The following is a 57267-nucleotide window of genomic DNA, read 5'->3' as shown; positions in this document are numbered from 1 at the left end:
GACCGCGGCCCGCGGCGCCGCGTCACGGTGTTGCTTGGTCAGGTGGTTGGTGTACTCGATCAGCTTGGCCACCGCCGTGTTGTTACGCAGTGCCGCATAGTCTTCCGAGACGCCGGCGATGGTTCGATGCAGCAGGCGCAGTGTGTCGGTGTCGAGCGCGTCATCGGCGGGCCGGGCCTCGCCGGTGTTCTCGTCGACCACCAGCCGCCACACGCGCTGCAGGAACCGCTGTGCGCCGACGACATCCTTGGTGGCCCAGGGACGTGACGCCTCGATCGGGCCCATCGACATCTCGTACACCCGCAAGGTGTCGGCGCCGTAGTCGTCACACATCTCGTCGGGTGAGATCGAGTTTTTCAGGCTCTTGCCGATCTTGCCGAATTCCTGGAAGACCTCGATCTCGCCGTCGGGCCCCGGGTAGAAGAATTTCCCACCGCGCTCGACGACATCCGCGGCCGGCACGTACGCACCGCGCGAGTCGGTGTAGGCGAAAGCCTGGATGTAGCCCTGGTTGACCAGTCGCCGGTAGGGCTCGCGGGAGCTGACATGGCCGAGGTCGTAGAGCACCTTGTGCCAGAACCGCGAATACAGGAGATGCAGCACCGCGTGCTCCGCGCCGCCGACGTAGAGGTCGACGCCGCCAGGATCGTCCGGGCCGTGCTCGGCAGGCCGCGGCCCCATCCAGTAGGCCTCGTTTGCCCTGTCGCAGAACCGATCCGGGTTGTGCGGATCGGTGTAGCGCAGCTCGTACCAGGAGCTACCGGCCCACTGCGGCATCACGTTGGTATCGCGGGCGTAGGGCTTGAGCCCGTCACCGAGATCAAGCTCGACGTGGACCCAGTCCGTGGCCTTGCCCAACGGCGGCGAGGGCTCGCTGTCAGCGTCGTCAGGATCGAACAGCACCGGCGAATAATCCGGGACGTCCGGCAGTTCGACCGGGAGGTCGGCGTCGTCGAGTGCGTGCGCGCGTCCGTCGCTGTCGTAGACAATCGGGAAGGGCTCTCCCCAATAGCGCTGGCGCGCGAAAAGCCAGTCCCGCAGCTTGTATTCGACGCGGCCGCGGCCATGGCCCTCTGATTCCAGCCGGGCGATGATCGCTTCCTTGGCCGCCGTGACGTCGAACCCGTTGAGGTAGTCCGAGTTCACCAGCACACCGTCCCCAGTGTACGCGGCCTCGGAAACGTCGCCGCCCGCAATCACTTCGACGATCGGCAGGCCGAATTCGCCGGCGAATTCCCAGTCGCGCTGGTCGTGTCCGGGGACCGCCATGATCGCTCCGGTGCCGTACCCGGCCAGCACGTAGTCCGCGATGAAAATCGGAACCTGCTTGCCATTCGCCGGGTTGGTGGCGTACGCGCCCAGGAAGACGCCGGTCTTGGTCTTGTTCTCCTGCCGCTCGAGATCGGACTTCGCGGCGATCGCCTTCCGATAAGCGGCGACGGCCTGCACGGGGGTGTCCGCGCCGTAGGTCCAGTGCGGCTCGACGCCGTCGGGCCACTGCGCCACGACCAGTTTGTCGACCAATTCGTGTTCGGGCGCTAGCACGAGATACGTTGCGCCGAAGAGGGTATCCGGCCGGGTGGTGAAAACCTCGATATCCCCGGCCCGCGACGAGAACAACACGGCGGCTCCCGTGGAGCGGCCGATCCAGTTGCGCTGCATCGTCTTGACCTTCTCCGGCCAGTCCAGCACGTCGAGGTCGTCGAGCAAGCGATCAGAGTAGGCGGTGATTCGCATCATCCACTGCCGCAACCGCTTTCGGAAGACTGGGAAGTTGCCGCGCTCACTGCGGCCGTCGGCGGTGACCTCTTCGTTGGCCAGCACGGTGCCCAGGCCCGGGCACCAGTTGACCATCGAGTCGGACTGGTAGACCAGCCGGTGTCCGTCGATCACGTCGGCGCGCTCACCCGTCGACAGTTCCGCCCAGGACCGACCGTCATCCAATTGGCGCGCGCCCGAGTCGAACTCGGCGATCAGCTCTGCGATCGGTCGGGCCTTGCCCGCCGAGGTGTCGAACCAGGCGTTGTAGATCTGCAGGAAAATCCACTGGGTCCACTTGTAGAAGTCGACGTCGGTAGTGGAGAAGCTGCGACGGTTGTCGTGACCGAAGCCCAGCCGCCCCAACTGACGCCGGAAGTTGACGATGTTGGCTTCGGTGCGAGTGCGGGGGTGGGTACCGGTCTGCACCGCGTACTGCTCGGCGGGCAGACCGAAGGCATCGAACCCCAACGCGTGCAGCACGTTACGGCCCAGCATCCGGAAGTAGCGCGCGTAGACGTCGGTGGCGATGTAGCCGAGCGGATGGCCGACGTGCAGTCCCTCCCCCGAAGGGTAGGGAAACATGTCCTGGACGAACATCTTGTCGTCGGGAACAGGTGAGCCGTCCGTCGGCGCCAGCGAACCGACCGGGTTGGGCACGTTGAAGGTCCCCAGCCGGGTCCAGGTGTCCTGCCAGTTCTGTTCGATGCGGCCGGCCAGGTCCGCGGTGTAGCGGTACCGCGGCGCGTCGGGGTCGGAGTCGGTCACGCTCAACAGGTTATAAGGGCGTCGTCGCGCGACCCGCCGACCACCGACGGTCTCGGTTGGATTGCAGACCGATCAGGGCTTCATTCCAGGTGTGTCAAAGGTCGGTTGCGGTGCTAGGGCCCGCCGCTTACCCCTGGTTACAGTCGCTTTCTGCGACGAACGACCCGGGCATTCTCGGAAGGACCACCCATGACGCACATGTCCCGTAGCTGGCGAGCGACGGTCGCAGGCCTGGCCGTCGGCGCCGCCGGCGTGCTGGGAATCGCCAGCCCCACCGCCTCGGCCGACCCGGTGTTCCCTCCGCGCCCCGTTCCGGCGCCGGCGCCGGCGCCGCAAGCCGTCCCCGGTGCCCTGGGCAATCCTGGAGCGCTGGGCAACCCGATGCCGGGCCTGGCGCCGCAGGCCGTTCCTCCCGCCGCGCAGCTGCCCGCGCCCCAAGGCGTGCCGCCCGTTGCCGCACCGGCTGCGGCCGCGCAGCCGCCCGCGCCACAAGCCGTGCCGCCGGGGCTGACACCAGCCACGTCGGGAACGCTGCGCGACTTCTTCAACGGCAAGGGCGTCAAGATGGAGCCCCAGAAAGCGCCCGGCTTCAACGCGCTCGACATCGTCCTGCCGGTGCCGCAGGGATGGACGCAAGTGCCCGACCCCAACGTGCCCGACGCGTTCGTCGTGATCGCCAACCGCCGGAGCCCCAGCCTCTACACCCCGAACGCCCAACTGGTGGTGTACCGACTGGTCGGTGATTTCGATCCGCATGAGGCCATCACCCACGGCTTCATCGACAGCCAGCAGCTGCCGGCCTGGCGCAACACCGATGCCTCGCTGGCCGACTACAACGGCTCCCCGTCGTCGCTGATCGAGGGCACCTACCGGCAGAACGAGATGACGCTGAACACCTCCCGGCGCCACGTGATCGTCACGTCGGGCCCGGACAAGTACCTGGTCTCGCTGGCCGTGACGACCGAAGCCGGTGGCGGAGTCGGCGAGGCACAGGCCACCGACGGCATCGTCAACGGCTTCCGGGCCGGCGCACCCGGCTCCAATCAACCCGCGCCACCGGCTCCGGCGGCCGCTCCGGCACCGGCGCCCGCCGCGCCTCCCGCCGCAAGCGCACCCCCGCAGGCGCTGGCTCACTAACAACCGGACGCTGCGCCAGACCCGGACGCCTCGTATGGTGTCCCCATGCTCATCGCGGGAGTGCTGTGCGTCTGCACGGCGGTGGTGTTGGCCGTACTCGGCATGCGGTCGCTGACCCGTCCCGCCGTCACCGGCACCGCCGCAGCGGTGATGAAGTCCGTCGCGCCGCCGCAACTCGCCGCCGCGACCATGCTTGCCGTCGCCGGAGCGGTGGCCCTGGCCGCACCGCCCGCCAGCGCGCTGACCGTGGTCTGCGTCTGCGTCGTCGGTGCGATCGGAACCGTCGCTGCCGGGTCGTACCAGACCGCCCGCTTCGCGCTGCGCCAGGAGGAAGCCTCCGCGGCCAGTTGTGGTGGGGCGTGCGCCGCCTGCACGTTGGCCTGCCACTGAGCGATGCTCAAGAAGCTTTCGGCGCTGCCGATTGACACTTTTCTGCTGGCCATGGCCGCCACCGTCGCGCTGGCGGCGCTCTTCCCGGCCCGCGGAGCCTTCGCCGACTTCATGTCGGTGGCCGCCAAAGTTGTTATCGCGCTGCTGTTTTGGCTTTACGGCACCCGGCTGTCGCCCCAGCAGGCCTGGCAAGGTGTCAAGCGCTGGCAGCTGCACCTGCTGGTGCTCGCCACCACCTTCGTGCTCTTCCCCTTGCTCGGACTCGCCTGCCGGGCCCTGGTGCCCTGGCTGCTGAACACCGACCTGTACAACGGGCTGCTGTTTTTGTGCCTGGTCCCGTCGACCGTGCAGTCGTCGATCGCGTTCACCTCGATCGCCCGCGGCAATGTTTCGGGAGCGCTGGTCAGCGCGTCGCTGTCGAACATCGTCGGGATCGCGCTGACCCCGCTGTTGGTGGTGCTGCTGATGAACACCCGCGGCGGGGCCCACATGGACGCCAGCGCCGTCCGAGACGTCTTTGTGCAATTGCTGCTGCCGTTCGTGGTGGGACAGCTGATGCGGCCCTGGATCGCCGACTGGGTGCTCGGGCACGCGGCGCTGACCAAGATCGTCGACCGCGGTTCGATCCTGCTGGTCGTCTACATCGCGTTCTCGATGGGCATCGTCGAGCACATCTGGGCCAGCGTCGACCCGTGGAAGCTGGTGGCCGTCGCGGTGGTGAATACCGTGCTGTTGGCACTGGTACTGAGCTTCACCGGCATGCTCGGGCGGCTGGTGGGCCTGGACCGCGGCGACCGGATCGTGTTGCTGTTCTGCGGGTCGAAGAAAAGTCTGGCTTCGGGTCTGCCGATGGCGCTGGTGTTCTTTCCCGCCGCGACGGTCGGCGTGATCATGCTGCCGCTGATGATCTTTCACCAGATCCAGCTGATCGTGTGCTCGGTGATCGCGAGCAGGCTCTCCCGCGGCGAAGAACCCGCCGCGGTGGCAGCCGCCTAGTAAACCCTAGTTACGGCTGACGTCGATCGGGTGAGTGGCCAGCATCGACAGCGGCTGGGGTTGACGGCGCAACACCCGACCCCACAGGTCCACCCGCGGTTCGACCAGCACGTCAGATGGCAACGCCGACAGGACAATCCAGTCGTCGCGTTCGATCTCGCCCTCGAGTTGGCCGATCGTCCAGCCGGAGTAACCGGCAAAGATACGGACGCCTTCGACGGCCGGTGCGATCTCCTCGGGGTCGGCATCGAGGTCGACCATCGCCATTCGGCCGGCCACATGGCGCAGGCCGGGCACGTCGTCGGCCACCGAGCCGACCCGCAGCACCGCCAGGCACAGCGCCGCGTCGCGCTTGACAGGGCCGCCGATGAACATCGTCTTGGGCTTAGACGCGAGTCCGGCCCACTGCGGCAGAACGTTGTAGACGGCGGTCTCGCTCGGCCGGTTCAGCACGACGCCCAGCGTTCCGCCGTCGTTGTGCTCGACGATGTAGATCACACTGCGACGAAACGTCGGCTCGAGCAGGTCCGTATTAGCCAGAAGCAAAGTGCCCGCTCGCACACGTTGTGCGGCAGGGGCAATGAAATCCTCTGGGTCTTCGGACTGCGCCACCCATCCATCATGGCATCCGGGCCCGACCGCTGTGGTCAACAAGTGGGGCGGTGGGGCAGATATTTGTAGTGTTGTAACAGGCGCCGTCAATGCCAGGCCAATGGAAGCAGGATCAGTGACTCATCCGCGTGCGCCGTTGGCCGTCTGGCGTTCGGTGCGGGCACTGCCCGACTTCTGGCGACTGCTCGAACTGCGACTCGCGAGCCAATTCGGCGACGGCCTCTTTCAAGCCGGCCTGGCCGGCGCGCTGCTGTTCAATCCCGAGCGGGCGTCCAGCCCGCTGGCCATCGCGGGCGCGTTCGCGGTGCTGTTCCTGCCCTATTCTCTGCTCGGCCCGTTCGCCGGGGCGCTGATGGACCGCTGGGATCGTCGGCTGGTGCTGGTGTCGGCCAACGTCGGCAGGGTGGTGTCGGTGGCGCTGGTGGGACTGTGTCTTGCAGTGGGCGCTCGCGACTCGCTGGTGCTGTGCGGCGCCCTGGTGGTCAACGGGCTGTCCCGGTTCGTCTCGTCCGGCATGTCGGCGGCGCTGCCGGACGTGGTACCGCGCGAGCAGGTTGTGACGATGAACTCGATCGCCACGGCGGTGGGCGCCGTCGCGGCGTTTCTCGGCGCCAACTTCATGCTGGTGCCACGCCAGCTGCTCGGCACGGGCGACAGCGGGGCCGCGTCGACCATCTTCCTGGTCGTCGTCCCGCTGATGATTGCGCTGCGCCTCTCGCTGCGGTTCGCGGACCGCGTGCTGGGGCCCGACGACACCCAACGAGCGATCCACGGGTCGGTCCCATACGCCGTCGTCACCGGGTGGGTGCACGGGGTGCGGACCGTGCTGGACCGGCCGACCGTCGCGGCGACGCTGTCGGGTCTGGCCGCGCACCGGATGGTGTTCGGAATCAACTCGCTGCTGGTACTGCTACTGGTGCGCGGCAGCGACCCCGCCGCGGCCGCCGCGCTTGGCAGTGCGCTGCTGTTCGTCGCCGCAGCCGGCGCCGGATCGTTTCTGGCCAACCTGGTGACGCCGGTGGCGGTGCGCCGTTGGGGCCGCTACGCGACGGCGAACGGAGCGTTGGCAATTGCCGCTGCGCTCGAGCTCGCCGGGATCGGGCTACAGCTGTGGGTGCTGGTGACGTGCGGGTTCCTGCTCGGCGGGTTCGGCCAGGTCGTCAAGTTATGCGCCGATACCGCGATACAGATCGACGTGGACGACGCGCTGCGCGGACACGTGTTCGCCGTGCAGGATTCGTTGTTCTGGGTGTCGTTTATAGCGGCGATCACGCTGGCGGCCTGCGTGATTCCCGCCAACGGGCACTCCCCGGCGCTGGTCGCGGCCGGCAGCGTCGTCTACCTCGGCGGCCTGGCGGCACACTCCCTCATCGGCCGCACGGCGAATCGTTAAAGTACGCCAATGGCCGACCTTTCCCAGATCGTCGACGACCTGCGCGCCGAAAGCGACGAACTCGACGCGCTGGTCACCTCGCTGGCCGAGGACCGCTGGAGTACGCCCACGCCGGCCGAAGGCTGGACCATCGCCCATCAGATTGGGCATCTGCTGTGGACCGATCGCGGGGCGTTGGTGTCGGTCACCGACGCCGACGCCTTCGCCGACATCGTCAAGACGGCGCTCGACGACCCGATTGGCTTCGTCGACGCCGCGGCCGAGGAGTTGGCGGCCGTCCCGCCGGCGGAGCTGCTGGCCGAGTGGCGGGTCACCCGCTCCGAATTGCACGACGCGCTACTCACCGTCGAGGACGGGCGCAAGCTGCCGTGGTTCGGCCCGCCGATGAGCGGATCGTCGATGGCCACCGCGCGGCTGATGGAGACCTGGGCGCACGGCCTCGACGTCGCCGACGCGTTAGGCGTGACGCGAACCCCGACGGCGCGACTGCGATCCATCGCCCACATCGGTGTGCGGACCCGCGACTTCGCGTTCGTCATCAACGAGCTGACACCACCGGGTGAGCCGTTCCGGGTGGAGTTGCGTGCACCCGACGGCGACGTGTGGACGTGGGGACCGGCCGACGCCGCGCAACGGGTGACCGGGTCGGCCGAGGATTTCTGCTTCCTGGTCACGCAGCGACGGCCGCTCGGTGAGCTTGACCTACACGCGTTCGGGGACGACGCCGCTCGGTGGCTGCCGATCGCGCAGGCCTTCGCCGGGCCGCCCGGCGGGGGTCGATGAGCGCGTAGCGCGAAGAGAGGCCCCGCCGCGTCAACCTGAGCGGGGGTCGATGAGCGCGTAGCGCGAAGAGAGGCCCCGCCGCGTCAACCTGAGCGGGGGTCGATGAGCGCGTAGCGCGAAGAGAGGCCCCGCCGCATCAACCTGAGCGGGGGTCGATGAGCGCGTAGCGCGAAGAGAGGCCCCGCCGCCGCGGCGCTACTTCAGCCGCACCAGGCGAGCCCGTCCGGGCGCCGGCGGCGCGCCGTCGGCTACCAACGCGCTTTCCACCGCCTCCTTGTACGGGGTCAGGCCGCCTGCGGGTTTAGCGATGACGTCGTCGATGTCGTGTTCGAGGGCGACGTTGTTGCTGTGCAACGACTCCACCAGCGGGCGTGCCAACCCGGACCGGATCGGTGTCACGAGCCCGACCCACCAGCTGGCGATCGAAGGGGTCAACAACGGCAGCGGGATGATCACGCGGGGCCGCAGACCGGCGGCCTGCGCGTAGATCTGCATCGCTTCGCCGTACTCCAGGACATCGGGCCCTCCGATGTCCCACGTCCGCGATTCGGGCAAGTCTGCCTCCGCCGCCTCGGCCAGGTAATGCAGAACATCGTCGATGGAGATCGGCTGGATGGTGTTGCGGACCCATTTCGGCGTCGTCATGACCGGAAGCCGATTGGTGAGGTAACGAATCATCTCGAACGACGCCGATCCCGCGCCGATGACGATCCCGGCCTGAAGCACCATCGTCTCGACTCCGGACTTGATCAACGTCTCCCCGACCGCCACCCGGGACCGCAGGTGTGTCGAAAGTCCATCGCTGGGGTGCAGCCCGGACAGATAGACGATCCGCCGTACGCCGCTGGCTTTCGCCGCGGACGCCACGTTGTGCGCGGATCGCTGCTCCTCGGACTCGAAATCCTTCGCCGAGCCCATCGAGTGCACCAGGTAATAGACGACGTCGACCCCGCTGAACGCGGCTTCGAGTGAACCCGCGTCGGCAAGGTCGCCGCGCACCACCTCGACGCGCTCGCGCCATGCGGCGTGCTTCAGCTTGTCAGGTTTGCGAGCCAATGCGCGGACTTGATGTCCGCGGTCGAGAAGCACGGGCACGAGGTGCCCTCCGACGTATCCCGTGGCACCGGTTACGAGCACTCGGCCGCCGCCCTGTGATCCCACCATTGCCTGCCTTTCGCGCGGACCTGGTCCTTGAAGTTGCATCGTCACACGGGGCGAAACGTCACATGGGGCAATCCCCAGGACGGCTGTGCCGGAAGTCCCCGAGGTCGTGGTGCCTGGCCGAGTGCCGCAACCCGAGACATGAATAATGTGTTTACTACTGAACTCGCGGTTCATTTACCCGCCGGGCGACGGGACTAAACCGGCGGCGCTTCGTGCGAGACTGCGCTGACCTCGGCTCCGGTAGGCTCACCGCTCGTTATGGGTGACGCGTTGGTGGTCTTGCCGCGGGAGCTGACCGAGATCGGCGACGAGGTGCGCGCAGCTCCTCCGCCGCCCACGCCGGTGCTGACCGAGCCCTATGCGCTGCGGCCCGTCGACCCGGACGCCGACGCCGCGATGATCTCGCGATGGATGAACATGCCGCACCTAGTGGAGGCGTGGGAGTCGGACTGGTCTCCGGCGCGGTGGCGCGACTATCTGCGCGCGCAGTGCGCCGGCACTTACTCACGTCCGTTCGTCGGCAGCATGAACGGCGAAGACAGCGGCTACGTCGAGGTGTATCGCGCCGCGAAGGATTCGATCGCGACCCGCTACGACGCCGACCCCTACGACGTCGGTCTGCACGCCGCGATCGCCGAACTGTCGATCGTCAACAAGGGGCTCGGGCCGTTTCTGCTGCCGCGCATCGTCGCGAGCGTGTTCGAGGTCGAATCACGTTGCCGCCGAATCATGTTCGACCCCGATCACCGCAACACCGCGGCGCGCCGACTGTGTGAATACGCCGGCTGCACGTTCCTCGGCGAGCACGACATGAGCAACAGGCGCATGGCGCTTTACGCGTTGCCGCGCACCCCGGAAGACGTGCCTGCAGCCCGCTAGCCGCCGGTCAGCTCGTGGTAGCCGTCGTAGTCGGGTTTCATTGCGGCGGCTACCAATTCCCACAGCACCTCGTCGGTCCCGCCGCCGACGCGGGCCAGCTTCATGTCCCGCCACCATCGGCCCAGCGGTGTCTCGTCGACCAGGTATCCCGATCCACCGAAGATGTGCATGCATTCCGACAGCACCTCTTCACCGAGGCGCGCGGCGGTGACCTTCACGGCGGCCGCGGCCCGCAGGTCAAGGCGGCCCTGCGCCGCAATACCGTTGAGGCCGTGGCGAAGTAGATCCACTCGCGACTGCAGGTCGGCCATCCGCAACCGCAGCGCCTGGTGCTCGAACAGCGTCGCGCCGAACTGGCGGCGCTCGACCATCCTGGCGTGGGTGATACCCAGCACCCGCTGGCATCCGCCGGCGACCTGGCCCGCGATCGACATCCGTTCGTGCGCGAGACCCCACGAGATCGCGGCCAAACCCGTTCCGGCGCGGGCGATCAGCGCATCGGCCGGCACCCAGGTGTCGATGTGCACCGCAGCGGTGTCCAGCGGACCGGCACCGACCTTGCGGTAGGGCGCCTGGACCTCGGTCTGCGCCAGCGGGACGGCGATCAGCAACACATTGCCGTGCCGGCTGGCGGAGTCGTCGTCGACGCCCCGTCCGACCACCATCACGTAGTCGGCCACCGGCGATAGCGAAACAAACTTCTTGATGCCCTTGACCTCGAAACCGCCTCGGGCAGAACGTACTTCGGTCTCACAGATCTGCAGGTCCGAACCGCCCGATTCCTCCGAGGCACCGATGCACAACACCGCCTCGCCGCGGATGGCTCGTTCGGCAATGTCCCTGAGGTAGTCCGAGCGGGCGAACCGGCGCAAGATGGCGATCGCGGAATCGTGCAAGCTGATGCCGACGCCGATGCCGGCCGAACCCAGCTTGCCCAATTCGAGCGCAAGTGCGACGAGCTTGGCCACGTCCGGGTGCTGGCCGTTCAGCCACTTCTGCGCGAAAACGCCCCGCTGGCCCAGATGCTCGATCAGGTGGCGCGGAAACCGTTCGCTCTCTTCGGCTTCCGCGGTCCACTTGGCGACGTCCTCGTCGAAGACGTTGGCGAGCAGCCCCCGGTAGTCCTCGATGCTCAGCTCGTCGGTCATACGGTGGCCGCCGACAGGTTACGTTTCACTTCGAGCCGTCGGAGCTTCCCCGAAGAAGTGCGCGGCAACGTGCCGGGTCGGACGAAGACCACGCTGGCGGGCACGATGCCGCACTCCGAGGCCACCTTCGCCACGAGTTCGCTTCGGGCGCCTGCCTCGTCGGGACCACGGAACTCAGCGGTGATGACGAGGCCGGGACGGGTCGCGTCGGCGTCGTTGCCGACCGCGACCACGGCACCTTCACGCACGCCGCGAATCTCGGCGGCGACCCGTTCGATCTCGGCGGGAAACACGTTGCGGCCGGCGACAGTGATGAGCTCCTTGACCCGCCCGCAGACCACCAGGCCGTCATCGGTGAGGTAGCCCAGGTCGCCGGTCGGGAACCACGCCCCCGGCTCGAGCGGGGTGTCGCCGAGGTAACCGGACATCATTGAGGTGCCACGGATCTCGATCTCGCCGACGTCGCGCCCGGGCACGTCGACGCTGCGGTCGGGCGCCTCGCTGATCCGGACTTCCATACCGGTGATCGGCTCACCCAGGCAGGCATGGCGCCGCGGTTCTGTGCCGCCTGAGGCGACATCGTCGTACCGTAGGCCGCGACCCGGAGCCGGAACGGTCACCGCACACGTGGATTCGGCCAGCCCGTACGAGGGCGCCAGCGCACCGGCGTCGAACCCGAACGGGCGCAACGCATTCGCGAATCGCTCCATGCCGGCGCAGTCGACCGGCTCACCGCCGTTGATGGTGAACCGGACGCGGCCGAGGTCCACGTCGGACACCAGTCGGGCGTATTTGCCGATCATGCTGTAGGCCATGTTAGGCGCGGCGGTCAGCGACATTCCGCTTTCACTGAGCCAGCGCAGCCAGCGGAACGGTGACGCGGTGAAGGCCGACGTGGGTGCCAGCCAGACCGGTGTCATCCCGAGTGCGCCGCTCAGCAGGAACGTCAGCCCCATGTCGTGGTAGAGCGGCAGCCAGGTACACCCGCCGTCGACCGCCGGGTCGACGCCGATGCGGGCGAGAAGCCCATTGACGTTGGCCAGCACCGCTTCTGGGGACAGCTGGGCGGTGCGCGGTGTTCCGGTGGAGCCGGCAGTTCCCTGCAGGATCGCCGGTGTCCCGGCGGCGGCTTCGACTGGGCTGAACGCGGTGGACGGTTCGTGCGCGACGGTCGTCAGGTCGAGAACGGTGGGTCCGTGACCCTCGGGGAGCCCGCTCAACAACGTGAACTCGTCGCCGTGGCTGAACACCGTGCGCACGCCGATCCCGGTGAAGCGGGCTAGCGTCGCCTGGGCCCACTGTCGCGGGTCGGCGCCGCGAACCGGCCCCGGCAGAATCGAGACACTCTGACCGGCCAGCCAGGCGGCCTGGATCGCGGCGACGAAGTCGGCGGTCGGCTCGCCGACCAGCCCGACCGCGCCGAGCCTGGGTTGGTCCAGGATGCGGGTGGCGATGCCCTCCGCGCGGGCGTGCACCTGCGACCAAGGCCGCCGCGTCCAAGCATCGGCGTCTTTGTCGAAGACGACCAGGTCGTGAGCTGAGGTGCGCATCGCCCGGGACAAGGCGGTGGCCAGCACGCTCACCGGCCGACCGGGACCTTTGCCCGGATGACGTTCTCCAGGTCGCCGACGGTGTCGCAGCCCAGTAGCTCTTGCTCGTTGACCACGACGCCGAGCTTGTCCTCGATGGCGACCATGCCCACCGCGAACGCAACCGAGTCCAGGCCCACGTCGTCGACCAACCGGGACTCCGGGGTCACGCGGCTGACGTCGATGTTGAGGTCGTCGCGCAGGATCTCGATCAGGGCGGCGCCCACCGAGTCCGGGCCCGACACGTCGGAAGTCATGGGCCGTCACAGTACCGGGCAGCCGGCCCGGACAGGGGCCTACGTCGTTGGCGCTACGGCGCTGGCCGCGTCGGCGGCGCCATCCCCGTCGGTGTCGGTGAGTTTGACGTCCCATCGGCCGTCGCCGTCGGTGTCCACATAACCGGTCACGCCGTCGGCGCTGGGAAGCAGCGCGCGGTCGGCCAGGCCGTTGCCGTCGCTGTCCAGCAGCCGCACCTGGTGGCCGGCGTCGAAGTCGGTCAGCGGTCGGCCGGTGTGCTCGACGCCGTCGAGCCCGAACCAGCGCAGACCGGTCGTGGTTCGCGCCGGCCGGTCGGCGGCGACGGCCCACGTCCCGGTGCCGTCGTCGGTGAAATAGCGTTCGGTGGGACCGTTGACGTCGAGAACGGCGTGATCGGCGACGCCGTCACCGTCGAGGTCGGCCAGCGCATCGTCGGCCAGTCCGTCGTGGTCGAAGTCCAGCCCGACCGCATCGAGCCGGCCGTCGCCGTCGAGGTCGAGATCAGGCCCGCGGTCCCACATGGTCGCTGCGCCGTCACCGGCGCTCAGGCAATACTCCATACCCGATCTGACGGCGTCCGCGCGCTACTGGTTCCCGCGCGCTGCCCACCAGGACTTCAGCTCGGCGATCGCCTCATCGCGGCTCAGCGGCCCGCGGTCCAGCCGCAGCTCCTTGAGATAACGCCACGCCTCCCCCACCTGCGGGCCGGCCGGGATTCCGAGCAGCTCCATGATCTCGTTGCCGTCCAGGTCGGGGCGCACCCGTTGCAGGTCTTCCTTGGCGGCCAGCTCGGCAATCCGCGTCTCGAGGTCGTCGTAGTTCGCCTGGAGACGGGCGGCCCGTCGCTTGTTGCGGGTCGTGCAATCGGCTCGGACCAGCTTGTGCAGGCGCGGCAGCAATGGGCCGGCGTCGGTGACGTACCGCCGCACCGCAGAGTCGGTCCACTTCCCGCCGCCGTAGCCGTGAAACCGGAGGTGCAGATACACCAGCTGAGATACGTCGTCGACGAGCTGCTTCGAATACTTCAACGCGCGCAGCCTTTTTCGGGCCATCTTGGCGCCGACCACCTCGTGGTGATGGAAGCTGACGCCGCCATCGGCCTCATGCCGGCGGGTGGCAGGTTTGCCGATGTCGTGCAGCAGCGCCGCCCAGCGCAACACTAGATCCGGCCCGTCATCTTCCAACTCGATCGCCTGCCGCAAGACCGTCAGCGAATGCTCGTAGACGTCCTTGTGCTGGTGATGCTCGTCGATCGCCATCCGCATGCCACCGACGTCGGGCAACACCACGTCGCCCATCCCGGTCTGCACCATCAGGTCGATGCCGGCGACCGGATCGGCGCCCAGCAGCAGCTTGTCCAGTTCGGCGGCCACCCGCTCGGCGGTGATCCGCTCGAGTTGCGGGGCCATGTCGATGATCGCCTCCAGCACCCTGGGCGCAACGGCGAAGCCGAGTTGCGAGACGAACCGCGCGGCCCGCAGCATCCGCAACGGGTCGTCGCCGAACGACACCGACGGCGGCGCCGGAGTGTCGAGCACCCGATCGCGCAGGGCCGCCAACCCGTTCAGCGGATCGACGAATTCAGCGGCGCCCGAAGCGGTTACACGTACAGCCATCGCGTTGACGGTGAAGTCGCGGCGGACGAGGTCGTCTTCGAGCGAGTCACCGAAGCGGACCTGCGGGTTGCGAGACACCCCGTCGTAGCGGTCGGCGCGAAAGGTGGTGAACTCCAGTCGCTGGCCGTTTTTCTCGGCACCGATGGTGCCGAACTCGATGCCGGTGTCCCACAGCGCGTCGGCCCACGACCGCAGGAGCTTCTGCATCTGCTCGGGGCGCGCATCGGTGGCGAAGTCGAGGTCGGTGCTCAGCCGCTGCAGTACCGCGTCGCGCACGGAACCACCCACCAGGTAGAGCTCGTGACCGGCCTCAGCGAACAACCCGCCGAGCTCGCGCAGGATGTCGGCGTGGCCGTTCAGCGCGACCGCGGCCGCGGCCAGCAGCTCGGCATCCTGAGGGTGTTCGGGCACGGACGAAGGATAGTCCGGCTTCTACTCAGCCTTTCTGCGGCGATCCCGCAGCTCACTACCGGCGAGTGTGCCCAGAGCCTCTGACCACGCCAGCTACCATCGCTTAGGTGTCCGACGGCGAAGATCCGCAACCGCGTCGGCGCCGGGGGAGGCGCCGCGGTCGGCGCTCGGCAACTTCAGGTGAGGCCAAAACCGGCAACGAGACGACGGCCGCCGGGACTCCGACCAAGTCGGCGAAGTCGAAGTCGGCGAAGGCGGGCCAGCGCCGTCCGTCCCGTCGAGGTGCCGAGCGGCTGCGGACCGTGCACGAAACCTCGGCCGGCGGCTTGGTCATCGACAACATCGACGGGCCGCGAGAAGAGCAGGTCGCCGCGTTGATCGGTCGCGTGGATCGGCGCGGCCGCATGCTGTGGTCGCTGCCCAAGGGGCACATCGAGCTCGGCGAGACGGCCGAACAGACCGCGATTCGTGAGGTCGCCGAGGAGACCGGGATCCAAGGCGACGTGCTGGCGGCGTTGGGCCGCATCGACTATTGGTTCGTTACCGAAGGCCGGCGGGTGCACAAGACCGTCCATCACTACCTGATGCGTTTCTCCGGCGGCGAGCTGTGCGACGACGACGTCGAGGTGGCCGAGGTCGCGTGGGTGCCGCTGCCCGAGCTACCGTCCCGGTTGGCCTATGCCGACGAACGCAAGCTGGCCGAAGTGGCCGACGAGCTGATCGACAAACTGCAGAGCGACGGCGAGGCCGCGCTGCCACCGCTGCCGGTCAGCACGCCGCGCCGGCGCGCACAAACCCATTCCAGCACCCGCATCCGGCGGGCCGACGAGCCCGTTCGGGGGCGAAAGAACGGTCGCGGTCCCGGGCCGTAGCCGCGATAACGATGCAGAGCAACTCGAGGTGGAGGCACCACCCGCATGCCTGGATGACCAGCAGTGCGGCGGCGGCGCGGCTGCTGGCGGTCATCGCGCTCCTGGCCGGCGTCAGCGTCGGCGTGATCCCGACCGCCGCCGCCGGCGAGCCGGGCGCGACGCCGTTCGTTCAGGTCCGCATCGACCAGGTGACCCCGCAGGTGGTGACCACGACCAGCGACTCGGTGGTGACCGTGGCGGGCACCGTCACCAACATCGGCGACCGGCCCGTGCACGACGTGATGCTGCGACTCGAGCACGCACCGGCGGTCTCGTCGTCGATGGGGCTGCGCACCAACCTCGACGGCGACACCGATCAGTACGAGGCGGCCGTCGACTTCACCACGGTCTCCCCCGAGCTCCAGCGCGGCCAGAAGGTGAAGTTCTCGCTGTCGGCGCCGATGCGGTCGACGACCAAGCACTCGTTGGGATTCGATGCGCCCGGGGTCTACCCGCTGCTGGTCAACGTCAACGGCACACCCGATTACGGTGCGCCGGCGCGGCTGGACAACGCCCGCTTCCTGCTGCCCGTGCTGGGCGTGCCGGCGGACCCGCTGAACGCTCCCGGCGACGCCCTGACCGCCGTGGTCGCCCCCGATACCTCCAAACCAGTCCCAGTCACCATGATCTGGCCGCTGGCGGATCGGCCCCGGCTGGCACCCGGCGTGCCCGGTGGCACGATTCCGGTGCGTTTGATGGACGACGATCTGGCCGCGTCGCTGGCCACCGGCGGCCGGCTCGACGTTCTGTTGTCCGCTGCGGAATTCGCCACCAGCCACGACGTCGATCCCGACGGCGCGGTAGGCCGCTCGATGTGCCTGGCCGTCGACCCCGACCTGCTGGTGACCGTCAACGCCATGACCGCCGGCTACGTGGTGTCCGACTCGACCGCTGGCCCCGCCCAGGAGCCAGGCACGCCGACCCACCCGGGCGACGGGCAGGCCGCGGCGGCCGCCTGGCTGAATCGCGTTCGGGCCCTGGCGCACCGGATGTGCGTCGCACCGCTGCCCTACGCCCAAGCCGACCTGGACGCCGTCCAGCGCATCGGCGATCCCGGCCTGAGCACGACCGCAACCAGCGCGGCCGGCGATATCGTCGACCAGATCCTCGGCGTCGTCGCGGTCCGCGGGACGACGCTGATCCCGGACGGCTCGTTGTCCCGCCGGGCCGTCGACCTGCTCTCGGCCAACGGCAACACCGTCGTCGTCGCCCCCGCAGACTCCTCCGTCGGTGACTCCAACTCGCCGCTGCCGCCCACCCCGGACACCGCGCCGCGCCGGCTGTCGCCGCAGGTGGTGCTCGCGCCGTTCGACCCCGCCATCGGCGCCGCGTTCGCCGCCGCCGGCACCGACCCGGTAGCGCCCGCCTATTTGAACTCCGCGCTGTCGATCCGGCTGCGACACGACTCCGACGTCGCCCGCCGGCAGGATGCGCTGAGCTCGATGCTGTGGCGAGCGCTCCAGCCGAAGATCAGCCCGCGCCCGCAGGTCTTTTTGCCGCCGACCAATTGGAACCTGCGGCCCGACGACGCCGGCGCCGTGATGACCACGCTGGCGACGGCGATCCGATCCGGACTGGCCGTGCCGCGGCCGCTTCCGATGCTGATCGGCGAGGCGTCGACCGTCCCGGCCGACCACGGGACCGAGCAGCCCCCCGACGCCGACGTCCGCGGCCGCTTCACCGACACGGTGATCACCAAGATCACCGGTGAAATGACCCGGCTGGCGGGTCTGACCGCCGCGTTGACCACCGACGCCCGCACCGGGCTGACCGGTGTCAGCTACACCGCACCCCTGCGGGAAGACATGTTGCGTGCGGTCAGCCAGGCCGACCGCCCCGACACCCGCAACGGCCTCGCGCAGCAGCGGCTCGACGTCGTCGCGCACGCTCTCGACGACTTGTTCGGGGCCGTCACCATCGTCTCGCCGACGGGCTCGTACACCCTGGCCACCGAGCACAGCCCGCTGCCATTGGCCCTGCACAATGGCCTGGCCGTGCCGATTCGGGTGCGGCTGCACCTCGACGTGCCGCCGGGGATGACCGTGACCGACCCCGGCGAAATCGAACTGCCACCGGGCTATCTGCCGATGCGGGTGCCCATCGAGGTCAACTTCACCCAGCGCGTCGCGATCGACGCGACGTTGCACACACCTGGCGGTGTGCCGCTCGGCGAGTTGGTGCGGCTGTCAGTGCACTCCAATGCCTACGGAAAAGTGCTGTTCGCGATCACGATGAGCGCGGCCGCGGTGCTGGTGGCACTGGCGGGACGGCGGCTGTGGCACCGCTTCCGCGGCCAACCTGACCCCGCCGACCTGGATCGGCCCGACCCGGCCGACGCGGAGCAGTACATGCATGAAGACGAGCGCCCGTGAACCGCCCCCTGCCACCGCCGCCGCACGCGCAGCGGCCGAGCCGACGCAACTCCGGCCCGCCGACCGGGCCGCTGCCGCCGACCGGCCTGGCGTCGTCCCAGGGTTCCCAACCACCCCCGCGCCCGGAGCTCTCCGACGCCGCCCTTGTCTCGCGGTCGTGGGGCATGGCGCTGGCGACCCTCGTCAGCCGAGTCACCGGCTTCGCCCGCATCGTGCTGTTGGCCGCGATCCTGGGAGCCGCGCTGTCCAGCGCATTCACCGTGGCCAACCAGCTACCGAACCTGGTCGCCGCACTGGTGTTGGAGGCGACGTTCACCGCGATTTTCGTACCGGTGCTGGCCCGCGCCGAGAAGGACGACCCGGACCGCGGTGCGGCCTTCGTGCGGCGGCTGGTGACGCTGGCGACCACCGTGCTGCTCGGTACGACGCTGCTGGCGGTGGCGGCCGCGCCGCTGCTGGTGCGATTGATGCTGGGCCGTGATCCTCAGGTCAACGAGCCGCTGACGATCGCTTTCGCCTACCTGCTGCTCCCCCAGGTGATCTTCTACGGCCTGTCCTCGGTGTTCATGGCGATCCTCAACACGCGCAACGTGTTCGGGCCTCCGGCATGGGCGCCGGTGCTGAACAACGTCGTCGCGATCGCCACCCTCGGCGCATACCTGGCGGCGCCCGGGCAGCTATCCATCGACCCCGTCGAAATGGGCAACACCAAATTGCTGATCCTGGGCGTCGGCACCACATTGGGCGTCGTCGCTCAGACCGCGGTGCTGCTGGCGTCGATCGGACGGCACCGGATCAGCCTCCGCCCGCTGTGGGGAATCGACGACCGGCTCAAACGCTTCGGCACGATGGCCGCCGCGATGGTGCTCTATGTGTTGATCAGCCAGGTCGGCTTGATCGTCACCAACCAGATCGCCAGCACGGCAGCCGCTTCCGGCCCGGCCATCTATAACTACACCTGGCTGGTGCTGATGCTGCCTTACGGGATGATCGGCGTGACCGTGCTGACGGTGGTGATGCCCCGGCTGAGCCGCAACGCCGCCGCCGACGACACCGCCGCGGTACTTGCCGACCTGTCGCTGGCCACCCGGCTGACGATGATCACGCTCATTCCGACGGTGGCGTTCATGACCGTGGGCGGCTCGGCGATGGGCAGCGCGTTGTTCGCGTACGGCCGTTTCGGCGACGTCGACGCCGGCCACCTGGGCGCGGCGATCGCGATGTCGGCGTTCACCCTGCTCCCTTACGCCGTGGTGCTGTTGCAACTGCGGGTGTTCTACGCCCGCGAGCAACCGTGGCTGCCGATCGCGATCATCGTCGTCATCACGATCGTGAAGATCGCGGCGTCGCTGGTCGCGCCGCACCTGACCGACAATGCCGACCTGGTCGCGGCGTATCTCGGGTTGGCCAACGGCCTGGGCTTCCTGGCCGGCGCCGTCGCCGGCTACGTCCTGCTGCGAAACGCACTGCGGCCCGCTGGCGGCCATCTACTCGGCGTCGCGGAGGTGCGGACGATTCTGGTCACGGCCACCGCGTCGCTGCTCGCCGGCCTGATCGCGTACCTGGTCGACGTGCTGCTGGGCCTGCAGCGGCTCACCGCCTACGGCGGCGGGGCCGGTTCGTTGCTACGGCTGTTCGTGCTCGGTGTCATCATGGCGCCGATCGTGGCGACCGTCATGGTCCGCGCGCAGGTGCCCGAGGCGCTGGCGGCCCTGGCCAAGCTTCGCGGCTGGGCCGGCGCCAAGCCGGCCGGAACCGCGGCTCCCACACCGTCGTCTTCGGGCAGGTCAGCCGACGTCGCCGCAGCTAAAATCCGTGGTGGAAACGAACTGTTGCGCCCCGGCATCGTCACGTACCCTGAGCGCAGGTTTCCGGCTGCGCAGGCGGGGCACTCCGCAGCAGGACCCATCCGGGCCGGGTACCCGGAGCACTCAACCGGGGAGGGGCTGGGGAGAGGAGCGGAGATGATCGACGGTTCATCGGACAGCGCCTCGACAAAGGCTGTCACCGACCCGCCCCCCTCGCACATCGGGCCTCGGCCGGCGGGACCTGACTTTCCAGCTCCTCAACGGCCGGCTACGCCGTCCGCATCGTCGCCGGGGGGATCTGACTTTCCAGCTCCTCAACGGCCGGCTACGCCGTCCGCATCGTCGCCGGGGGTGGCGGACGACTTCCATCCCGACGTACCTGCCGATGCGCAACTCGAAACCGTCGCCATGCACGCCGCCAATGGCATCCAGTCCGACTCCGAGCTGGAGACCAGCGCGTTCGACGCCGGCCAGGCCTCGCCCGTGGGCGGGGCGGCACCCTCCCCTACCGACGAACCGCAGCTGGTGCCGGGCGCCAGCATCGCGCGGGGCCGCTACCGTTTGCTGGTCTTCCACGGCGGGGCGCCGCATCTGAAGTTCTGGCAAGCGCTGGACACCGCGCTGAACCGGCAGGTGGCTCTGACCTTCGTTGACCCGGACGGCGAGCTGCCCGACAGCCAGATCCGCGAAATCCTCGCGCGCACGATGAAGCTGAGCCGCATCGACAAGATGGGAATTGCCCGCATCCTCGACGTGGTGCACACCGGCACTGGCGGGCTCGTCGTCAGCGAATGGGTCCGAGGCGGCTCGCTGCAGGAGGTCGCCGACACCTCGCCGTCGGCCGCTGGGGCGTCGCGCGCGATGCAGACCCTGGCCGCCGCTGCCGAGGCGGCCCACCACGCCGGGGTCGCACTGTCGATCGATCACCCCGCGCGGGTGCGCGTCAGCATCGAGGGCGACGTCGTGCTCGCCTTCCCCGCCACCATGCCCGGCATCACCCCGGAAGACGACATCCGCGGGATCGGCGCTGCGTTGTACGCGCTGCTGGTCAATCGGTGGCCGCTGCCCGAGTCCGGCGAGCCCAGCGGAATGGCCCCGGCACCGCGTGATGCGGCCGGACACGTCGTCGATCCGAGCGCGATCGACGCGGATATCCCGTTCCAGATCTCCGCGGCGGCTACCCATTCGCTCCAGCTGGATGGCGGGATACGCAGCGCCGCTACGCTTTTGAACTTGCTGCAACAGGCCACCGTGGTCGCCGATCGGACCGAACTGCTCGCTCCGATCAACGAATCCGAGCCTCCGCCGACGCCCTCGCGTCCGGCGCGTGCACCGTTGACGGAGACCGACGAGGTAGAAGCGCGGGCCCGTCGGCGACGGGCTGTCATGATCGGCATAGGTGCCGCCGCCGCGGTGATCGTGGTCGCGCTGCTGGTGTTGGCGTCGGTACTGAGCAAGATGTTCAGCGATGTCACCGGACTGGACAAAGACCAGCTCGGCCTCAACGGTCCGTCCACTAGCGCGACCTCCGGCGACACCGCTGCCGCAGGCAGCGTCGTCAAGCCGGTCGGGGCGACCGTCTACTCCCCCGGTGGCGAACCCGACAACCCCGGGGCGGCCGCGCTGGCGATCGACGGCAGCCCGGGTACCGCCTGGGACACCGACATCTATCACGACCCGGTGCCCTTCCCCGGCTTCAAGAGTGGCGTCGGTCTGATGCTGAAACTGCCGCAGCCGACGGTGGTCGGGGCCGTCAACGTCGACCTCGCCAGCACCGGCACCAAGATCCAGATCCGCTCGTCGGCGACCGCCACTCCCGCCAAGCTCGAGGACACCACGGTGCTGAGCCAGCCGATGCCTATGCACCCGGGGCACAACACCATTCAGGTCAACGCCTCGTCACCGACACAGTATGTGCTGGTGTGGATTTCGACGCTGGGGACGGAGAACGGCGCGAGTCGGGCCAGCCTCTCCGAGGTCACCGTGCAGGCCAAGTCCTGACAGGCCTCGTCGAGTGAAGTGCCGGCCACCGGCCGATTGGCTACTGTCCGGCCGTGGGCTCGACGAAGGTTCGCCGGCAACCTCCCGGACAACGCAGCGACGCTGAGCTGCTGGCCGCCCACGTCGCCGGCGACCGGTTCGCTTTCGAAGAACTGTTCCACCGCCACCACCGCCAGCTACACCGCGTCGCGCGGCTGACCAGTCGCTGCGCCGAGGACGCCGAAGACGCACTGCAGGAGGCGATGGCGTCGGCGCATCGCGGGGCGGGTTCGTTCCGGCACGACGCCGCCGTGAGCAGCTGGTTGCACCGCATCGTCGTCAACGCGTGCCTGGATCGTTTGCGCCGCAACATGACTCATCCGACCGCGCTGCTCGACGATGTGTACCCGGTGCCGGATCGCACCGCCCAGGTCGAGACGGCGATCACCGTGCAGCGGGCGCTGATGCGCCTACCCGTCGACCAGCGCGCCGCCGTGGTCGCCGTCGACATGCACGGCTATTCGGTTGCCGATACCGCCCGCCTGCTGGGCGTCGCGGAGGGCACCGTGAAGAGTCGCTGCGCCCGGGCCCGGGCCCGGCTGGCCGCGATCCTCGGCTACCTGCAGACCGACCCGGCCCCGCATCCTCCAGCCGGCTAGCCGGGCCGTCGCTCGGTGCCGGACACTGGGGCGGATGGACACCGTCGACCCGGACAACCTGCCGCTAACCGCGGAGACGCTCGCCGACCTGCAGGCCGGGCTGTTCGACGACGAGACCGCGGCCCGGCTGCGCCGGCGTATCCGCGACGATCCCGGCGCCCGACAGACAATGGACGCGCTGAACCGGGTACGCCGCGACATCGCGGCGCTGGGACCTGTGCCGCCCACCCACGCGATCAACCGGGGCCGACCGAAGCTGCCCCGGGCGGCCCGAATAGCGGTCGCGGCGACCGGATTGACCGCGTTGACCCTGGCGGCGTGGCTCGGCACCCGGGCCCTGCTCGCCGCGCCGGCGCCGATGCCCAGCCGGCCCACCACCATCGAGCACATCACGGTGTCCCGTCCACCGCGGACCATTCCACTGTCCGACGAACAGATCCTCGCGCTACTAGACCGCCCGCCCGACCTCGGGCCGCTCAGCGATCCACAACGCCGAGCCTCGTGTCTGGCCGGGCTTGGCTACCCCGTCAACACGCGCGTGCTGGGCGCCCGCCCGATCGACTTTGCCGGGCACCCGGCGGTTCTCCTGGTGCTTCCCGGTGACGCTCCCGGAGCGTTCGCCGCCCTCGCGGTGGCCCCGACCTGCAGTTCGGCCAGCACCGGCCTGTCGGCTGACAGGATCGTGCGTCGTCCGTAATGTTCGCGGGAACAGCACCGCATACCCTGGCGTTCCAGTGCACACAAACGGCTCAACGTATCGGAAAGGTTGGAATGAGTTCCTCAACCAGCACCGTTCACGACGTCATCGTCATCGGCTCCGGGCCGGCCGGCTACACCGCGGCGCTCTACACCGCCCGTGCGCAACTGGCCCCCGTGGTCTTCGAGGGCACGTCGTTCGGCGGTGCCTTGATGACGACGACCGAGGTGGAGAATTTTCCCGGATTCCGCGACGGCATCCAAGGCCCCGAGCTGATGGACCAGATGCGCGAGCAGGCACTGCGGTTCGGCGCCGACCTGCGGATGGAGGACGTCGAAGCGGTGTCGCTGGACGGCCCGGTCAAATCCGTCACCACCTCCGAAGGCGAGACGCTGCACGCCCGCGCCGTGATTTTGGCGATGGGTGCCGCTGCTCGCTACCTGGGCGTGCCGGGCGAGCAGGAGCTGCTCGGCCGCGGCGTGAGCGCGTGTGCCACCTGTGACGGGTTCTTCTTCCGCGACCAGGACATCGCGGTGATCGGCGGCGGCGACTCGGCCATGGAAGAGGCGACGTTCCTGACCAAGTTCGCCCGCAGTGTCACCCTGGTGCACCGCCGTGACGAATTCCGGGCCTCGAAAATCATGCTCGACCGGGCCCGCGCAAACGACAAGATCACGTTCGCTACCAAGAAGGCCCTGGTCGCGGTCGAAGGGGAGAACACGGTCACCGGCCTGAAGTTGCGCGACACCATTACCGGCGAGGAGTCGACGCTTCCAGTCACCGGTGTGTTCGTCGCGATCGGGCACGACCCGCGCTCGCAACTCGTGCGCGGCCAGGTCGATCTCGACGACGACGGCTACGTGCTGGTCCGGGGCCACACGACCTTCACCTCGGTGGACGGCGTGTTTGCCGCCGGTGACCTGGTCGACCACACCTACCGTCAGGCGATCACCGCCGCCGGCACCGGCTGCTCGGCCGCCATCGACGCCGAGCGCTGGCTGGCCGAGCATGCGGAGCCCGGTGAGCGGACTCACACCAAACCCGCCGGCCAACCGGCGACAGCGACCCTCTGATTGGAGTATCTGCGATGACACAAACCGAATCCGGCGCACCTGTTGACGTTTCGGACGCGTCGTTTGGCAGCGACGTGCTGTCGAGTAAAACCCCTGTGCTCGTTGACTTTTGGGCCACCTGGTGCGGACCTTGCAAGATGGTCGCACCTGTACTTGCCGAAATCGCCGCCGACGCTGCCGATCATCTGACCGTCGCCAAGCTCGACGTCGACGCCAACCCCGAGACGGCCCGTAATTTCGACGTGGTGTCGATCCCTACGCTGATCCTGTTCAAGGACGGCGAGCCGGTCAAGCGCATCGTCGGCGCCAAGGGCAAGGCGGCTCTGCTGCGCGAGCTTTCCGACGCCGTGCCGGGCCTCGCGTAGTTCGCTGGACGTCGACGCGCTCGCCTGGCGTTTTCCCGAAACCGTAAAGCGTCTGAGACAATACGGCCAAGCCTGTCAAACAAGCGGCAGGGCTAACACCGGCTTACCGGAGGCCTTGAAATGTCAGGACCGCACGGCGGCGACGGCGCTGAGCTGCGCCGCGGTGACCGTAACGCGGCGGTCACTGAGATCCGCGCGTCACTGATCGCGCTCGGCCACCTGGTCGGTGCGGATGCCGATCTCAACACCGGACGGCATATTGCCGCCGACGTCTTCGACGACGAGCTCGACCATGCAGTACGTGCGTTCCAACAGCACCGCGGTCTACTTGTCGACGGGATCGTCGGGGAGGCCACCAATCGCGCGTTGCGGGAAGCTTCTTACCGGCTGGGCGCTCGCACCCTGCATCACCAGTTCGGTGCGCCGATGTACGGCGACGACGTCGCAACGCTGCAGGCCCGCTTGCAGGATCTCGGTTTCTACACCGGCCTGGTAGACGGGTACTTCGGCCTGCAGACGCACAACGGTCTGATGTCGTACCAGCGCGAGTACGGGCTGTACGCCGACGGCATCTGCGGCCCAGAAACGTTGCGCTCCTTGTACTTTCTCAGTTCGCGGGTAACCGGCGGCTCGCTGCACGCGATTCGCGAAGAAGAATTGGTGCGCCGGTCGGGGCCGCGACTCTCGGGCAAGCGGATCATCATCGACCCGGGCCGCGGCGGCAACGACCACGGCCTGATCGCGCACGGGTCGGCGGGGCCGATCAGCGAAGCGGACATTCTTTGGGACTTGGGAAGTCGGCTCGAAGGCCGAATGACGGCGATCGGCATGGAGACGTTCCTCTCGCGGCCGACCAACCGCAGCCCGTCCGACCACGAGCGCGCGGCGACCGCCAACGCCGTCGGCGCAGACCTGATGATCAGCCTGCGCTGTGAAACCCAGGCCAGCCCGTCGGCCAGCGGCGTCGCCTCGTTCCACTTCGGTAATTCGCACGGCTCGGTGTCGACCATCGGCCGTAACCTCGCCGACTTCATTCAACGAGAAGTGGTGGCGCGCACCGGTTTACGTGATTGCCGCACCCACGGCCGCACCTGGGATCTGCTGCGCCTGACCCGGATGCCCACAGTGCAGGTCGACGTCGGCTATATCAGCAACCCACATGATCGGGCCATGCTGACCACCACGCAGGCCCGCGACGCGATCGCCGAAGGGATCCTGGCCGCCGTCAAGCGGCTCTACCTGCTCGGCAAAAACGATCGGCCCACCGGCACGTTCACGTTTGCCGAGCTGCTTGCTCACGAGCTCGCCGTCGAGCAGGCCGGCCGCGCCAGCAGTTCCTAGCCGACGCCCACGTCGCCCGGGGCTCCCGCCGCGACGGGCTGTTGCAGCGCCGCACTCTCCAGCAGTCGCTCCAGCGCCGCCTCGACTTCGGCCTTCCACCCCAGACCCTTGTCCAGTTCGAGGCGCAGTCGCGGAAAATAGGGATGCGCCGCCACCACGACGAATCCCGCGTCGAGCAGAAATTCGGCATCGATCACACACTGCTCGGCCGAGCAGTCCCCCAGCACCTCGAGCACCGGCATCAGCTCGGGATCTACGCTCGCCAAGGTTGTCAGCTCCGCGACTTTCTCGGTGCGGCCGAACGCTTCGAGGGCTCGCACACCGCGGCGGACCAACTCGTCGACGACTCGAGCCACCAGGGTGTACGGCAATTCGTCGGCGTCCGGTCCGGGCTCGACCCGCATGGAGGTCAGCAACACAGCGTCGGGCGACACCGGCGCGGTGGGAAAACGATGGGCCCGCGGGACCGTGCGTGGTGGCGCGTAGAAGGCGTAGCCCAGGCACGCCGACTCGCCGGGGTCGCCGTCGGCCGGCATGGCGGTGGCCACTTGGCCGCACGATCCCCATTCCAGCATGACCATCGAGAACCAGGCTTCTTTCTCGAATTCAGGGTCGGCGAGTTGATCGTGTTGGCCGAGGGTGGCGGGGTCGACTTCCCAGAAGACACAGCGGCGCGCATGCTTCGGCAGCTGATCGAAGGCTTCGAGTCGCAGCGGTGTGATTCGTGCAGACACTAGACTCCTGGGCCTCCGTGGGGGGCGGTCATTGGCGGCCCGTCATCCCCGTGGTCCCCCACCCCGCAGCCGAGCGTACCCCGATGCCGAGGCCCGCGATACCCGCTCGCACCTACCTTCGACCGACCGAACGGCGATCGGTCGGCGATTACGCGGTCGTGGTGGTGCGTTGCGGCGCCCAACGTGGCGTTCGCCTCCAATTCAATTCGGGCACAGTCGTTTTCGTCGGTCATCGGCATATCGGGGCGGCTAAATCGGGCGGAGTGTCACAGTGACGTAACGGGTTGGTGTAGCCGGTCAGCTCTTCGGCGAGTTCATCAACTCGACAATGCGCTGCAAATCGTCCACGGAACCGAATTCGACCACGATTTTGCCCTTGCGCTTGCCGAGGCTGACCGTGACCCGTGTATCGAAGGCACCCGATAGTTGTTCGGCAATGTCCTGGAGCCCGGGCATCTGAATCGGTTTGCGCTTCGGCGCCGCGGGCTTGCCTGGCTCGCTCCGGTTTGCGAGGGTGACCGCCTCTTCGGTCGCTCGGACCGACAGTCCCTCGGCGACGATGCGTGCCGCGAGCGCCTCCTGCGCTTCCGCGCCGGCTTCCAGGGACAGCAGTGCTCGGGCGTGGCCTGCTGACAGAACGCCGGCCGCGACTCGGCGCTGGACGGCGATTGGTAACCGCAGCAACCGGATCATGTTGGAAATCAGCGGCCGTGACCGGCCGATTCGAGCCGCCAGCTCGTCGTGAGTCACGTCGAACTCGTCGAGCAATTGCTGGTATGCCGCCGCCTCTTCCAACGGATTCAGCTGCGCTCGGTGGATGTTTTCGAGGAGCGCGTCGCGCAACAGGTTGTCCTCGGCGGTCTCTCGGACGATGGCTGGGATGGCCGTCAGGCCGGCGGTCTGGGCCGCGCGCCACCGCCGCTCCCCCATCACAAGTTGGTATCGGGGACTCGATGCCGCACCGAGGTCGCGGACCACGATCGGCTGCATCAGACCGAACTCGCGGATCGAGTGGACGAGTTCCGACAGCGCCTCGTCGTCGAATACTTGTCTTGGCTGACGCGGGTTGGGTTGAATTTGCGTCGGCTCGATCTCTCGGTACACCGCGCCGACGTCGGACGGGATCGCTGCGGGCGGGCCGCCCATCAGGATGTCGGCTGCGGCGGCGCCGATTCGTGGGCCGCCGAGTTGCGCCGAGTCGGTCTCCCCCTCGGCCGGTCCGGTCGGAATCAGCGAGGCAAGACCCCGGCCGAGTCCGCCCTTCTTGCGCGTCTGCTGGCTCATCGGTGATTCCCTTCATCGGCTGTCATCACACCGCGCTCGGCAATCTCGCGGCTGGCGTCGAGGTAACTCATCGCGCCCCGTGAACCGGGATCGTAATCGATGATCGTCATGCTGTAGCCCGGCGCTTCGGACACTTTGACGCTGCGCGGGATCACCGTCTTCAACACCTTCGGGCCGAAGAACCGGCGGACTTCCTCGGCGACCTGGTCGGCCAATTTGGTGCGCCCGTCGTACATGGTGAGGATTACGGTGCTGACGTCCAAGCCGGGATTCAGGTGCGCCTTGACCAAGTTGATGTTGTTCATCAATTGCGACACGCCCTCCAGCGCGTAGTACTCGCACTGGATCGGGATCAGCACCTCGGGCGCGGCCACCAACGCGTTGATGGTCAGCAGGCCGAGGGACGGCGGGCAGTCGATGAACACGTAGTCGAAGTCGACGGTATCCAGTTCGGCAAGCGCAGTTCGCAACCGATTCTCGCGGGCGACCATGCTGACCAATTCGATCTCGGCGCCGGCCAGGTCGATGGTCGACGGCACGCAGTAAAGCCGGTCGCTGTGCGGGCTCTGTCGCATCGCATCCTTCAACGGGATCTCACCGAGGAGTACCTCATAGGACGACGGCGTGCCGGAGTGCCGGTCCGAGATGCCTAGCGCGGTGCTCGCGTTACCCTGCGGATCCAGGTCGATGACGAGCGTCCGGAGTCCTTGGACGGCGAGCGCCGCCGCCAGGTTTACCGCTGTCGTCGTCTTCCCAACACCACCCTTTTGGTTTGCGATGGTGAAGAGGCGTCGGTGTGCCGGGCGGCTCAGCGGCTCGCAGGACTTGGAGAGCACCTGCGTCGCCCTTTCCGCGGCAGCTCCTATCGGCGTATCGATGTCCGATGTTTCACGTGAAACGATGCCGCCAGCCGGGCCGAGGGGGTCGTACGGCGCATTCATTGGCTCTCCCTGCTCGATCGTCGACGCGTTGAATTCCGGAACGACGCTGGCTTCTGGCGTTGAGCCACCACCACCGTTGTCGGGGGGGTTAGAAGGCCCACGCCACATTCCACCACCCTGGCATCGGGGGCGCCTAACTTGGTCAGCACACGCTGGTGTTCGCACACCTCGGCACCTGCCCGCTCCCCTTTTATGGCCAACAGCCGGCCACCGTCCCGCAGCAATGGCAGGCTCCAGCGGGCCAGCTTATCCAGCGACGCTACCGCCCTCGACGTCACGGCGTCGGCGCCACCGGCCGCCGCGCGCGCATCGGCGTCCTCGGCGCGGCCGCGAACCACTTCTACATCCAGCCCGAGTTCGTCGACCACCAAGCGCAGGAATTCGGCTCGGCGTAGCAACGATTCGACGAGCACCACCCGCAGGCCTGGCTTCGCGATCGCCAGCGGCAGGCCGGGCAATCCGGCGCCGCTACCGATGTCGACGACCCGATCGCCGGGCTCGACGAGTTCCGCCACGACCGCGCAATTCAGCAGATGCCGATCCCAGATGCGGTCGACTTCGCGGGGACCGAGCAGACCCCACTCGACGCCGAGGGACGCCAGGATCTCCGCGTAGCGCACGGCAAAAGGTAGGCGCTCGCCGAAGACGGCGGCGGCTGCCGCAGGCGGGACGAGCGGTGTCGCGCCATCAGGAGGATCGACATGTTTCACGTGAAACATTCCTCCCGTCCGGTGACCCGGTGAACTACATCGGTGTAACTAACGGCGCGCCAATCAGTCGGCCAGGACGACGACGCGGCGGGTGGGCTCGACGCCCTCGCTCTCGCTGTGCACCCCGCTGACCGCAGCCACGGCATCGTGGACGATCTTGCGCTCAAAGGGCGTCATCGGAGCCAATTCTTCGCGGCCGCCGCTTTCGAGTACGCGCTTGGCGACCTTGTCCCCCAACGCGGCCAACTCTTCGCGACGGCGCCGACGCCAGCTCGCGATGTCGAGCATCAGCCGGCTCCGCACACCGGTCTTCTGGTGAACGGCCAGTCGGGTCAGTTCCTGCAGCGCGTCGAGCACCTCGCCTTTGCGGCCGACCAACTTGTTGAGGTCATCGCTGCCGTCGATGCTGACGATCGCGCGGCTGCCCTCGACGTCCAGATCGATGTCACCATCGAAATCCAGGAGGTCGAGCAGCTCTTCCAAATAGTCGCCGGCGATCTCGCCTTCGGCGACTAGCCGCTCCTCCTGGTCGCCCTCGCCGTCGCCGCCCGCCAGCGTGGCGCCGTTGGCGGCGCCGTCCACGTCGTTCTCGGCTGGCGCTTCGTCGGTGTCGTGTCCCTTGGTGGTTGCTTCGGTGTCTGTCATCTGCTTCCCTTCCCGTGCCCGGGCGTCGCCCGGTGAAGACTGGTTGTCTGTCAGCGTCCGCGCTTTTTCGGCTTGGCCCCCGGCCGCGGCGCGCGGTTACCCGTATCGCCGCCCGGCTTCGGAGATCCCTCGTCCGCATCGTCGCCTGAACCGTTACCGCTCGGGCCGGTCTTGCCCGCCGATCGTTTCGGTTTCGCGCCCGGCGCCGGCGCGTTCGCCGCCCGCCGTTCGAGCGCCTCGCGCTTCTTTTCTTCTTCTTCCCGCTCGATCATTCCGAACACGTAGTGCTGCTGACCGAAGGTCCAAATGTTGTTGGCGAACCAGTAGAAGATGATCGCCAGCGGCAGGAACGGTCCACCGACCACCACGCCGAGCGGGAAGACGTAGAGCGCCAACTTGTTCATCATCGCGGTCTGCGGGTTGGCTGCCGCCTCCGCGCTCTGCCGGGCTACCGACGCGCGGCTGTTGAAGTACGTGGCGATACCGGCCAGGATCATCACCGGCACGCCGACCGCCACGACGGCCGGCCGGCTGAATTCGGTGAACGCGTGCAGACTGTCGCCGCGCTGCGTCATGCTGGCGCCTAGCGGGGCACCGAACAAGTTCGCATCCAGGAAGTGCGCCACGTCCTTCGCGCTGAACACGTAGTTGCCCAGTGAGCGGTTCCGCTCGGGCGACAGACCCAATTGGCCGATGCCGCTTGTTGTCCGGTTGAAGCAGCGCAGGACGTGATACAGCCCGAGGAAAACCGGTACCTGCACCAGCATCGGCAGACAGCCGAGGATCGGATTGAACCCGTGTTCCCGTTGCAGCTTCTGCATCTCGAGCGCCATCCGCTGGCGATCCTTGCCGTACTTCTTCTGCAGGGCCTTGATCTGCGGCTGCAACTCCTGCATCTGCCGCGTCGTTCGGATCTGCCGGACGAACGGGTTGTACAAGATCGCACGGAGCGTGAAGACCAGAAACATCACCGACAGCGTCCAGGTCACGAAGCTCTTAGGGCCAAGTCCTGGGACGGCTGAGAACGCCTTGTACCAAACCCACATGATCGCGGAGACCGGGTAATAGAAGTAGTCGAGGCTGAACGGATCAAACGACAACAGAATCACTCTCCCCTAGCGTCGCTGGGGTGTCCCAGTCTTTGATTCCGGCATCTTGGCGCTCCGGTATCGGGTCCCATCCTCCCCGATGCCACGGACCGCACTTCGCCAGCCGGACAGCGGCGAGCCAACTCCCCCGCATCAAACCGAACTCGCCGAGCGCCTCGACCGCGTACTGACTGCACGTCGGGGTGAAGCGACAGGTCGGCAACCTCAGGGGCGACACCATGTGCCGGTAGAGCTGGATAACGAAAATGACGCCGCGGACAATCGCGGACTCGATGCCGCGCACCCGTGACGTAATGGCATTCACCGCTTGGTTCCCGCTGCCTCGATACGGCGGAGGCCCGCCCGCAGTTGTTCACTCAGCCGGGCCGACGGAAGGTCCCGGCTACTCGGAAGAGCCCGAACCACCACGTGCTCCGAACCATTCAACTCGGCCACCAGATCGCGCGCCACGTGACGCAAACGACGGGACAACCCGTGCCGCTGCACGGCGGAACCGACCGACCGCGACACGATCAGTCCGAATTTGGGATCGCCCGTTGCACGTCGCATGTAGATGACCAAGTCCGGCTGCACGGCCTTCCTACCGCGCCTGACCGTGGCATCGAAATCGGTCGACCGCGTCATGCGGTTGCGCGCGGATAGCACCGCCGTCACGCCGGAGTGAGATCAGGCAGTGAGCGAGCGACGGCCCTTGCTACGCCGACTCGAGACAATGGCGCGCCCGGCGCGGGTCCGCATGCGCAGACGGAAACCGTGCACACGGGCACGGCGCCGGTTGTTCGGCTGGAAGGTGCGCTTGCCCTTGGCCACGACTCTCTCCTTGCTGCATCTGGCATCGTGTCCGACCCGGTCCCCCGTGCCGGTGGGCCATGCATGACCCCACGACGCCTCGATAGGCTCTACGTCTTGCTGATAATCGGCGCGCGCTGGCGGGCTCATTGCCCGAATCGCAGCCGTATCGCCTACTTTCGGGGCGACTGTATGAGGGTACTGACCGGCGTTCTCCTGGTCAAACCACACCTGACCTCGGGTCACGAACCGTCTGATCGTTCACTGTTGTCACATTCGCACCGGGCACTCCGAACGATCTTCCACGAACAGATCTGAATGTTGCAGAACGGTTGGCGCGCGCGAGGAAAACTGTTAATTTCGGTCGGTGCTGTTTCACATCGAAACGGCGCTAGACAACGAAGCAAGGATGGCAGATCGGCCTCCTCGCCGGCAGAGTTTCACTGGTCGTCTCGAGCGCCGATCCCGCGGGCTGTCCCGGGTGAACCGCGTCGCGGCGGGGGCTGTCCTTTCCACACCTGTGGATAACTGTGTGGACAGTTCGTTGTCCGCGTTATTGTTCGCCGTGCCGAAACGTCATACCAGGGGGATCCGTCGTTGACCGAGGACCCCGGATCAAGTTTCGCGACGGTCTGGAGCGCAGTCGTCTCGGAGCTCAACGGCGAACTTTCGCCAGACGGCGCGGCGCGTAACGGCGAGCCGTACGTCTCTCCGTTGACACCCCAGCAGCGCGCCTGGCTCAACCTGGTGCAGCCACTGACGATCGTCGAAGGCTTCGCGCTGTTGTCGGTGCCGAGTAGTTTCGTACAGAACGAGATCGAACGGCACCTGCGCACCCAGATCACCGACGCTTTGAGCCGCCGCCTCGGCCACCAGATCGAACTCGGCGTGCGCATCTCCCCACTCACCAACGACGACACCGACGATCGAGCCAATGCGGCCTTCGACGAGACTCTCGATGACCTCGATGAGATCGACGAAGATGGCGAGGCCCTCGCCAGCGCACACCAGAGTTGGCCTTCGTATTTCTCCGAACGGCCCCACAGTCAGGCCGCCGATGCGGCCGCCGGGGTGAGCCTGAACCGTCGCTACACCTTTGACACATTCGTCATCGGCGCATCGAACCGATTTGCACACGCCGCGGCGCTCGCGATCGCGGAAGCACCCGCCCGGGCGTACAACCCGCTTTTCATCTGGGGCGAGTCCGGGCTTGGTAAGACGCACCTGCTGCATGCCGCCGGCAACTACGCACAGCGGCTTTTTCCAGGGATGCGCGTCAAGTACGTCTCGACTGAGGAATTCACCAACGATTTCATCAACTCGTTGCGTGACGACCGCAAGGTCGCCTTCAAACGCAGCTACCGCGACGTCGATGTGCTGCTCGTCGATGACATTCAGTTCATCGAAGGCAAAGAAGGTATCCAGGAAGAGTTCTTCCATACCTTCAACACCCTGCATAATGCCAACAAGCAAATCGTCATTTCGTCCGACCGGCCGCCCAAACAGCTTGCGACGCTTGAAGATCGGCTGCGAACCCGGTTCGAGTGGGGTTTGATCACCGACGTTCAGCCACCGGAATTGGAAACGCGTATCGCCATCTTGCGCAAGAAAGCGCAAATGGAGCGGCTCAACGTTCCCGATGACGTCCTGGAATTGATCGCCAGCAGCATCGAGCGCAACATTCGCGAACTCGAAGGCGCGCTTATTCGCGTCACCGCGTTCGCCTCACTGAATAAGGCGCCGATCGACAAGTCGCTCGCCGAGATCGTGTTGCGCGACCTGATCGCCGATGCCAGCACTATGCAGATCAGTGCGGCGACGATCATGGCCGCCACCGCCGAGTACTTCGACACCACGGTGGAGGAACTACGCGGGCCGGGCAAGACCCGCGCCCTTGCCCAGTCACGGCAGATCGCGATGTATCTGTGCCGTGAGCTGACGGACCTGTCATTGCCCAAGATCGGGCAGGCATTTGGCCGGGACCACACCACAGTGATGTACGCGCAGAAGAAGATCTTGTCTGAGATGGCAGAGCGTCGTGAAGTCTTCGATCACGTCAAAGAGCTCACCACTCGGATTCGTCAGCGTTCCAAGCGCTGACGGTGGCCGCCACTCGGAGCATCGAGTGGGCCGTTCGCACACCACTTTTGAGCCTTGCCGTGCCTTGGCCGGACTTTCGTCACGTGGAATTTCAAAAAACTTTGGACCCGCCGGCACCATGAGTCACACGTCGGGGCTGTGCATACCCCTGTGCGCAAACTGCGCACACCCGACGCACGGACACCCGCTTCGTGCACAACCGCGACCGATCCCCAACCGCTGCACACGCAGCGCACAATCCGTCATCCTGTCATGCACAACCCGACGGAGGCCCCCAGCAGCGCAGACACCATGTTGTCCACACATTGCACAGGCCTTAATACTGTTATTGAAATATCTCCTCACTTTGTTCTTCAGAAAAGGCCGTTGGGGACGAGTCGTTGCACAGTCGTGCTCCAGGCGGCAGAACACCCTCGTGTCACTGATTCCGATTAGCTTTCAAGATGACCGTCGACGCTCTACGGTGGTGGTTCGACAGCCGCGGCGACCATCGCGCCTCCCATGGTGTGGTGCCCGCTGAAGTTAGCCTTGCTGTTCGAGGTGATTGAAGGGACGCAATGGACGTGGCGACGACCGCCGTCGGCCTGACCGACTTGAAGTTCCGCCTGGTGCGGGATGAGTTCGCTGACGCAGTGGCGTGGGTGGCACGCACCCTGCCGTCGCGGCCGACGGTGCCGGTCCTGGCCGGCGTGCTTTTGACCGGCACCGATGACGGGTTGACGATCTCCGGATTCGACTACGAGGTGTCCGCCGAAGTGCGGTTGGCGGCCGAAATCGCTTCTCCCGGAACGGCTCTGGTGTCAGGACGGCTACTGTCTGACATTACCCGGGCACTGCCGAACAAACCGGTCGACGTACAGGTCGAGGGCACTCGGGTGTCGCTGGCCTGCGGTAGCGCGAAATTCTCGCTGCCTACGATGGCCGTCGAGGATTACCCGACGCTGCCGGCGCTGCCGGAGGAAACCGGTGCGCTGTCGACCGACCTGTTCGCCGAGGCGATCGGTCAAGTCGCCGTCGCGGCCGGCCGGGATGACACGCTCCCGATGCTGACCGGTATCCGGGTCGAAATCTCCGGTCAATCAGTCGTTTTGGCCGCAACCGACCGCTTCCGGCTGGCGGTTCGCGAGCTCACCTGGTCCGCGGCCTCAGCAGATGTCGAGGCGGCGGTTTTGGTGCCGGCCAAGACGTTGTCCGAAGCGGCCAAAAGCGGTACCGACGGCGCCGAAGTGCATTTGTCGTTGGGCGCCGGGCCTTCGGTGGGTAAGGATGGTCTGCTCGGTATCAGCGGGAACGGAAAGCGCAGCACCACGCGGCTGCTCGATGCGGAATTCCCGAAATTCCGCCAGCTGCTGCCCAGCGAGCACACCGCGGTCGCCACTGTCGGGGTCGCGGAATTGACCGAGGCGATCAAGCGTGTGGCACTGGTGGCCGACCGCGGGGCACAGGTTCGGATGGAATTCTCCGACGACACATTGCGGTTGTCGGCCGGTGCCGACGACGTCGGCCGCGCCGAGGAAGACGTTCCCGTGGAATTCGCCGGCGAACCACTGACGATCGCGTTCAATCCGACCTATCTGACCGACGGGCTGAGCTCGTTGCACTCCGACCGGGTGTCGTTCGGGTTCACCACGCCCAGCCGGCCCGCTGTGTTGCGACCGGCCGGTGACGATGCGCAACCCACCGACAGTGGACCCTTTCCGGCGCTCCAGACGGATTACGTCTACTTGCTGATGCCGGTTCGTCTGCCCGGTTAGTCACCAGGTGTACGTCCGCCATCTCGGCTTACGTGACTTTCGGTCTTGGGCGAACGTCGAACTCGACCTGACGCCGGGCCGGACGGTGTTTGTCGGTTCGAACGGCTTCGGCAAGACGAATCTTGTTGAGGCGCTATGGTATTCGTCGACACTGGGTTCGCACCGGGTGGCCACCGACGCGCCGCTGGTGCGGGTCGGGGCGCAGCGGGCGGTGGTGTCGACGATCGTCGTCAACGAAGGTCGCGAATGTGCCGTCGACTTGGAGATCACCGCCGGACGGGCCAACAAGGCACGGCTGAACCGCTCCCCCGTGCGCAGCCCGCGGGAAGTGGTCGGCGTACTCCGTGCGGTGTTGTTCGCACCGGAGGATCTCGCATTGGTGCGTGGTGACCCCGGCGATCGCCGGCGTTACCTCGACGATCTCGCGGCCGTGCGCCGGCCGCGGGTGGCAGGAATCCGCGCCGACTACGACAAAGTGCTACGGCAGCGAGCCGCTCTACTGAAGTCGGCCTCCGGCGCTCGTTTCCGCGGTGACCGCGGCGCACTGGAGACCCTCGACGTGTGGGACGGTCACCTGGCGGCGCATGGCGCCGAATTGATGGCTGCGCGAATGACATTGGTGAACGAACTGGCTCCCGAGGTGCAGAAGAGTTACCAGCTTCTCGCCCCGGCGTCACGGCCCGCGTCGATCGCCTATCACCCCAGCGTGGACGTCGAACCCGACCGGCCCGACGTCTCCATTCTGGAAGCGGCGCTGCTCGAGAAGATGGCTGCGCGGCGCGACGCCGAACTGGAACGCGGCGTGTGTCTGGTCGGCCCGCACCGCGACGATCTCGAACTGCGACTGGGTGAGCAACCCGCGAAAGGCTTTGCGAGCCACGGCGAATCGTGGTCCATGGCGCTCGCCCTGCGACTTGCCGCCTACGAATTGTTGCGCGCCGACGGCAGCGACCCCGTACTGCTGCTCGATGACGTGTTCGCCGAACTCGACGCCGCGCGCCGCGAAGCACTGGCCGCCGCGGCGGAGTCGGCCGAGCAGGTACTGGTCACCGCGGCGGTGGTGGACGACATTCCCCGCGACTGGTCCGCCGACCGCATCGATATCACGCTCAACGACGGCGACACCGGTCCGGCGTCGGCCGTCCTGACAGTCGGAGGAGGGTGACGCTGTGAAATCCGACGACGAGACCGCGAACGCCGACCCGCAACCGCCCGATCACCTCAGCGGCGTGGCGGGCATGGACCTGGTGCGACGAGTCCTCGAAGAGGCCCGGGGCGCCGCTCGTACGCAGGGCAAAGACGTCGGACGGGGCCGGCGACTGCCCCCGACCCGACGGGTGGCCGGTGCCAGCCGACGACGCTGGTCGGGACCCGGGCCCGACGCGCGTGATCCGCAGCCGCTGGCCAGCGCCACCCGCGACCTCGCGAAGAAGCAGGGGTGGTCGTCGCGGGTCGCCGAGGGCGCGGTGTTCGGCCAGTGGTCGACAGTGGTCGGTGCAGATATCGCCGAGCACGCCACCCCGACCGCGTTGCACGACGGCGTACTGAGCGTGTCGGCCGAATCCACCGCCTGGGCTACGCAACTGCGGCTCATCCAGGCTCAGGTGCTGGCTAAGATCGCCGCAGAGGTGGGCGACGGCGTGGTCTCGAGCTTGCGGATCACCGGGCCAACCGCGCCCTCGTGGCGCAAGGGCCGGCTGCATATCGCCGGGCGGGGTCCGCGCGACACCTACGGATGACACGCGGTCCGCTTGAGCGCCGTCACAACGCGGAAAAATCGTCCGTCAAGCGTCATGACGCTGGACAGATCGAGAAATTCCGTACACGGCGCAAATAGCTGTGTAGAAACGCCCTCGCAGCGTCCGTCCCGAACCGCCTAGACGGTAGACTGAATGCGATCCCCGCGCGGTCGAAGAATCGTGCGCCTGCGAACCCCAAGGAGAGCGTTCCGCTAGTGGCTGCCAAAGAACAGTACGGTGCTGATTCGATCAAGGTCCTCGAAGGCCTGGAGGCGGTCCGCAAACGCCCCGGCATGTATATCGGCTCGACCGGCGAGCGCGGACTTCACCACCTGGTGTGGGAGGTCGTAGACAACTCCGTGGACGAGGCCATGGCGGGCTTCGCGAGCAAGGTCTCCGTGCGCATCCTCGAAGACGGCGGCGTCGAAGTCACCGACAACGGCCGCGGAATCCCGGTCGCCATGCACGCCACAGGCATCCCGACCGTCGATGTCGTGATGACGGTCCTGCACGCCGGTGGCAAGTTCGAGGAGGGCGCCTACCAGGTCTCCGGTGGTCTGCACGGTGTCGGCGTGTCCGTGGTGAACGCCTTGTCGGTTCGCCTCGAAGCCGACATCCGTACCGACGGTTACGAGTGGTTCCAGACGTACGACAGGTCGGTCCCGGGCACCCTGCGCAAGGGCGCGAAGACCAAGGAAACTGGTACCACGATCCGGTTCTGGGCCGATCCCGACATCTTCGAGACGACGAACTACGACTTCGAGACGGTTGCCCGCCGGCTGCAGGAGATGGCCTTCCTGAACAAGGGCCTGACCATCGAGCTCAGTGACGAGCGGGTGAGCAAGGAAGAGGTGGTCGACGAGGTGGTCAGCGACCACGCTGACGCCCCGAAGTCTGCGGAGGAGAAGTCCGCGGAATCCGTTGCGTCGCAGAAAGTCAAACACCGCACCTTCCATTACCCGGGTGGCCTGGTCGACTTCGTCAAGCACATCAACCGCACCAAGAACCCGATCCACTCCAGCATCGTCGACTTCTCCGGCAAGGGTCCCGGCCACGAGGTCGAAATCGCGATGCAGTGGAACGGCGGCTACTCGGAGTCGGTGCACACCTTCGCCAACACGATCAACACCCACGAGGGCGGCACCCACGAAGAGGGCTTCCGCAGCGCGCTGACCACCGTCGTCAACCGCTACGCCAAAGACAAGAAGCTGCTCAAGGACAAAGACCCCAACCTCACCGGCGACGACATTCGCGAAGGTTTGGCAGCCGTGATCTCGGTCAAGGTCGGCGAGCCGCAGTTCGAGGGCCAGACCAAGACGAAATTGGGCAACACCGAGGTCAAGTCCTTCGTGCAGAAGATCTGCAATGAGGAACTGCAGCACTGGTTCGACGCCAACCCATCGGATGCCAAAACCGTTGTCAACAAGGCGGTGTCGTCCGCACAGGCCCGCATCGCGGCGCGTAAGGCGCGAGAGTTGGTGCGGCGCAAGAGCGCGACCGATCTGGGTGGTCTGCCCGGCAAGCTGGCCGACTGCCGGTCGACCGATCCGCGGAAGTCGGAACTCTATGTCGTAGAAGGCGACTCGGCCGGCGGCTCGGCCAAGAGTGGGCGCGACTCGATGTTCCAGGCGATCCTGCCGCTGCGCGGCAAGATCATCAACGTCGAGAAGGCCCGCATCGACCGGGTGCTCAAGAACACCGAAGTCCAGGCCATCATTACGGCGCTGGGCACCGGCATTCACGACGAGTTCGACATCTCCAAGTTGCGCTATCACAAGATCGTGTTGATGGCCGACGCCGACGTCGACGGCCAGCACATCTCCACGCTGCTGCTGACCTTGTTGTTCCGGTTCATGCGACCGCTGATCGAAAACGGCCACGTGTTCCTTGCCCAGCCGCCGCTGTACAAGCTCAAGTGGCAACGCAGCGAGCCCGAGTTCGCCTACTCCGACCGCGAGCGCGACGGTCTACTCGCCGAAGGCAGGAAGGCCGGTCGCAAGATCAACGCCGAGGACGGCATTCAGCGCTACAAGGGTCTGGGCGAGATGGATGCCAAGGAACTATGGGAGACCACCATGGACCCCTCGGTGCGGGTGCTGCGCCAAATCACGCTCGATGACGCCGCTGCGGCCGACGAGTTGTTCTCGATCCTAATGGGCGAAGACGTCGACGCCCGCCGCAGCTTCATTACGCGAAACGCCAAAGACGTTCGCTTCCTTGATGTTTAAGACGTACCGCATTCTGACTCGAACGAGGAACTCATGACAGACACCACGCTGCCGCCCGGCGGCGATGCCGCTGACCGTATCGAGCCGGTCGACATCCAACAGGAGATGCAGCGCAGCTACATCGACTACGCGATGAGCGTGATCGTCGGCCGCGCCCTACCCGAAGTTCGCGACGGCCTCAAGCCGGTACACCGCCGCGTGCTCTACGCGATGTTCGACTCGGGCTTCCGCCCGGACCGCGGCCACGCGAAGTCGGCCCGCTCCGTCGCGGAGACGATGGGTAACTATCACCCGCACGGCGACTCGTCGATCTACGACACCTTGGTCCGGATGGCCCAGCCGTGGTCGCTGCGTTACCCGTTGGTCGACGGCCAGGGGAACTTCGGCTCGCCGGGCAACGACCCGCCAGCAGCGATGAGATACACCGAGGCGCGGCTGACTCCTCTTGCGATGGAGATGCTGCGCGAAATCGACGAGGAGACAGTCGATTTCATCCCCAACTACGACGGCCGGGTGCAAGAGCCGACCGTGCTGCCGAGCCGGTTCCCCAACCTGCTGGCCAACGGCTCGGGCGGGATCGCGGTCGGCATGGCGACCAACATCCCGCCGCACAACCTGCGGGAGTTGGCCGAAGCCGTCTACTGGTGTCTGGACAACCACGAGGCCGACGAGGAAGCCACACTGGCCGCGGTCTGCGAGCGGGTCAAAGGTCCGGACTTCCCCACCCACGGCCTGATCGTCGGATCGCAGGGTATCCACGATGCCTACACCACCGGCCGCGGATCCATCCGAATGCGCGGAGTCGTTGAGGTAGAAGAGGATTCGCGCGGGCGCACCGGCCTGGTGATCACCGAGCTGCCGTATCAGGTCAACCACGACAACTTCATCACCTCGATCGCCGAGCAGGTTCGCGACGGCAAGCTCGCCGGCATCTCCAACATCGAAGACCAGTCCAGCGACCGGGTCGGTCTGCGCATCGTCGTCGAGATCAAGCGCGACGCGGTGGCCAAGGTGGTGCTGAACAACCTCTACAAGCACACCCAGCTGCAGACCAGCTTCGGCGCCAACATGTTGTCGATCGTCGACGGGGTGCCGCGCACCCTGCGACTCGACCAGATGATCCGCTACTACGTCGAGCACCAACTCGACGTGATCGTCCGTCGCACCACCTACCGGTTGCGCAAGGCCAACGAACGCGCGCACATCTTGCGCGGTTTGGTGAAAGCCCTTGACGCACTTGACGAAGTGATCGCGTTGATCCGCGCGTCGGAGACCGTCGACATCGCCCGGGCCGGCCTGATCGAGCTGCTCGACATCGACGAGATCCAGGCGCAGGCCATCCTGGACATGCAGCTGCGCAGGCTGGCTGCCCTGGAGCGGCAGCGCATCATCGACGACTTGGCCAAGATCGAGGCCGAGATCGCCGACCTCGAGGACATCCTGGCCAAGCCGGAGCGACAGCGCGCCATTGTCCGCGACGAGCTCAAGGAGATCGCCGACAAGCACGGCGACGACCGGCGCACCCGGATCATCGCCGCCGACGGTGACGTCGCCGACGAGGACCTGATCGCCCGCGAGGACGTCGTCGTCACGATCACCGAGACGGGCTACGCCAAGCGGACCAAGACCGACCTGTACCGCAGTCAGAAGCGCGGCGGTAAGGGCGTGCAGGGCGCCGGGCTGAAGCAGGACGACATCGTGCGGCACTTCTTCGTCTGTTCGACGCACGACTGGATCCTGTTCTTCACCACCCAGGGCCGGGTGTACCGGGCGAAGGCCTACGACCTGCCGGAGGCGTCGCGCACCGCGCGCGGCCAACACGTCGCGAACCTGTTGGCCTTCCAGCCCGAGGAGCGGATCGCTCAGGTCATCCAGATCAAGAGTTACGAGGACGCGCCCTACCTGGTGCTGGCCACCCGCAAGGGTCTGGTCAAGAAGACCAAGCTGACCGAGTTCGACTCGAACCGGTCGGGCGGCATCGTCGCGGTGAACCTGCGCGACGGCGACGAGCTGGTCGGCGCGGTGTTGTGCTCGTCGGAGGAGGATCTGCTGCTGGTCTCGGCCAACGGGCAGTCCATCCGGTTCTCGGCGACCGACGAGGCGCTGCGGCCGATGGGCCGGGCGACTTCGGGTGTGCAGGGGATGCGGTTCAACGAGGACGACTACCTGCTGTCGCTGAATGTGGTGCGGGAGGGCACGTACCTGCTGGTGGCGACCGCCCTCGGATACTCGAAGCGGACCGCGATCGAGGAGTACACCGCCCAGGGCCGCGGGGGTAAGGGCATTCTGACGATTCAGTACGACCCGCGTCGTGGCAAGCTCGTGGGGGCGCTGATCGTCGACGACGACAGCGAGGTCTTCGCGATCACCTCCGGCGGCGGAGTGATCCGGACGAAGGCCAAGCAGGTTCGGAAGGCCGGACGCCAGACCAAGGGTGTTCGTTTGATGAACTTGGGCGAGGGCGACACACTGTTAGCCATCGCCCGCAACGCCGAGGAGGCGGCCGACGACGAGTCGGTCGACTAACCGGGCAATTAGGCTGGGCCGAGGCGTAGGCGATGGCAGGGTGCATGGTTAGGAGCTGCGGGTGACGTCACCGAACGAGCCGGGTCATTCCGGACCGGGCGACAGCCCGAACGGGACGCCGAACACGGCTGCGGCGCCCCGCCAGCGGCCGCCCGCCCGGCCAGTGCAGCAGCGGCAGCCCGGCCGTGCGGCATCCAACGCCGATGCGCGGCTGAACCGGTTCATCTCGGGCACCGCCGCGCCGGGCGCGGCCAAGACCCCACCATCCGAGGCAGAGCCGGCACCGGCCGCCCCGTCCAACGAGAGCCGGGAAACCGATGCTTACGCCAGTGAACTGCCCGACCTGTCCGGCCCGATTCCCCGTGCGGGACAACGGAAGCCAGCCGAGCGGACGGACGACGGCATGACCGCGCCGCCGCGTCCGGACCGCCGCATCCAAGTGTCGTCGTCGCGGACGCCGGGCCCGCTGCGGGCCAGCATGCAGATCCGGCGGGTCGACCCATGGAGCACCTTGAAGGTGTCACTGGTGCTGTCGGTGGCGCTGTTCTTCGTCTGGATGATCGCCGTCGCGTTCCTCTATTTGGTGCTGGGCGGCATGGGTGTGTGGAGCAAGCTCAACAGCAACGTCGGCGACCTGTTGAACAACACCAGCGGCAGCGCCGAATTGGTGTCGGCCGGCACCATCTTCGGTGGGGCCGTGTTGATCGGTCTGGTGAACATCGTTCTGCTCACCGCCGCGGCGACGATCGGCGCATTCATCTACAACTTGACCACCGACTTGATCGGCGGTGTCGAGGTGACGCTGGCCGACCGCGACTAGCGTTTTGGGCGCAGGCCCTCGGGTGCGGTAATCTCGTCGCTCGTCCGTGTGCGTGTACGGGCCTATAGCTCAGGCGGTTAGAGCGCTTCGCTGATAACGAAGAGGTCGGAGGTTCGAGTCCTCCTAGGCCCACAACCATGTGTTCGCCAAGACGTTTCGTGAGACTGGTGTTGCCGCTGGCAGCGATCGCGGTGCTGGCGGTCGTGATCCGGTCTCGCAGCAGCGTCGAGGTGTGGCATGTGGCCGCCGACCAGACCGATGGCCGGCACCCGGATCCTCAGGGGCCTTAGCTCAGTTGGTAGAGCGCTGCCTTTGCAAGGCAGATGTCAGGAGTTCGAATCTCCTAGGCTCCACAATCTCCGTCACGGGTTGACGGGCGCTGGCGGCTTGGGCGGTGGGGCTTGCCCCATCTTGCCGCCTCCGCCGACCGAGTGTTGACCTCCGCCGATGACCGGCGCACCGGGTAGGTCGCCCGGCTGCGGCGGGACAGTCCCCGAATCGCAGTTCTGGCAGGGTTCGTCCGGGTCCGCATGAGCCGGTGTCGCTCCCGTCAGAGGTGACCCGGCGAGCAGGGTCAGTGCCAGTGCCGCGACTGCGCGCTGCGCTGAATACGTCATTTCGGTCCTCCATCAGCAATCGGGCGGGTGCTCGCTGCCTTGCCGATAGACGTCCGCTCCTTGGGATTCGGCGTAGCCAGTCGCAGGCCGGCACAAACCTCAACCGCGTCCGATGTCAGCTGGTAGGAGCCGCCGCACCCGCGCCTTGCCCGTCGTCAGCGAGGTACGTCACCGCGTACCACCGCCGAGACTGCTCGAAATCAGGGGTCTCGACCGCACTCTCCAGCCGGACATCGCACAGCTCCGAGTGGTCCAACCGGATGTAGGCCTCGAGCTCGGTGTCGCGGGCCTCGCCGGTCAGCGCGAGGTCTGCCAACGCCCGGCCTTCATAGCGGTGCCAGCCCAAGGTCAGGGCCGGTGGTCGACGTCGACGCTGGGCGGCAGCGGCGACGGCTCCGGCTGCGTCGAGCGACGGATAATGGAGAACGCCGCTCCCCCGACCGCCAATACCGCGACGGCGGTGCCGGCCAGCACCCAGGGCCGCGGCTTACGGCGCTGCGAGCGGCGGGCCTTGCCCAGCGCTTCGGGCAGTCCGGTGACGACCTCCTGGGCGGCCGCCAGCTCGCGCGCCAACGCCTCCTGGGCGCGCTGGACGTCGCGGGCCAACCGGCCCTCCTGATAGCGGCGGCGGAGGCTGGACGCTCCGGATTGGGCGGAGTGGGCGCCGAGGGCCACCAGGCCGCGCGTCACGTCGACGGGTCCGACCGCGGTGTACTGGAGACCGCGGCTCAGCCGCTCCCGCGGGGTCAGAGAGTTCTTAGCGCCCATTTCTCGCCTTTCGCTAGACCGCCTTGGGATTTCGCTCGAAAGGCTACCGGCACCGGCTGTCCGGCGGAACGGACCGTAGTGGCAGACTGTGATCCCGTGACTACCAGCCCGATTCAGACCGCCACTGCCACACTGCACACCAACCGAGGCGACATCAAGATTGCGCTGTTCGGCAATCACGCCCCCAAGACCGTCGCCAATTTCGTGGGCTTGGCTCAGGGCACCAAGGAGTACTCGACCGAGAATGCCTCCGGTGGTAGCTCGGGCCCGTTCTACGACGGCGCGGTCTTTCACCGAGTGATCAGCGGCTTCATGATCCAGGGCGGCGACCCCACCGGCACCGGCCGCGGCGGGCCGGGCTACAAGTTCGCTGACGAGTTCCACCCCGAGTTGCAGTTCGACAAGCCCTACCTGCTGGCCATGGCCAACGCCGGCCCAGGAACCAACGGCTCCCAGTTCTTCATCACAGTCGGCAAGACGCCGCACCTCAACCGCAAGCACACCATCTTCGGCGAGGTCGTCGACGGCGACTCCCAGCAGGTGGTGGACGCCATCGCCACCACGGCCACCGGTCCCGGCGACCGTCCGACCGAGCCAGTCGTCATCGAATCGATCACCATCTCCTGACGTTTTGCGTCAAACAGAAGCCAGGGCTGTGATCGTCGCCGATCTACGACCCTGGCTTCCGTTTCGCGACGATCAGGAACCGGCGTAGCCGCTCGCGGTCAGCGCGTCGAGCACGTCCAGCGGGTCGGTTCCGAGGTCCCAGCGGGAGAAGACGAACAGCCGGCCGTCGTTCGCGTCGATCTCGAGCAACCGGCTCCTGCGACCGATCCGGCGAAACTCAGTGATCCGGATGATCTTGATGTCGGGTCGTCGCAGGTACTGCGGCCTGATCCAGCCGCCGACCCGCAAGCCGTCGCCGGTGATTGCCAGCTTTGGCCGGGCGCGCCACGTTCCGCCCGCAAACAAGATCAATCCGGCCCCGGATACGGCCAGCAAAAACCGCCCGGGCGCATCTGTGACGACGGTCACAGAAGTGATAGCCATCACAACTCCGGCAAGTCCACAAGCAGCGGTTCCAGCGGCGGAGGGCGCCCATTGAGTTTGCTGCACACGACTCCTAGGGCCGTCTAGCACTACCTATGAGGTTATCCACAAGCGCTATGCACAATGGGGATGAATAACACGCGTGTGATCCAGGCTCTCACCCGTTGCTGACGCGGGCTCAGACCAGGCGCATCAAGATCGCCGGCCGGCCTACCGCCACCGCATCGTGAGCAACAGGCCGCTGATCATGAAAGCAAACGCGACGGCGTAGTTCCACGGACCAAGGTTGGCCATCCAATTCAGCACCGAGGGCGCGTCCGGGCCCGTCGCCGCCAACTGGAACACCATCAGCCAGATCAACCCGAACAGCATCAGGCCGCAGAACAGCACGACGAACCACACGCTGGACGGTCCGGCCTTGACCTTGACCGGGGTGCGGCTCACCGCGCTTACCGTGAAGTCGGTCTTCTTGCGAACTTTGGACTTGGGCATTTCTACCTCGGGTATAACTCGGAGCTACGGTAGGCGGTGCAGGTGCAACGACGAGCGTAACGCACCAACCAGCAGCGAACGGAGAGCCGATGGCACGCATCGCATGGCTGTCCCGCGATCGCGGCGAGGAGCGAGGGCCGCGCTCCCTGTGGCGTGTGGGCGTACCGGTGGTATGCCTCCTGGCCGGTCTGCTGCTCGGAGCCACCCACGGGGTTTCCCGCGGCGGTGAAATCCGGCGCAGCGACGCACCCCGGCTGGTCGATCTAGTGCGCGACGAGCAAGCCGCGATCGGCCGGCTGAGCACCGAGCGGGACCGGCTTGCCCACACCATTGACTCTTCGCACGGCCGCTCCGCCGACACCGCCCTCGCGGCGATGCGCCGGCGCGCGGCCCAGCTGGCCGGCGACGCGGGGCTGGAGTCCCTGCACGGGCCGGGATTGAGCGTCACGCTCAACGACGCACAGCGCGACGCCGAAGGCCGGTTCCCGCGCGACGCCTCCCCCGACGACCTCGTCGTGCACCAACAGGACATCCAGGCCGTCCTCAACGCGCTGTGGAGCGGCGGCGCCGAAGCCATCCAGATGCAGGACCAGCGCATCATCGCCACGTCGGTGGCGCGCTGCGTGGGCAACACACTCCTGCTCAACGGCCGTACCTACAGCCCGCCGTACACGGTCACCGCGATCGGAGACGCCACCGCCATGCAGGCGGCGTTGGCCGCCGCTCCCCTCGTGACGCTGTACAAGCAGTACGTAGTGCGGTTCGGCCTCGGCTACACCGAGCACGCGGTGGCCGATGCCCGTGTGGCTGGCTACACGGAGCCGGTGCGGATGCACTTCGCGCAGGCCGCCGGCCCCATCATGTACTGAAGCGCTGGATTCCCGCCCACCGGTAACCTGGCTCAATGCAGATCTTGGTCGTCGACAATTACGACAGCTTCGTCTTCAACCTGGTCCAGTATCTGGGCCAGCTGGGCGTCGAGGCGACGGTGTGGCGCAACGACGATCCTCGCCTGGCCGACTCCGCGGCGACCGCGGCCGCCGTCGACGGCATCCTGCTGAGTCCTGGCCCGGGTACCCCCGAGCGCGCAGGCGCATCGATCGAGCTGGTGCGGGCCTGCGCTGCGTCGGGCACGCCGCTGCTCGGCGTCTGCCTCGGACACCAGGCCATCGGGGTAGCGTTCGGCGCCACGGTCGACCGCGCCCCCGAGCTGTTGCACGGCAAGACCAGCCGCGTCCACCACACGAACACCGGTGTGCTGCAAGGGCTTCCGGATCCCTTCACGGCGACCAGGTATCACTCGCTGACGATCATGCCCGAAACGCTGCCCGCCGAACTAGCCGTGACCGCCCACACCGAGAGCGGTGTGATCATGGGTGTCCGGCACCGTGAACTGCCGATCCACGGCGTCCAGTTCCATCCGGAGTCCATCCTCACCGAGGGCGGTCACCGGATGCTGGCCAACTGGCTGGCCGACTGCGGGCAGGCTCGTGACGACAGCCTGGTGAGCCGGCTGGAACGAGAGCTGGTCGACAGCTTGGCTATTGACCGAACTTCAGCGTGATGCTGCCGTCTTTGTTGGCGCCTTGACCCGCGCTCGGGCTCTGGTAGACGACCCGGTTGTGCTGCGAGCCGCCGGCGTCCACGTCAGGACCCCGGTCGAGCACCCCGGTCCAACCCAGCGCGCGTAGCCGCGGTTCGGCGTCGGTCCAGAACATTCCGGTCACGTCGGGCATCACGAACTGGTTGCCCTTGGAGACCTGCAACTCGATCACTGTGTCGACCGGGACGTCAGCTCCCGCAGGTGGATTCGTGCCGATTACGGAACCTGCCGGCCGCGGGCTGTCGACCGAAGCCTGAGCGAACTTCGAAAAGCCGTACACGGTCAGGTTCTTCTGCGCCTCGTCAGCGGCCTGCCCCGCGACATCGGGAACCTGCTTGCTTGCTGGACCGGATCCGACGATGACCGCGATCTCGTTGGTGATCGCCGAGGTCTGGTTGGCGGGCGGGTTGGTGCCGATCACCTTGTCTTTGGTTTCGGGCGTTGACGGCGAGTTGACCTGTTTGAATTTGCCGAATCCGGCTGCCTTGAGCTTCTTGACGGCCGCCGCGTAACTCAGCGACGAGACGTCGGGCACCTCACGCTGTTCCGGGCCGGTCGACACGTTGACTGTAATCAGCTCGCCCGCACCGACTTTGGTGTTCGCACCGGGGTCGGTGCCGATGACATGGTCGGGCGGGACGGTCGAGTCAGGCTTTTGCTGAGTCCGCGTCTTGAAGCCGTGGTTCTGCAGGGCGGCGATCGCATCGGCCGACGCCTCATTACGGACGTCGGGGATCTGCACGTTGCGCATACCGCCGCCGACGGTGTTGATCAGAATGGTGACGACGACGGTCAATACCGCCAGGGCCGCGACCGCGATCACCCAGCGGCTCACCGAACCGGGACCGCGCGGGCGGGCGAAGTCGAGCTGCTGACGCGGCAACGGGTTGGTCTGCGTCCCTACCGAATCCGATGAGTGCGGCGCTGCCATCAGCGATGAACGCTCGGCCTCGGTCAGAACCTTGGGTGCCTCGGGCGGCTCGCCGTTGTGCACTCGCACCAGGTCTGCGCGCATCTCGGCGGCGGTCTGGTAGCGGTTCTCGGGGTTCTTGGCCAGCGCCTTGAGGACGACGGCGTCCAGGTCGGCTGAGATGCCCTCGTGGCGCTGCGACGGGGGTACGGGATCCTCGCGCACGTGCTGGTAGGCGACCGCGACCGGCGAGTCACCGACGAAAGGTGGCTCGCCGGTGAGCATTTCGTAGAGCACGCAACCCAGCGAGTAGACGTCGGAGCGGGCGTCGACGGTGTCGCCGCGGGCCTGCTCGGGTGAGAGATATTGAGCGGTACCGATGACCGCGGCGGTCTGCGTGACGCTGTTGCCGCTGTCGGACAGGGCCCGCGCGATGCCGAAGTCCATCACCTTCACCGCGTTCGTGGTGCTGATCATGATGTTGGCGGGCTTGACGTCGCGGTGGATGATGCCGTGCTGGTGCGAGAAGTTCAGTGCCTGACAGGCGTCCGCGATCACCTCGATGGCTCGGGTGGGCGTCATCGGGCCGTCGGTGTGCACGATGTCACGCAACGTCACACCGTTGACGTACTCCATCACGATGTACGGCAGGGGGCCGCTTGCAGTCTCCGCCTCGCCGGTGTCGTAGACCGCCACGATCGCGGGATGGTTGAGCGCCGCGGCGTTCTGCGCCTCGCGGCGGAAACGCAGATAAAAACTCGGGTCGCGGGCCAGGTCGGCGCGCAGCACTTTCACCGCTACGTCGCGGTGAAGCCGGACATCGCGGGCCAGATGGACCTCGGACATGCCACCGAAGCCGAGGATCTCGCCGAGCTCGTAGCGGTCGGACAGGTGCTGCGGCGTCGTCATTGCGTTTTCTCGTGTTGGGACGCCACCGCGCTCGGGAACTTCAGCGGGGACGCCCGCCTGGATATGGGCAGCGTGCATTGCCCTCCAGGATGACCCGTAGCCCCCCCGTACGTCCAATTAGTTGGATGTGCGGGCGCCGATTCGGACTTGCTGGGGGGTGCTCCAGTGTCGGTCACGGTGGGCGCGGAAGGTTGCTGCTGCGAATCGTCCTTGTGCGAGTTCAGCACGATGAGGATCGCGATGATGATGGCCAACGCGCCCAGGACACCGGCGGCCCACAGCAGCGCGCGCTGACCGGACGAGAAGGTCCGCCTCGGTGGCGGCGGACGGTGGCCCCCGGTGGTCGGACGCGTTCGACGGGCCGCGGGCGCACGGGTAGTGGCAGCGGCGGCGGCGCGGGTCTGAGATCCCGACGGGATGGATGCCGGCGTGGCCCGTCCGCTACCGGCGGCCTGGTTGGGCCGCGGCGGTCGGCGTCCGGCGCGCACGGCCGCGACTGCATCGGCGAACGGTCCTCCGCTGCGGTAACGCATGCCGGGGTTTTTCACCAGGGTGATCTCGATCAGCTCGCGCACGTTGGGCGGCAGATCGGCGGGCAGCGGCGGCGGCGGCTCCTTGATGTGCTTCATCGCGACCGTCAGAGCGCCGTCCCCGGTGAACGGCCGCTTTCCCGAAACCGCTTCGTAACCAACGACTCCCAGCGCGTACACGTCACTCGCGGGACTGGCGTCGTGGCCCAGCGCCTGTTCGGGTGCGATGTACTGGGCGGTGCCCATCACCATGCCCGTCTGCGTCACCGGTGCGGCGTCGACGGCCTTGGCGATACCGAAGTCGGTGATCTTGACCTGGCCGGTCGGCGTGATCAGGATGTTGCCGGGCTTGACGTCGCGATGCACCAAACCGGCGGCGTGTGCGACCTGCAGTGCGCGACCGGTCTGCTCGAGCATGTCCAGGGTGTGTCGCAGCGACAACCGTCCGGTCCGCTTGAGCACCGAATTCAGCGGCTCACCGTTGACCAACTCCATGACCAGGTAGGCAGTGCGGCCCTCACCGTCCATCTGCGTCTCGCCGTAGTCATGAACCTGCGCGATCCCAGGGTGGTTGAGCATCGCCGTCGTGCGGGCCTCGACCCGGAAGCGCTCGATGAACTCGGAGTCCTGGGAGAACTCGGACTTGAGCACCTTCACGGCGACGCGGCGGCCCAGCCGACTGTCGACCGCCTCCCACACCTGGCCCATCCCGCCGGTGGCGATCAGGCGCTGCAGCCGGTAGCGTCCGGACAGCGTCACACCTACTCGCGGGCTCATGGTCCTCCCTGCAGCGCGGCCTCGATGACGGCGCGCCCGATTGGTGCGGCGAGAGCGCCGCCGGTCGCCGACAACCGATCGGCGCCATCTTCCACCAGCACCGCGACCGCCACTTTAGGGGCTTTCGCGGGCGCGAAGGCGATGTACCACGCGTGCGGTGGTGTGTGGCGTGGGTCGGTGCCGTGTTCCGCGGTACCGGTCTTGGATGCGATCTGCACGCCGGGGATCGCCCCTTTCTGCTGAGTCACATTCTCGGCGCCGATCATCAACTCCGTTAGCTTAGCCGCGACCTGCGGGGACACCGCACGGCGCTGTTGATGCGGCGCGGTGGTGTCAATGTTGGCCAGGTCTGGGCCCTTCAGGCTGTCGACCAGATAGGGCTGCATGGCGACGCCGGCATTGGCGATGGTAGCCGCAACCTCTGCATTCTCCAGCGGCGTCAGCGCGACATCCTTCTGTCCGATACTCGACATGCCGAGGGCCGCGGCGTCACTGATGGGCCCGACGGTCGACTCGGCGACCTGCAGCGGCGTCGGCTCGGGGACCGTGTCGAACCCGAACGATCTCGCCATGCCGCGAAGCGCGTCGGTCCCGGTGAGCAGGCCCAGTTGCACGAACGCGGTGTTGCAAGAACGGGCGAACGCCTCTCGCAGCGTGACGGTGTCGGCGTTGACGCACGGTTGGCCGCCGTAATTCTCCAGGCTGGCGGTGCTGTCCGGCAGCGGGATCGACGCCGCGGCGGTCAATTCGTCATCCTCGGTCGCGCCGTTCTGCAGCGCGGCGGCGGTGGTGATCACTTTGAACGTCGACCCGGGCGGGTACGTCTGGGAGATCGCGCGATTGATCAACGGCGAGTGAGGATCATCGCGCAGCTGCTGCCACGTCCTGGCCTGTTGCTCGGGATCGTGCGAGGCAAGCAGGTTGGCGTCGAACGACGGCGACGACACCATCGCCAGGATCTTCCCGGTCGACGGCTCGAGCGCGACGACCGCGCCGCGGCACGGTCCGTTGCAGCCCTGCTGCATCGCGTCCCACCCGGCCTGCTGAATGCGTGGGCTGATGGTGGTGTCCACCGTGCCGCCGCGGGGATCGCGGCCGGTGAAGAAGTCGGCCAGCCGACGGCCGAACAGCCGCTGGTCGGACCCGTTGAGCAGCGGGTCCTCGGCGCGCTCGAGTCCAGAGCTGGAATAGCGCAGCGAATAGAAACCGGTGACCGGCGCGTACACCGCGGCATTGGGATACACCCGCAGGAACCGGAAGCGGCTGTCGGTGGCCACCGAATACGCCAATAGTTGGCCGCCGGCGGTGATTTGGCCGCGCTGCCGGGAGTACTCGTCGAGCAGTACCCGCTGGTTGCGCGGGTCGGACCGCAGCCCGTCGGCGGTAAAGACTTGGGTGAGTGTGGCGTTGAACAGCAGCAGCACGATCAGCGCCATCACGCTCATCGATATCCGGCGTAGCGAGGTGTTCATACTTTCTCGATCACCTCGGTGTGCGCCCCGGCGATCGGCGAGGTGTTCCGCGGCTTGGTGCGAAACGGGCGCCGCGCAGCGTGGGAGATGCGCACCAGGATCGCCAACAGTATGTAGTTGGCCACCAACGACGAGCCACCGTAGGACAGCCACGGTGTGGTCAGTCCGGTCAGCGGGATCAGATTCGTGACTCCCCCGACGACGATGAACAACTGAATGGCCAGTGTCGAGGCCAACCCCGCCGCGAGCAGCTTGCCGAAACTGTCACGCACCGCGATCGCGGTCCGCATCCCGCGCACGATCACGATGGTGTACAGCATCAGCAGACCGGCCAGCCCCACCAGCCCGAGCTCTTCACCGAAGGCCGCGGTGATGAAATCCGTTGCCGCAGCGGGCACCGTGTCGGGCTGACCGTTGCCCAGGCCGGTCCCGAACACTCCCCCGGTGGCGAAGCTGAACAGCGACTGCACGATCTGATAGCCGGCGCCGTCAGGGTCGGCGAACGGGTCCAGCCAGGTCTGGACGCGGACGCGGACATGAGCGAAAGCGAAGTACGCGATCACGCTGCCCAACACGAACAGCGCCAACCCGATCACCACCCAGCTGAACCGTTGGGTAGCCAGATAGACCACCACGAGAAACGACGCGTACAGTAAAAGCGAAGTGCCCAAGTCTTTTTCGAACACCATGACGGCGATCGACGCCATCCACGCGCCGAGCAGCGGAGCGAGATCGCGTGGTCGCGGCAGGTCCATCCCCAGCACGTGTTTGCCTGCGCTGGTGAATAGGCCGCGCTTGGCCACCAAGACCGCCGAAAAGAAGATCAGCAGCAGGATTTTGGAGAACTCGGCGGGCTGAATCGAGAACCCGGGCAACCGAATCCAGATCTTCGCGCCGTTCTGCTCGGACAATGAACTCGGCAGCAGCGCCGGGATGGCCAGCATGACCAGTCCGGTCAGTCCGCTCACGTAGCCGTAACGCGCGAGCTGGCGGTGGTCCTTCAGCGAAATCAACACGGCCGCAAAGGCACCCACGCCGAAGAGCGTCCACAGGATCTGCGGGTTCGTGACCGCGCGGCCGCTGCCCTCTGCCAGCCGCTCGTCCAGATCGAGCCGGTGGATCATCACCAGGCCAAGCCCGTTGAGCAACGCCACGATGGGCAATAACAGCGGATCTGCATATGGCGCATAGCGTCTGATCGCCAGGTGCGCCAGCGTGAACACAACCAGGAAGCCGACGGCGTAGTTCAGCAACTGCCAGTTGAGTGCGCGTTCCTGGTTGGCTTGCACGATCGCAAACGCCGCGGCGGTGATCACGGTCGCGAAGCACAACAGCGCCAGCTCGGCATTGCGCCGGTTCGGCAACGGAGGTGTGACAGTGACGGGCGCCTGCGGCTGCGTCGTCATTCCGGAGTCCGGCAGTCGGTGCCCGGCTGGGGTGGCGGCGGCGACAACGCTGTGACAGTCGGAGAGGGAGGCACCGTCAACGGTGCCGGCGACTGGGCAGCCGAGGGTTCTTGCGGGACTGAGGTTTCCGCGCTGGGTGCAGACGTCGGTGTGGGCGACGGGGTCGGGGTCGGTGTCTGCGCGCGGGCTAGCGGACACAGCGGCAGCAGTGACTCGGTGGCCAGCCGGCGCAGCTGCGCGTTGGCCTGCTCCAGCGTGCCGACGGGAAGCCCAGCCGCCACCTGCGCCCTTGCCGACTCGGCCAGGTCGGAGGGCTTCATCAGCCGGCAGTCGTGGTTGGCCGCGGCCGTGCCGACGGGGATCACCGACAGCTGGTTGCCGCTGTTGAGGCAGCCCTGCGAATACGGGTGATGCAGCGGCACACCCAGGATGGATACCTGGATGCCCTGCATGATCGAGACCGCGCCGGCGTAGTCGGCGACGTAGTAGTAACTGCGGACCACCGTCCGGCCGATCGCCAGCGCGGCAAGCACCAGCAGCACCCCCAGCACCAGCCCGATCAGCATCCGGCGTCGTGACCGACGGGCCGGTGGAGCCGAATCTATTTGCGGCGGAACACGTTTGGTGACCTCTTTGCGTGGCGTGAGAGCCGATGCGCGGCCGGCCGATGTGTTGGGCCGGGTCAGCTGGTCGTGCACGTCAGAGTCGCCGGACACCGCACCCGCGATGATCGGCTGGGTGGGTCCGTAGTCGACGTCGACGACGTCGGCGACCACCACGGTGACGTTGTCCGGCCCGCCGCCGCGCAACGCGAGCTCGATCAGCCGATCGGCGCTCTCGGTGACGTCCGGGATCTTGAGTGCCTCCAGGATGGTCTCGTCGCTCACCGGGTCGGAAAGCCCGTCGGAGCAAAGCAGATAACGGTCGCCGAGCCGGACTTCGCGCATCGTAAGGGTGGGCTCGACCTCGTGACCGGTGAGCGCACGCATGATCAACGACCGCTGCGGATGGCTGTGCGCCTCTTCTTTGGTGATCCGGCCTTCGTCGACCAGGGTCTGGACGAAGGTGTCGTCCTTGGTGATCTGGGTGAGCTCGCCGTCGCGTAGCAGGTAGCCCCGCGAGTCGCCGATGTGCACCATTCCAATCCGGTTGCCGGCGAACAAGATTGCCGTGAGCGTGGTGCCCATTCCCTCGAGATCGGGCTCCATTTCGACCTGCGCGGCGATCGCCGAGTTCCCGGAGTGCACGGCGGAGTCGAGGCTGGCCAGCAGATCACCGCCGGGCTCGTCGTCGTCGAGGTGAGCGAGGGCGGCAATGACCAGCTGCGACGCGACTTCACCGGCGGCGTGCCCGCCCATGCCGTCTGCGAGCGCCAGCAGGCGCGCGCCGGCGTACACCGAGTCTTCGTTGTTGGATCGAACCAAGCCGACATCGCTGCGCGCCGCGTAGCGCAACACCAGTGTCACGGGCGCCGCTCCTCGATCCCGGCTGCGCCGGCACCATCGTCGACGGCGCGCGTCACGGGCGCAACTCGATCACCGTTTTGCCGATGCGCACCGGCGTGCCAATGGGAACCCGTACCGCCGTCGTCACTTTCGCCCTGTCCAGGTATGTACCGTTGGTCGATCCTAGATCTTCGACGTACCATTCCGAGCCTCGCTGGGAAAGCCGCGCGTGCCGCGTCGACGCGTAGTCGTCGTTGAGCACCAACGTAGAGTCATCGGCGCGGCCGATCAGCACCGGCTGCCCGCTTAACGTGATTCGGGCACCGGACAACGCCCCCTCGGTCACCACGAGATAGCGCGCCGCGTTACCCCGTTGCCGGGCCGGCAACAGCGTTCCGCGCAACGTCAGGCCACGCCGAACCATCACCGCGCCGGTCGGGGCGTAGATGTCGGTGCGCAGGATCCGCAGTACCGACCAGATAAACAGCCACAGCAGCATCAGGAAGCCGGCGCGCGTCAGCTGCAGCACGAGTCCCTGCATCTGGCGTCCCCTCCGTCCTGGTGCGGCGTTGCCTCATGTGCCCGCGTTTAGCAACGTCACGATACTTGGACGGCGATCGACGCGGGGTGAAGCGGGATAGGTGCGCGACCTTCGGGCTCAGTGGATGTGGACGACGATCTCCGAGTGACCCAGCCGGATCACATCACCGTCGGCCAACTGCCACTCCTGGACCGGCGCGTTATTGACGGTCGTGCCGTTGGTGGAGTTCAGGTCGGACAGCAGCGCGACGTGGCCGTCCCAGCGAATCTCCAAGTGCCGGCGCGACACACCGGTGTCCGGGAGCCGGAACTGGGCGTCTTGCCCGCGGCCGATGACGTTGGGACCCTCCCGCAACTGATAGGTGCGCCCGCTGCCGTCGTCGAGCTGCAGCGTCACCGCCGTGCCGGCGGACGGGTAACCACCCTGGCCGTAGCCGCCCTGCCCGTAGCCACTCGGCTCGGCCGGCTGGCCGTAATCGGCTTCGCCGTAACCGCCTGGGGCGGCGTAGGGCTGGCCGTAGTCCTGTCGGCCGTAGTCCGCCGGTTGGCCGTAGTCCTGGCGACCGTAACCACCGCCGTAGCCCTGGTCGTAGCCGCCAGCCTGGTCGGGGTAGCCGCCGCGCTGGTCGGGCGCGCCGTAGCCGCCGTCATCCTGGCGGGCCGGGCCGCGCCCGTAGTCGGCGTACTCGTCGTAGCCCGGGCCGCCGGCGGGCTGGCCGTAGCCGCCCTGGTCGTAGCCGCCACGCTGGTCAGGTGCGCCGTATCCGCGTTGGTCGTAGCCGCCGCGCTGTTGGCCGTAGCCGCCCTGGTCGTAGCCGGCGTGCTGGTCGGGGTAGCCGCCACGTTGCTCGGGTGCGCCGTAACCCCCGTGTTCGGGGTAACCCCCGCGTTGGTCGGGTGCGTTGTAACCGCCGTGTTCGGGGTAGCCGCCGCGCTGGTCGTAGCCGCCTTGGTCGTAGCCGCCGCGCTGGTCGGGTGCGCCGTATCCGCGTTGGTCGTAGCCCCGCTGGTCGGGGTAGCCGCCGCCACGCTGGTCGGGAGCGGCGTGCGGGTCTTCGTGCGGCCGGGCGTACGGATCGTCGTAATAGTCGTCGCCGGGCCGGCCATGGCCCTGGCCCCCGCCGTAGCTCGAGTTCTCGGTCATCGCTGGTACTCCTGGTTCTGCGTTGAACGCGTGATCTGATTGTGGCGGGATGTGCTCGCCGGCGCTTGGCCGGGGTTCGACATCGGGGTTGACAGCACCGCGGGTGCGGAACTGGCC

General features: G+C 67.2%; 54 protein-coding genes and 2 tRNA genes (2 of these 56 only partly in view). 27 read left to right on the top strand and 29 right to left on the bottom strand.

Going from position 1 to position 57267, the window contains the following annotated elements:
- Positions 1-2535, bottom strand: the 5' portion of a protein-coding gene (gene leuS / locus MKK62_RS08430; RefSeq protein WP_240264236.1) for a leucine--tRNA ligase. 318 nt of this gene lie to the left of the window's left edge; 2535 of the gene's 2853 nt are visible here — the first part of the coding sequence; it begins with the start codon at positions 2533-2535; its stop codon lies off the left edge, out of view.
- Positions 2536-2715: 180 nt separating this feature from the next.
- On the opposite strand from leuS, the gene MKK62_RS08425 reads away from it, so the two are divergent.
- The 3 genes from MKK62_RS08425 to MKK62_RS08415 are packed head-to-tail and all read left to right on the top strand — an operon-like array spanning position 2716 to position 5049.
- On the top strand, positions 2716-3663 hold the full coding sequence (locus MKK62_RS08425) for an LpqN/LpqT family lipoprotein (protein WP_240261512.1): 948 nt from the start codon (positions 2716-2718) through the stop codon (positions 3661-3663).
- 45 nt (positions 3664-3708) lie between these two features.
- A complete protein-coding gene (locus MKK62_RS08420) occupies positions 3709-4053 on the top strand; it encodes a hypothetical protein (protein ID WP_240261513.1) in 345 nt (114 codons plus the stop codon).
- Between the two features lie 3 nt (positions 4054-4056).
- A complete protein-coding gene (locus MKK62_RS08415; protein ID WP_240261514.1) occupies positions 4057-5049 on the top strand; it encodes a bile acid:sodium symporter family protein in 993 nt (330 codons plus the stop codon).
- A 6-nt stretch (positions 5050-5055) separates the two neighbouring features.
- Here the strand turns inward: MKK62_RS08415 and MKK62_RS08410 are convergent, their stop codons facing one another.
- Complete coding sequence (locus MKK62_RS08410; protein ID WP_240261515.1) at positions 5056-5661, bottom strand: YqgE/AlgH family protein; 606 nt, start codon at positions 5659-5661, stop codon at positions 5056-5058.
- Positions 5662-5761: 100 nt separating this feature from the next.
- On the opposite strand from MKK62_RS08410, the gene MKK62_RS08405 reads away from it, so the two are divergent.
- Together MKK62_RS08405 and MKK62_RS08400 are read left to right on the top strand one after the other, a co-directional pair.
- Positions 5762-7054 (top strand): MFS transporter, encoded by a 1293-nt coding sequence (locus MKK62_RS08405; RefSeq protein WP_434085042.1) that lies wholly within the window; start codon positions 5762-5764, stop codon positions 7052-7054.
- A 9-nt stretch (positions 7055-7063) separates the two neighbouring features.
- The gene (locus MKK62_RS08400; protein ID WP_240261517.1) at positions 7064-7837 is read left to right on the top strand and encodes a TIGR03084 family metal-binding protein; all 774 of its coding nucleotides are present in this window, start codon (positions 7064-7066) and stop codon (positions 7835-7837) included.
- Between the two features lie 195 nt (positions 7838-8032).
- Here the strand turns inward: MKK62_RS08400 and MKK62_RS08395 are convergent, their stop codons facing one another.
- Entirely contained in the window at positions 8033-9001 is a 969-nt protein-coding gene (locus MKK62_RS08395; RefSeq protein WP_240261518.1) for an NAD(P)H-binding protein, read from the bottom strand.
- A 258-nt stretch (positions 9002-9259) separates the two neighbouring features.
- Between MKK62_RS08395 and MKK62_RS08390 the strand changes: the two genes are divergently transcribed.
- Positions 9260-9880: a GNAT family N-acetyltransferase gene (locus MKK62_RS08390; RefSeq protein ID WP_240261519.1), complete on the top strand. Its 621-nt coding sequence runs from the start codon at positions 9260-9262 to the stop codon at positions 9878-9880.
- On the opposite strand, the gene mbtN is transcribed toward MKK62_RS08390, so the two are convergent.
- Genes mbtN through MKK62_RS08365 form a run of 5 tightly spaced genes read right to left on the bottom strand, consistent with a single transcriptional unit; the run spans position 9877 to position 14902 of the window.
- A complete protein-coding gene (mbtN, locus tag MKK62_RS08385; RefSeq protein ID WP_240261520.1) occupies positions 9877-11028 on the bottom strand; it encodes a mycobactin biosynthesis acyl-ACP dehydrogenase MbtN in 1152 nt (383 codons plus the stop codon). The two genes, MKK62_RS08390 and mbtN, sit on opposite strands and share 4 nt — an antisense overlap.
- On the bottom strand, positions 11025-12611 hold the full coding sequence (gene mbtM, locus MKK62_RS08380; RefSeq protein WP_240261521.1) for a long-chain-fatty acid--ACP ligase MbtM: 1587 nt from the start codon (positions 12609-12611) through the stop codon (positions 11025-11027). Before mbtM ends, mbtN begins: the two co-directional genes overlap by 4 nt.
- Positions 12608-12874: an acyl carrier protein gene (locus MKK62_RS08375; RefSeq protein WP_240261522.1), complete on the bottom strand. Its 267-nt coding sequence runs from the start codon at positions 12872-12874 to the stop codon at positions 12608-12610. The genes mbtM and MKK62_RS08375 overlap by 4 nt, the downstream gene beginning before the upstream one ends.
- 39 nt (positions 12875-12913) lie before the next feature.
- Positions 12914-13435 carry a pullulanase gene (locus MKK62_RS08370; RefSeq protein WP_240261523.1) on the bottom strand — a complete coding sequence of 174 codons (522 nt, stop codon included), beginning with the start codon at positions 13433-13435 and terminating at the stop codon, positions 12914-12916.
- Positions 13436-13459: 24 nt separating this feature from the next.
- Positions 13460-14902: a CCA tRNA nucleotidyltransferase gene (locus MKK62_RS08365; protein WP_240261524.1), complete on the bottom strand. Its 1443-nt coding sequence runs from the start codon at positions 14900-14902 to the stop codon at positions 13460-13462.
- Positions 14903-15009: 107 nt separating this feature from the next.
- On the opposite strand from MKK62_RS08365, the gene MKK62_RS08360 reads away from it, so the two are divergent.
- From MKK62_RS08360 to MKK62_RS08325, 8 genes are all read left to right on the top strand, one after another.
- Entirely contained in the window at positions 15010-15774 is a 765-nt protein-coding gene (locus MKK62_RS08360) for an NUDIX hydrolase (RefSeq protein WP_240261525.1), read from the top strand.
- 53 nt (positions 15775-15827) lie between these two features.
- A complete protein-coding gene (locus tag MKK62_RS08355; RefSeq protein ID WP_240261526.1) occupies positions 15828-18185 on the top strand; it encodes a hypothetical protein in 2358 nt (785 codons plus the stop codon).
- A gap of 86 nt (positions 18186-18271) precedes the next feature.
- The gene (murJ, locus tag MKK62_RS08350) at positions 18272-21994 is read left to right on the top strand and encodes a murein biosynthesis integral membrane protein MurJ (protein WP_240264237.1); all 3723 of its coding nucleotides are present in this window, start codon (positions 18272-18274) and stop codon (positions 21992-21994) included.
- A 53-nt stretch (positions 21995-22047) separates the two neighbouring features.
- A complete protein-coding gene (gene sigM / locus MKK62_RS08345; RefSeq protein ID WP_240261527.1) occupies positions 22048-22632 on the top strand; it encodes an RNA polymerase sigma factor SigM in 585 nt (194 codons plus the stop codon).
- Positions 22633-22666: 34 nt separating this feature from the next.
- Complete coding sequence (locus tag MKK62_RS08340) at positions 22667-23329, top strand: RsmA family anti-sigma factor (protein ID WP_240261528.1); 663 nt, start codon at positions 22667-22669, stop codon at positions 23327-23329.
- 74 nt (positions 23330-23403) lie between these two features.
- Positions 23404-24402 (top strand): thioredoxin-disulfide reductase, encoded by a 999-nt coding sequence (gene trxB, locus MKK62_RS08335; RefSeq protein ID WP_240261529.1) that lies wholly within the window; start codon positions 23404-23406, stop codon positions 24400-24402.
- Between the two features lie 14 nt (positions 24403-24416).
- Entirely contained in the window at positions 24417-24767 is a 351-nt protein-coding gene (gene trxA / locus MKK62_RS08330) for a thioredoxin (protein ID WP_240261530.1), read from the top strand.
- 120 nt (positions 24768-24887) lie between these two features.
- Positions 24888-26108, top strand: coding sequence for an N-acetylmuramoyl-L-alanine amidase (locus tag MKK62_RS08325; protein WP_240261531.1), 1221 nt, complete (start codon positions 24888-24890; stop codon positions 26106-26108).
- On the opposite strand, the gene MKK62_RS08320 is transcribed toward MKK62_RS08325, so the two are convergent.
- From MKK62_RS08320 to rpmH, 9 genes are all read right to left on the bottom strand, one after another.
- The gene (locus MKK62_RS08320) at positions 26105-26842 is read right to left on the bottom strand and encodes an acetyltransferase (protein WP_240261532.1); all 738 of its coding nucleotides are present in this window, start codon (positions 26840-26842) and stop codon (positions 26105-26107) included. The genes MKK62_RS08325 and MKK62_RS08320 overlap by 4 nt on opposite strands.
- Before the next feature lie 297 nt (positions 26843-27139).
- Positions 27140-28126, bottom strand: a complete 987-nt coding sequence (locus MKK62_RS08315) for a ParB/RepB/Spo0J family partition protein (protein ID WP_240261533.1) — start codon at positions 28124-28126, stop codon at positions 27140-27142.
- Positions 28123-29067, bottom strand: coding sequence for a ParA family protein (locus MKK62_RS08310; RefSeq protein ID WP_434085041.1), 945 nt, complete (start codon positions 29065-29067; stop codon positions 28123-28125). The genes MKK62_RS08315 and MKK62_RS08310 overlap by 4 nt, the downstream gene beginning before the upstream one ends.
- Positions 29064-29786 (bottom strand): 16S rRNA (guanine(527)-N(7))-methyltransferase RsmG, encoded by a 723-nt coding sequence (gene rsmG / locus MKK62_RS08305; protein WP_240261534.1) that lies wholly within the window; start codon positions 29784-29786, stop codon positions 29064-29066. The genes MKK62_RS08310 and rsmG overlap by 4 nt, the downstream gene beginning before the upstream one ends.
- Positions 29787-29840: 54 nt before the next feature.
- Entirely contained in the window at positions 29841-30422 is a 582-nt protein-coding gene (locus MKK62_RS08300; RefSeq protein WP_240261535.1) for a Jag family protein, read from the bottom strand.
- 50 nt (positions 30423-30472) lie between these two features.
- Complete coding sequence (yidC, locus tag MKK62_RS08295) at positions 30473-31528, bottom strand: membrane protein insertase YidC (protein ID WP_240264238.1); 1056 nt, start codon at positions 31526-31528, stop codon at positions 30473-30475.
- Positions 31512-31751: a membrane protein insertion efficiency factor YidD gene (gene yidD, locus MKK62_RS08290; RefSeq protein WP_240264239.1), complete on the bottom strand. Its 240-nt coding sequence runs from the start codon at positions 31749-31751 to the stop codon at positions 31512-31514. Before yidD ends, yidC begins: the two co-directional genes overlap by 17 nt.
- An 80-nt stretch (positions 31752-31831) precedes the next feature.
- Positions 31832-32176: a ribonuclease P protein component gene (rnpA, locus tag MKK62_RS08285; protein ID WP_240264240.1), complete on the bottom strand. Its 345-nt coding sequence runs from the start codon at positions 32174-32176 to the stop codon at positions 31832-31834.
- A 21-nt stretch (positions 32177-32197) separates the two neighbouring features.
- Positions 32198-32341, bottom strand: a complete 144-nt coding sequence (rpmH, locus tag MKK62_RS08280; protein WP_070355130.1) for a 50S ribosomal protein L34 — start codon at positions 32339-32341, stop codon at positions 32198-32200.
- Between the two features lie 576 nt (positions 32342-32917).
- Here rpmH and dnaA point away from each other — a divergent pair.
- The 10 genes from dnaA to MKK62_RS08230 all read left to right on the top strand — a co-directional run bounded on the left by dnaA (position 32918) and on the right by MKK62_RS08230 (position 43840).
- Positions 32918-34420 (top strand): chromosomal replication initiator protein DnaA, encoded by a 1503-nt coding sequence (gene dnaA / locus MKK62_RS08275; protein WP_240261536.1) that lies wholly within the window; start codon positions 32918-32920, stop codon positions 34418-34420.
- 557 nt (positions 34421-34977) lie between these two features.
- A complete protein-coding gene (dnaN, locus tag MKK62_RS08270; RefSeq protein ID WP_240261537.1) occupies positions 34978-36174 on the top strand; it encodes a DNA polymerase III subunit beta in 1197 nt (398 codons plus the stop codon).
- A gap of 7 nt (positions 36175-36181) precedes the next feature.
- Positions 36182-37339 carry a DNA replication/repair protein RecF gene (recF, locus tag MKK62_RS08265; RefSeq protein WP_240261538.1) on the top strand — a complete coding sequence of 386 codons (1158 nt, stop codon included), beginning with the start codon at positions 36182-36184 and terminating at the stop codon, positions 37337-37339.
- A 73-nt stretch (positions 37340-37412) separates the two neighbouring features.
- Positions 37413-37913, top strand: a complete 501-nt coding sequence (locus MKK62_RS08260; protein ID WP_240264241.1) for a DUF721 family protein — start codon at positions 37413-37415, stop codon at positions 37911-37913.
- A gap of 215 nt (positions 37914-38128) precedes the next feature.
- The gene (gene gyrB / locus MKK62_RS08255) at positions 38129-40141 is read left to right on the top strand and encodes a DNA topoisomerase (ATP-hydrolyzing) subunit B (RefSeq protein ID WP_240261539.1); all 2013 of its coding nucleotides are present in this window, start codon (positions 38129-38131) and stop codon (positions 40139-40141) included.
- 33 nt (positions 40142-40174) lie between these two features.
- On the top strand, positions 40175-42667 hold the full coding sequence (gene gyrA, locus MKK62_RS08250) for a DNA gyrase subunit A (RefSeq protein ID WP_240261540.1): 2493 nt from the start codon (positions 40175-40177) through the stop codon (positions 42665-42667).
- 61 nt (positions 42668-42728) lie between these two features.
- Positions 42729-43487 (top strand): DUF3566 domain-containing protein, encoded by a 759-nt coding sequence (locus MKK62_RS08245; RefSeq protein ID WP_240261541.1) that lies wholly within the window; start codon positions 42729-42731, stop codon positions 43485-43487.
- Positions 43488-43545: 58 nt separating this feature from the next.
- Positions 43546-43619: transfer RNA gene (locus MKK62_RS08240), tRNA-Ile, on the top strand.
- Positions 43620-43645: 26 nt separating this feature from the next.
- Complete coding sequence (locus tag MKK62_RS08235; RefSeq protein ID WP_260060474.1) at positions 43646-43777, top strand: hypothetical protein; 132 nt, start codon at positions 43646-43648, stop codon at positions 43775-43777.
- Positions 43768-43840: transfer RNA gene (locus tag MKK62_RS08230), tRNA-Ala, on the top strand. Before MKK62_RS08235 ends, MKK62_RS08230 begins: the two co-directional genes overlap by 10 nt.
- A 9-nt stretch (positions 43841-43849) precedes the next feature.
- On the opposite strand, the gene MKK62_RS08225 is transcribed toward MKK62_RS08230, so the two are convergent.
- From MKK62_RS08225 to cwsA, 3 genes are all read right to left on the bottom strand, one after another.
- Positions 43850-44104, bottom strand: a complete 255-nt coding sequence (locus MKK62_RS08225; RefSeq protein WP_240261542.1) for a hypothetical protein — start codon at positions 44102-44104, stop codon at positions 43850-43852.
- Between the two features lie 115 nt (positions 44105-44219).
- Entirely contained in the window at positions 44220-44420 is a 201-nt protein-coding gene (locus MKK62_RS08220) for a hypothetical protein (RefSeq protein WP_240261543.1), read from the bottom strand.
- A gap of 32 nt (positions 44421-44452) precedes the next feature.
- On the bottom strand, positions 44453-44872 hold the full coding sequence (gene cwsA, locus MKK62_RS08215) for a cell wall synthesis protein CwsA (protein WP_240261544.1): 420 nt from the start codon (positions 44870-44872) through the stop codon (positions 44453-44455).
- Positions 44873-44950: 78 nt separating this feature from the next.
- On the opposite strand from cwsA, the gene MKK62_RS08210 reads away from it, so the two are divergent.
- Positions 44951-45499: a peptidylprolyl isomerase gene (locus MKK62_RS08210; protein WP_240261545.1), complete on the top strand. Its 549-nt coding sequence runs from the start codon at positions 44951-44953 to the stop codon at positions 45497-45499.
- A gap of 72 nt (positions 45500-45571) precedes the next feature.
- Here MKK62_RS08210 and MKK62_RS08205 read toward each other — a convergent pair whose 3' ends face one another.
- Together MKK62_RS08205 and crgA are read right to left on the bottom strand one after the other, a co-directional pair.
- A complete protein-coding gene (locus MKK62_RS08205; protein ID WP_240261546.1) occupies positions 45572-45988 on the bottom strand; it encodes a PH domain-containing protein in 417 nt (138 codons plus the stop codon).
- Positions 45989-46132: 144 nt separating this feature from the next.
- Complete coding sequence (gene crgA, locus MKK62_RS08200; RefSeq protein WP_240261547.1) at positions 46133-46414, bottom strand: cell division protein CrgA; 282 nt, start codon at positions 46412-46414, stop codon at positions 46133-46135.
- Between the two features lie 89 nt (positions 46415-46503).
- Here crgA and MKK62_RS08195 point away from each other — a divergent pair, with 89 nt between their 5' ends.
- Both MKK62_RS08195 and MKK62_RS08190 read left to right on the top strand, forming a co-directional pair.
- The gene (locus MKK62_RS08195) at positions 46504-47283 is read left to right on the top strand and encodes a DUF881 domain-containing protein (protein ID WP_240261548.1); all 780 of its coding nucleotides are present in this window, start codon (positions 46504-46506) and stop codon (positions 47281-47283) included.
- A gap of 35 nt (positions 47284-47318) precedes the next feature.
- Positions 47319-47978 (top strand): aminodeoxychorismate/anthranilate synthase component II, encoded by a 660-nt coding sequence (locus MKK62_RS08190; RefSeq protein WP_240261549.1) that lies wholly within the window; start codon positions 47319-47321, stop codon positions 47976-47978.
- Here the strand turns inward: MKK62_RS08190 and pknB are convergent.
- The 7 genes from pknB to MKK62_RS08155 form a co-directional block, all read right to left on the bottom strand.
- Positions 47956-49836, bottom strand: coding sequence for a Stk1 family PASTA domain-containing Ser/Thr kinase (gene pknB, locus MKK62_RS08185; RefSeq protein WP_240261550.1), 1881 nt, complete (start codon positions 49834-49836; stop codon positions 47956-47958). The genes MKK62_RS08190 and pknB overlap by 23 nt on opposite strands.
- Positions 49833-51143 carry a serine/threonine-protein kinase gene (locus MKK62_RS08180; protein WP_434085040.1) on the bottom strand — a complete coding sequence of 437 codons (1311 nt, stop codon included), beginning with the start codon at positions 51141-51143 and terminating at the stop codon, positions 49833-49835. Before MKK62_RS08180 ends, pknB begins: the two co-directional genes overlap by 4 nt.
- Entirely contained in the window at positions 51140-52615 is a 1476-nt protein-coding gene (gene pbpA, locus MKK62_RS08175; RefSeq protein ID WP_240261551.1) for a D,D-transpeptidase PbpA, read from the bottom strand. Before pbpA ends, MKK62_RS08180 begins: the two co-directional genes overlap by 4 nt.
- On the bottom strand, positions 52612-54021 hold the full coding sequence (locus MKK62_RS08170; RefSeq protein WP_240261552.1) for an FtsW/RodA/SpoVE family cell cycle protein: 1410 nt from the start codon (positions 54019-54021) through the stop codon (positions 52612-52614). Before MKK62_RS08170 ends, pbpA begins: the two co-directional genes overlap by 4 nt.
- Positions 54018-55487, bottom strand: a complete 1470-nt coding sequence (locus tag MKK62_RS08165) for a PP2C family protein-serine/threonine phosphatase (RefSeq protein ID WP_240261553.1) — start codon at positions 55485-55487, stop codon at positions 54018-54020. Before MKK62_RS08165 ends, MKK62_RS08170 begins: the two co-directional genes overlap by 4 nt.
- Positions 55488-55539: 52 nt before the next feature.
- A complete protein-coding gene (locus MKK62_RS08160; protein ID WP_240261554.1) occupies positions 55540-56007 on the bottom strand; it encodes an FHA domain-containing protein FhaB/FipA in 468 nt (155 codons plus the stop codon).
- Positions 56008-56124: 117 nt separating this feature from the next.
- Positions 56125-57267 carry the 3' portion of an FHA domain-containing protein gene (locus MKK62_RS08155; protein WP_240261555.1) on the bottom strand. The gene runs 348 nt beyond the window's last position, so the window shows 1143 of its 1491 coding nt (coding positions 349-1491); the start codon falls outside the window, past its right edge; the stop codon is at positions 56125-56127.

Origin of the sequence: Mycobacterium paraterrae (assembly GCF_022430545.2) — a bacterium.
GTDB classification, from domain to species: domain Bacteria; phylum Actinomycetota; class Actinomycetes; order Mycobacteriales; family Mycobacteriaceae; genus Mycobacterium; species Mycobacterium paraterrae.
Note: the sequence above shows the minus strand (reverse complement) of the source record. Positions and strands in the feature narration are given on the sequence as shown.

Bases quoted from the DNA above. Each gene is read 5' to 3' on its own strand.
- MKK62_RS08195 (WP_240261548.1), top strand. From the start codon at position 46,504: ATGGCACGCATCGCATGGCTGTCCCGCGATCGCGGCGAGGAGCGAGGG.
- MKK62_RS08160 (WP_240261554.1), bottom strand. From the start codon at position 56,007: ATGCAGGGACTCGTGCTGCAGCTGACGCGCGCCGGCTTCCTGATGCTG.
- MKK62_RS08170 (WP_240261552.1), bottom strand. From the start codon at position 54,021: ATGACGACGCAGCCGCAGGCGCCCGTCACTGTCACACCTCCGTTGCCG.
- trxA (WP_240261530.1), top strand. From the start codon at position 24,417: ATGACACAAACCGAATCCGGCGCACCTGTTGACGTTTCGGACGCGTCG.
- MKK62_RS08415 (WP_240261514.1), top strand. From the start codon at position 4,057: ATGCTCAAGAAGCTTTCGGCGCTGCCGATTGACACTTTTCTGCTGGCC.
- dnaN (WP_240261537.1), top strand. From the start codon at position 34,978: ATGGACGTGGCGACGACCGCCGTCGGCCTGACCGACTTGAAGTTCCGC.
- MKK62_RS08405 (WP_434085042.1), top strand. From the start codon at position 5,762: ATGGAAGCAGGATCAGTGACTCATCCGCGTGCGCCGTTGGCCGTCTGG.
- MKK62_RS08340 (WP_240261528.1), top strand. From the start codon at position 22,667: ATGGACACCGTCGACCCGGACAACCTGCCGCTAACCGCGGAGACGCTC.
- crgA (WP_240261547.1), bottom strand. From the start codon at position 46,414: ATGCCCAAGTCCAAAGTTCGCAAGAAGACCGACTTCACGGTAAGCGCG.
- MKK62_RS08395 (WP_240261518.1), bottom strand. From the start codon at position 9,001: ATGGTGGGATCACAGGGCGGCGGCCGAGTGCTCGTAACCGGTGCCACG.
- MKK62_RS08190 (WP_240261549.1), top strand. From the start codon at position 47,319: ATGCAGATCTTGGTCGTCGACAATTACGACAGCTTCGTCTTCAACCTG.
- pknB (WP_240261550.1), bottom strand. From the start codon at position 49,836: ATGACGACGCCGCAGCACCTGTCCGACCGCTACGAGCTCGGCGAGATC.
- MKK62_RS08400 (WP_240261517.1), top strand. From the start codon at position 7,064: ATGGCCGACCTTTCCCAGATCGTCGACGACCTGCGCGCCGAAAGCGAC.
- MKK62_RS08420 (WP_240261513.1), top strand. From the start codon at position 3,709: ATGCTCATCGCGGGAGTGCTGTGCGTCTGCACGGCGGTGGTGTTGGCC.
- gyrA (WP_240261540.1), top strand. From the start codon at position 40,175: ATGACAGACACCACGCTGCCGCCCGGCGGCGATGCCGCTGACCGTATC.
- MKK62_RS08310 (WP_434085041.1), bottom strand. From the start codon at position 29,067: ATGAATGCGCCGTACGACCCCCTCGGCCCGGCTGGCGGCATCGTTTCA.
- cwsA (WP_240261544.1), bottom strand. From the start codon at position 44,872: ATGGGCGCTAAGAACTCTCTGACCCCGCGGGAGCGGCTGAGCCGCGGT.
- MKK62_RS08225 (WP_240261542.1), bottom strand. From the start codon at position 44,104: ATGACGTATTCAGCGCAGCGCGCAGTCGCGGCACTGGCACTGACCCTG.
- MKK62_RS08355 (WP_240261526.1), top strand. From the start codon at position 15,828: ATGACCAGCAGTGCGGCGGCGGCGCGGCTGCTGGCGGTCATCGCGCTC.
- mbtN (WP_240261520.1), bottom strand. From the start codon at position 11,028: ATGACCGACGAGCTGAGCATCGAGGACTACCGGGGGCTGCTCGCCAAC.
- rsmG (WP_240261534.1), bottom strand. From the start codon at position 29,786: ATGTTTCACGTGAAACATGTCGATCCTCCTGATGGCGCGACACCGCTC.
- trxB (WP_240261529.1), top strand. From the start codon at position 23,404: ATGAGTTCCTCAACCAGCACCGTTCACGACGTCATCGTCATCGGCTCC.
- MKK62_RS08325 (WP_240261531.1), top strand. From the start codon at position 24,888: ATGTCAGGACCGCACGGCGGCGACGGCGCTGAGCTGCGCCGCGGTGAC.
- MKK62_RS08370 (WP_240261523.1), bottom strand. From the start codon at position 13,435: ATGGAGTATTGCCTGAGCGCCGGTGACGGCGCAGCGACCATGTGGGAC.
- MKK62_RS08390 (WP_240261519.1), top strand. From the start codon at position 9,260: ATGGGTGACGCGTTGGTGGTCTTGCCGCGGGAGCTGACCGAGATCGGC.
- MKK62_RS08260 (WP_240264241.1), top strand. From the start codon at position 37,413: ATGGACCTGGTGCGACGAGTCCTCGAAGAGGCCCGGGGCGCCGCTCGT.
- MKK62_RS08315 (WP_240261533.1), bottom strand. From the start codon at position 28,126: ATGAGCCAGCAGACGCGCAAGAAGGGCGGACTCGGCCGGGGTCTTGCC.
- pbpA (WP_240261551.1), bottom strand. From the start codon at position 52,615: ATGAACACCTCGCTACGCCGGATATCGATGAGCGTGATGGCGCTGATC.
- MKK62_RS08300 (WP_240261535.1), bottom strand. From the start codon at position 30,422: ATGACAGACACCGAAGCAACCACCAAGGGACACGACACCGACGAAGCG.
- yidD (WP_240264239.1), bottom strand. From the start codon at position 31,751: ATGGTGTCGCCCCTGAGGTTGCCGACCTGTCGCTTCACCCCGACGTGC.
- MKK62_RS08425 (WP_240261512.1), top strand. From the start codon at position 2,716: ATGACGCACATGTCCCGTAGCTGGCGAGCGACGGTCGCAGGCCTGGCC.
- MKK62_RS08375 (WP_240261522.1), bottom strand. From the start codon at position 12,874: ATGACTTCCGACGTGTCGGGCCCGGACTCGGTGGGCGCCGCCCTGATC.
- MKK62_RS08180 (WP_434085040.1), bottom strand. From the start codon at position 51,143: ATGAGCCCGCGAGTAGGTGTGACGCTGTCCGGACGCTACCGGCTGCAG.